We start from the raw sequence: 57,671 nt of genomic DNA on the forward strand, positions 1-57,671 counted from the left end.
CAGTTGGAACGAGAATCATTGGATTTTTAGTGATATTTGGCAACTGTACTTTCGGAGTACAAAGTGCTTGAGCTAATATGCCACCTAAATTGTTTTCTTTCGCTGAGATGACAGAGAATCCGATAAACTGAGCGACGCATCCGGCAAGAGCAGCACCACCTGCAACACCGTCTAAGCTAAGTGCAATTGCTAACGCAGCTGATGAAGCTGGAGAGATAAGTAATAGTCCCCAAACTACTGCAATGACGATAGAAGCGATAAACGGGCTACCAGCCGAGCTATCTTTAATAAAAGCTCCAACTGCGTTTAAAACAGGAGTAATATTATGAGCTAACCAAATACCAACTAAACCAGAGCCTAATATTGCCGTAAATGGAACGAGCATCATATCTAAAGCAGTTTTTCCGCTTAAACGTTTACCAATATATACAGCTAAAGTTGCTGTTAATAAAGCACCGATTGGCTCACCTGTTTTAATAATTAGACCTGCTTCAGTAATTGAAATGGATCCGGCACCAATTGCTCCAGCCACCATAGCCGAGAAGATTACAAGGCCATTTGCACCGAGCATAAAAGCAATCCCGGCACCAATTGCTGGTGCCATAAGTGATTTTGCAACAACTCCGATTGTAATAAGTAATGGTATATCAACAATTCTTCCTATATTTTCGATCAGTAAACCAATTCCGAGGGATACGAAAATACCTTGTGCGATTCCAGCAGATGCTTTAAATACACGAGACATTATATATTCCTTCATTTGTTTCACCTTCTTCTATAAGTTAGTAACCAATTGTTTTCATATAATCACGTAAAATATCGTTTGATTTTGCGAATCGAGATTCTTCATCCTCTGTTAAATTGAGTTCTACAACTTCTCTTATACCGTCTCTAGTAATAATAGCTGGTACTCCTGTACAAATATCATATTCACCATACTCACCATCTAAAATGGCTGATACAGCAATGACACGGTGATCATCATTAAAGATTGAACTCGCAATATATGCTAGAGAATTTCCGATTCCGTAATAAGTAGTTCCTTTTCGCTTATAAATTTCCCATCCAGCTTTCGCAGTCTTCTCAACAATTTCATCTAAATCTATTTCACCAAATCGTTCTTTTTGTTCTTCTAAAATTTGCAGAATTGGCTTTCCACCAACAGTTACGTGAGACCAAGCAACCATTTGAGAATCACCATGTTCTCCCAATGAATACCCATGAATACTACGAGGGTCTACATGTAACATTTCAGATAAAATTGTTCTTAAGCGAGAAGAATCTAATGATGTACCTGTACCGATCACACGATTTCTAGGTAATCCAGATAATTTCCATACTTCATATGTAATAATATCAACTGGGTTCGATGCGAGTAAGAAAATACCATCAAATCCACTTTCCATTACGCCACCAACAACACTTTCCATAATCTTTGCACTTGCTCCTAAAGTATCTAAGCGACTTTGTCCAGGTTTTGGTGCTGGCCCTGCAGTAATAATAACAATGTCCATATCTTTGCAGTCTTCATAGCTTCCTGCATATACTTTTGTTCTTGTATTTGTAAAGTTAATGCAATGTGATAAATCCATTGCTTCCCCAACTGCACGTTCATGATTTATATCAATTAATAATAGCTCTTCGCAAATGCCTTGATTCACAATAGAATACGCACAACTTGATCCAACTAATCCAGTACCGATAATTGCAATTTTTCTTGTATGTCTTTTCATAGCAATCTCTCCTAAGTGATCATATAATCTATTTCTTTTGTTCTTTACACTCTTAATTATAGAGGTTATCACGATAGAAACCATGGATACTTTGTGAAATATTGAACAAAGTTTTTGTCCTTTTTGTGAATTGTTATATTCCATTTTCGTCATATTTGTTACAACTGAAAAAATATTTATTATATATTTATTGACATACAACAAAATAAAACGAGCGAATCCATTTTCGCTCGTTTTTTCATCCTATTATTCTGCACTTAACTGACTTTTCAATTGCTGCACAATCATCGGATTCGCAGGTGCTGCTGGTTTATAATAACTCTTTTGCTTTGCGTACTCATACATATTACGTTGGCGCATCTCATCTTGATTACGAATTTGGATTAACGTTTGATGTAACTGCTCATTATCAGACTGAGCAATATAATTTGCATAACTTGTTAAACTTGCATTTAATCCTGCTAAATAATCATTTACCATATCTTTTTCATTCATGTTCCGCTTCCTCCTATCCTAAAAAAGTCATTAATTGTTGCTTCGTATTTCGTGCATCTTGTGCATCCTTTTGTAGCATTTGTTTCAGTTGTGGATCTGTACACGTCTGTGCATACTGCTCCAACTTGTTAATAATTGTTGCATGTCCACCGATTAAATGACGTAAATTTTCTACTTCAAGCTCTGTTAAGTTTTGCATAGGATACTCCTACCTTTCTTTATTCGTTCACTGTTAGTATTTAGCTATTTTTTGATTGTATACATGAATTAACTTTTTCACGTGCATACAAAATAAAAGATGAATAGCTAAGCCATTCACCTTTTATACTGGTTATGTATTTATTTTTATAGAGATACAATCATACTTATACTCACAAGTAAGTTCCATACAATGTGTAAAATAATACTAGGTATAATAGATTGCGTCTTTTTGTATAACATTGCAAATACCATTCCCATAATCGTTGCTGTAATTAGAAGCCCCCCATGAAGAAGTCCAAAAATGAAGGAAGAGATAATGATACTAACTAAAAAATTATATTTCTTTTCTAAAAATCGATATAAAATACCTCGAAATAGAATTTCTTCTTTAACCGGCGTAATGATAGCAACACTTAACACATATATAATACTTTGTATGCTATTTTGAAGCCTTAAACTCCCTAATTGTTCCTTTTGTTCCGCTGCACTTTCAAAACTAAACACATGTAACATTAAATATTGTGATACTGCAATGATAATAAAACCAATTAATAGATATAAATATGTCTTCCCATTCTTCAAAACGGATACATCCCAAATGTATTTAATAAAATGAAAAACCGGTTTATAGGCTAATAAAACGATAGCAACAACAATTGCATCGAATAAGAGTAAATAATATCCTTCTAATTTAGTACTTAATGCTTCTTCTCCATAAATCTCAAAGGCTAAACCAAGAAATAATCCTCCTAGGAGTGAAATCCCTATAATCATTGCTATCATTACAAATAGATTTTTATATGTTATATTCTCGATTTTTCTTTCCACACTATACGCTTCTAACACTGTTTTACCCACAGTATCCCTCCAGTTATTCTCATTTATCTCATTAAAATCCTTTAATTTAAATATAAAGATAATATAACAAAATTTACAAAAAGAATAATATGCAATTTTACATATTATGAAAACTTTATATTTTATAGTTTTAGGAATAGGATTGCTATGCAATAATTATTATATGAAATTTCAAAAAACACTTCCTATCCACCATAATCCTCGCATCATATAAAACTTATTAGTTAAAGGAGCAATGAACATGAAAACACATGACTTCCTTACAGAAATCCAGAAGGGCTCTGAGCCTAGTCCCTATCAAGACCCCATCGTATTCAGTTTCGTTTGCTTTTTCTTAGCGATATATACATTTTTCAAACCTGCAAAATAATATCATTTCATAAGAAAAAGCCTACCATTCTTTTCGAATCATATGCACTAAAAAACCTTAGAATCACTTCTAAGGTTTTTGTTTACCTTGCTTCTTATTCACGTAACCCTTTAATAAACGTTTCCAATAATACATGTAAACTTATATCTAGATCTAACGGCAAACCAAATCCGCCTTGCTGTTCAATCGAAGCAAATCCATGACAAATACTTCTGAATCCGCGTGTCGCATGAAGTGCATTCTCTCCTTCTAAGCCATACTGTTGTAATACTTGAAGACAAAGCTTTACAATTCCGTCACCTGCTTTTCTTACTTCTTCATCTCGTAAAAAAGTTGCTTCATATAGTCCAGGATGTTTTCGGACAAATGCTACATACGCTTCTCCTAATGCATGAATTGCTTCATCCATACGTTTATCCTCGGCCGCTTCTTCCAGTTTGTTATGCAGCTGTTTTATTCCGTAAATACCAAGATTTTTCCGTACATCTTGTAACCCTTTTACATGATTATATAGTGAGGGCGAACGTATCCCTAACCTTTTCGCTAATGAAGCTAACGTTACTTCTTGTATTCCATTTGTATCTGCAATTTCTGCAGCTGTTTCTACAATTTTCTGTAATGTAAGTCCGATTCTCGGTGACATAAATTAACCCTCTTTCTTACTTTCTATATTCCGTTTCGCTTCCTTAATAGCAAGCTCTATGACAGTCCCTGGATTCTTTATCATTTCCCCATGCCCTGCCGCAAGTAAGGAAGGCTCATATTCGCTTAACTTCTCTGCACTTTGTAATGATATTTCTTTGCTCCACGTTGCCATCGCAGGAAACGGAAACCAAAATTTCATTTGTCCCGAAACAGCCATACCTCCTCTTGTTTGGAATGCATCCCCAACAATAAGAGCTTTATTTCGTACATCAAGAAATGACATGGATCCTGGCGTATGTCCCGGTGTCATAATCGCAAGAAGCGATCCAACTCGGTCGCCATCTTCTAATAAAACATCAGGTACCGTTTTTACCTTTTTAGGTACACCGCCTTTTATCGGTATATTTGGTTCATCCTTTTGTAACGTCGTATCTCCTTCTAACAGCTTTGCGTCCCGCTTAGAAATATAGACTGGAACATTAGGGAGTACTTCCTTTATTGCGTCTAATGCACCGATGTGATCATCATGCGCATGTGTTAATACAATCTTAGTAATTGGTTTTCCTATTTTCTCAGCCGCCTGTAAAATACTTTTTGCGCTATATGGCAAAGCCGCATCAATTAAAGTTAAACCATCTTCTTCCTCCACAAAGTAACAATTCACAGGAAACACTCTTGGCAAAAATGACAATTGATATACCGTTTGTTCATGTATCATTCTCATATTTCCATCTCCCTTTTCACGAAAACTAATATCATTAGTTTTATTATACTAATGGTATTAGTTTTATGTCACTAAAAAATTTCTTTTTTTCAAAAAAAAGAACAGTAGCCGTATAAACGACTACTGTTCTTTAAAGATATTAAACTGTATAACGCTCATCTTCTAAAATTTTCGCAGCAATTTCACGTTTCTTCGGAATTACGTTAAGTGGTGTGTGGCGAGTTAATTTACGTAATGATGATAACATCATGCGCAGCATGTCGCCGTTTTCAACTGCGATAAGTGTTTCTTTCGCATCTGCTTCAATTTCGTTGAATGCTTCTTGGCAGAATACTTCAGTGTATAACACTTTTTGTTTATTCTTTTCAAGACCAGTTGTTTTAATTGCTTTTTCTGTACGAAGAACAGCTGATTCCATTGCATATAGGTTACTTACGATGTCAGCGATATTCACAAGAATTTCTTGCTCTTTATCTAATGCTTTACCGTATTTTTGAGCTGCTAATCCAGCTACCATTAAGCCGATTTTCTTCGCGTTACTTACTAAATACTTTTGAAGTGCTAATGGCTCATCGCCTACTTCTTCTGGCATCATCATCATTAACTCTTCTTGTAATTTTTGTGCTTTTTGAAGAAGTGGTAATTCACCTTTCATCGCTTTACGTAAGAACGTACCTGGTACGATTAGGCGGTTAATTTCATTCGTTCCTTCGAAAATACGGTTAATACGAGAATCGCGGTACATTCTTTCAATCTCGTACTCTGCCATAAATCCGTAACCACCGTGAATTTGAACACCTTCATCTACTGTATAATCTAGTACTTCAGAACCGAATACTTTATTTAAAGAGCACTCGATTGCATATTCAGCGATAGAAGCTGCTACTGCTTTACCGTCTTTTACTTCTTCTTCAGATAATGTGCTCATGCGGCTTTCGAATAAACCTACTGTACGATATACAGAACTTTCAGCTGCATATGTTTTTGCTGCCATATTCGCAAGTTTCTCTTGAATTAATGGGAAGCGAGCGATTGGTTGCTTGAACTGTTGACGTTGGTTTGCATATTGTGCTGAAATTTCTACTGCACGTTTCGCAGATCCAACTGTACCAACACCTAATTTATAACGGCCGATATTTAAAATGTTGAATGCGATAATATGACCTTTACCGATTTCACCAAGTAGGTTTTCTTTCGGTACTAATGCATCTTCTAAAATTAACGTACGAGTTGAAGAACATTTAATACCCATTTTCTTTTCTTCTGGGCTTGTAGATACGCCAGCATATTCTTTCTCTACGATAAATGCTGAGAAGTGCTCTCCATCAATTTTTGCATACACGATAAATACGTCAGCGAATGCAGAGTTTGTAATCCATTGTTTTTCACCATTTAATACATAATGTGTACCTTCTGCATTTAAACGTGCAGTTGTTTTTGCACCTAATGCGTCAGATCCTGAACCTGGCTCTGTTAATGCGTATGCAGCTAATTTCTCACCAGTTGCAAGTAATGGTAAATACTTTTTCTTTTGCTCTTCGTTACCGAATAATACGATTGGTAACGATCCGATACCTACGTGAGCACCGTGAGTAATTGCAAAGCCACCTGCGCGAGAGAATTTCTCTGCGATTAACGCTGAGCTTACTTTATCAAGGCCAATTCCTCCGTACTCTTCTGGTACATCAGCACCTAATAAACCAAGTTCTCCAGCTTCTTTTAACAGACGAACAGAACGATCAAACTCATGTTGCTCTAAATATTCAAGCTCTGGAAGAACTTCATTTACGATAAAGTCCTCTGTCGTTTTTGCAATCATTTTATGCTCAGATGAAAAATCTTCTGGCGTAAACACTTGATCAATCGTAATCTCATCTACTAAAAAGCTACCGCCTTTAACCGCATTTCCTACTGTTTTTTCCATGAAAATTTCCTCCTTCATATTTTCATGAGCAGCTTCTTTCAAAAAAGAAAGAAGCTGGCTCTCAATTTTATTTTTTATAAACCTTCGTTGCTTCCATTCTTTTTTTATAATCCAGTTCCAGTGGCTAAAACAGTCGGTCGTTTCACCCCTTCCTGTGAGGCAAAAAGCGCCTCTTCGTCAGGGCTTCCAACGCCCTCCTGTTCTGAGCAAGCCGCTTCCACTTTTTTATAGTCCAGTTCCAGTGGCTAGAATGTTCGGTGGCTTCGCTTCTTCCTACGAGGCAAAGAGCGCCTCTTCGTCTGAAGCTCCATCCCCCTCACATTCTGAGCAAGCCGCTTCCACTTTTTTTATAGTAATTCAAATACTCCCGCTGCTCCCATTCCGCCACCGATACACATTGTTACGATACCGAATTGTTCGTTGCGGCGTTTCATTTCGTGAATAAGAGATAGTGTTAGTTTTGCTCCTGTACAGCCAAGTGGATGTCCAAGTGCGATTGCACCACCGTTTACGTTTACTTTTTCTTCATCTAAACCAAGTTCACGAATAACTTGGATTGATTGTGAAGCGAATGCTTCATTTAGTTCGAATAGGCCGATATCAGATAGCTCTAAACCAGCTAGTTTTAACGCTTTCGGAATTGCAGCGATTGGACCGATTCCCATTACTTCTGGTGGTACGCCAGCTACTGCAAATGAACGGAATTTCGCAAGTGGCTTCATACCATCACTTACTGCTTTTTCACGATCCATCAATAATACAGATGCTGCACCATCACTCATTTGTGAAGAGTTACCAGCTGTTACAGAACCGCGAACGTTAAATGCTGGACGTAATTTACCTAAGATGTCTAATGTCGTTTCTGCTCTTACACCTTCGTCTTGTGCGAAAGTGATTGTTTCTTCTTGTAATTTGTTGTTTGCTCCAACAGTACGTAACGTTACATCTACAGATACTGTTTCATCAGCAAAGTTCCCTGCCGCTAATGCTTTGGCAGCACGTTGATGACTTCTTACTGCGAATGCATCTTGCTCTTCACGAGAAATTCCATATTTCACAGCAACTTGCTCTGCTGTATGTCCCATACCCATATAATATTCTGGAGCTGCTTCTACAAGGCGACTATTCGGACGAACAACGTGTCCCATCATTGGAACTAAACTCATTGATTCCGCTCCACCTGATAATACAGCTTCAGAGTGACCAAGCATAATACGCTCTGCTCCGTAAGCGATACTTTGTAAACCTGAAGAACAGTAACGGTTAATCGTAATAGCTGGAACATCGTAAGAAAGTCCTGCTAATCCACCGATATTACGAGCCATATTTAAACCTTGCTCTGCTTCTGGCATCGCACAGCCGAAAATTAAATCGTCAATTGGTCCTTCATAATTCGCACGCTTTAACGTTTCCTTTACTACTAACGCCCCTAGATCGTCAGGACGAACTGTTTTTAATGAACCCCTCTTTGCTTTTCCAATTGGTGTTCTTGCTCCCGCAACAATGACAGCTTCTCTCATGAACGATATCTCCCCTCGTTATTAGTTACGTAATGGCTTTCCTTTTACAAGCATGTGCTGCATTCTTGCTTGTGATTTCATCTCACTTACTAAGCTAATAAATGCTTCACGTTCTACATCTAATAAATATTGCTCATCAACTTCTGTTCCGTACGGCACTTTTCCACCCGCAATGACATATGCAAGTTTCTTCGCAATGTGAAGATCATGTTCAGAAATGTAACCTGATAAATGCATTGCTTCTGCACCAAGTACAAGAGTTGCATATCCTGTTTCACCAACAACTGGTATCTTTTTACGAATCGGTGCTTTATAACCAGCTTCATATAAAGCAAGTGCTTTCTGTTTCGCATCATATAGTAAGTGATCACCATTCACACTAATACCGTCTTTATCGCCTAAGAAGTTGTTCGATACAGCTTCTTGGGCTGATGTAGAAACTTTCGCCATCGCTACAGATTCGAACACTTTATTCGCAACTTTTTGCAGGTCAAACTCTACACCATTTGGCATTTTATTTAAGTGTTTAATGTATAGCTCTTTATTACCGCCTCCGCCAGGAATTAAGCCAACACCAACTTCTACTAAGCCCATATACGTTTCACTAGAAGCTTGAATGCTAGCTGATGGTAAGCAAACTTCTGTACCTCCGCCAAGCGTCATACCATATGGTGCTGCTACAACTGGCTTAGAAGAGTACTTAATTTTCGTCATTGCATCTTGGAAGTTTTTCACAACCAACTCAATTTCAAAGTAATTGTCGTCTTGTGCTTCCATTAAGATCATCGCTAAGTTCGCACCAACGCAGAAGTTCTTCGATTGGTTACCGATAACAAGACCTTTATAATTTTTTTCTACTTCATCAACAGCATAGTTAATCATTTGCGTAATATCCATACCGATTGCATTGCTCTTCGAATGGAATTCTAAGCAAAGGATGCCGTCGCCTAAATCAATTAAGCTCGCTCCGCTATTTTTCTTTAATACACCATTTTTCGCTTTTAATTGCTTAAGAGAAATTGCTTTTTTATTACGCTCGATTAGCTTATATTCGCCATTATCGTAATAGTAGCTATCGCCGTTATCATGTTTATAGAAAGTAGTGAAACCTTTCTCTAACATTTCTTTCACCCAAGTAGGAACAACTACGCCGTTTTCTTCCATCTTTTGAACAGATTTTTCAACACCGATTGCATCCCACACTTCAAATGGTCCTTGCTCCCAGCCGAAGCCCCACTTCATCGCTTGGTCAATTGCAACGATATCGTCAGCAATTTCTTTATGAAGTTTTGCAGAGTATAAAAGAGTTGGTGTAATGATGTTCCATAACAACTCTCCTGCACGATCTTTCGCGTATACAAGCGCTTTCAATTTATTCGCTAATCCTTTTTCTTGTTTACTTAACTCTACGGATGCAGCTTTTAATTTTTTACGCGCTTCATATTCCATCGTTTTAGGGTTTAACTCTAAAATTTCTTTCCCTTGTTTTAAGAAGAAGCCTTGACCCGTTTTACTTCCAAGCCATTTTTTCTCAAGCATTTCATGCATGAAAGCTGGTACTTTAAATACATCACGCTCTTCTTCTTGCACATTTTCATATACGTTATTTGCAACGTGTACGAATGTATCTAAGCCGACAACATCTAATGTGCGGAACGTTGCGCTCTTCGGACGACCAATAAGTGGGCCTGTTACAGAATCAACTTCCCCAATACTATAGCCGCGTTTTACCATCTCTTGAAGAGTAACAAGTAAACCGTACGTACCGATGCGGTTTCCAATAAAGTTTGGTGTGTCTTTTGCGATAACAACGCCTTTTCCAAGAACGTCTTCGCCAAATAGTTTCATGAAGCTTAATACTTGTGGATCTGTTTCTTTCGTCGGTATTACCTCTAGAAGTTTTAAATATCGTGGTGGGTTAAAAAAGTGTGTGCCTAAGAAGTGTTTCTGGAAGTCGTCTGAACGACCTTCTGCCATTTTTTCAACTGAGATGCCTGACGTATTCGAGCTGACAATAGAACCCGGTTTACGAACAGCGTCTACTTTTTCAAATAATTTCTTTTTAATCTCTAAGTTTTCAACTACTACTTCAATAATCCAATCTACATCAGCTAGACGCTCAAGATCATCTTCTAAGTTACCTGCTTCAATCAGTGCTAGATTTCCTTTCACTGTCAGAGGAGCTGGTTTTTGCTTTAATAATTTTTGCACAGCCGTATTACTAAAACGATTTCTCACACTTTTATGTTCTAATGTAAGTCCCTTCGCTTCTTCTTCTTTCGTAAGCGCAGGTGGTACAATATCAAGCAATAATGTCGGAATACCAATATTAGCTAAGTGTGCCGCAATTCCCGAACCCATTACGCCTGAACCTAGAACAGCAGCCTTTTTAATTTGGAACATCCAATTCTCCCCCTATTCTTGAATGAATGCTCATTCAATTTTTCGACATAAGTCGCAATCAATGAGTGAGCCTCTACTAATAAATATATGATACTGTTTAAATTTTCGCAATATATTTATTGATAAAATTTTCTGAAATAAATATTTTTCTTTCATTTGGCTATGCTATACATGTGTATTTTCTTTGTTTAAATGCACTTTTCCTTTTTATAATCTGACGAAACTGGAGGAATATATATGGCAAAACTTAAGAAGAACCCTTCAAAGGCTGGAATTAGTGCAGCTAGTGTAACTGGAAACGCAGGTCCGCATAATCACGGTGTTGAAAAAGGACGCCAAGGTAACAACCAACAATATAAGAAGCATAATATGGGCGAAAAATAACGCTATATTTTTGGGCAGAGAACGTGGCATAATGATTAATGGCTGCTTTTTCTGCCCAATTTATTTGTACATATGGAAAACAAAAGAGGGACCGATGATGAAACGAACAATAGTTATGATTGTAATGATTGCTACACTATTTACAGGGATGATTTTCTTCTCTTATGCACAAAGGCAACAAGCTGTAAGAGTTAATCAACCTAACATTACTGGGCAATACGCCATTACAATCGATGCAAACACAGGTGAAATTTTGTATGGGAAACGTGAAGACGAACGCTCTTATCCGGCTAGTATAGCCAAAATGATGACAACCCTTCTTTTACTAGAGAATGTAAAAGAAGATGAAGAAATTACAGTTACAGAAAATGCAATTAAAACAGAAAGTCAAAGTAAGAAAATTAAACTTCGTGCTGGAGAAAAATTAAAACGTGATGAGGCATTAAAACTTATGCTTATCATTAGTGCAGATCCAATAGCTGAATCAATTGCAGAACATATCGCAGGATCAAAAAATGAATTTGTGAAAATGATGAATGCTAGAGCGAAGGAACTTGGTACAAAGCATGCGACTTTCAAGAACGCAAGTGGTGCTGATGCGATTGGAAATAAAGTATCACCATATGACATTGCTATGATTACGAAAGAAGCATTAAAGTATCCAGTTGTTTTAGAATATATGAATTCAACACGTACAACTCTACATACTTCAGAACGCTCTCCAAATATCGCAAACTATGGACGAGAAGAACTATATGACGATCCATATGCGATTGGAAGTAAAAGCGGTCTATCAGCACTTGGCAAATATACAGTCGTAACAGTCGATGAAAAAGATGGTAAACGCGTCATTAACGTCGTATTATCTTCTACTCGGGCGCAACTATATCCTGATACGAAGAAAATGGCACATTATGCATTTCAGCAATTAAAATAACCAAGGAGTATTTTCTCCTTGGTTATTTTTTAACCATACCTTTTAATACGAACGCAACGTTTGCTGGACGCTCTGCTAGACGACGCATGAAGTAGCCATACCAGTCGTTTCCATAAGGTACGTAAACACGCATTTTGTAACCTTCTTTTACTAGCTCAAGTTGACGCTCATTACGAATACCATATAACATTTGGAATTCAAATTGATCCCTTGGAATGTTGTGTTCTTCAGCAAGTTTTTTTGTATATTCAATAATCGCTTCATCATGTGAAGCAATCGCAGTATAATTTCCATTTAATAAGTGCATTTTAATAATCTTTTTATAATTGTCATCTACATCTTTCTTATCTGGGAATGCTACCTCTTCAGGTTCTTTATAAGCACCTTTTACAAGACGTAAATTAGGATTATACGCATTTAATTCTTCCATATCTTTTTCTGTACGATATAGGTAAGCTTGAATAACAGTACCAATATTATCGTATTCAGATTTTAATTGTTTAAAGATATCAATTGTTTTACCACAGCGTGTATAATCTTCCATATCAATTGTAACGAACACGCCATTTTCTTTTGCAGCTTCTAAAATACGGCGCATATTGTTCATTACGATTTCATCAGAGATATCTAATCCCATAGAAGTCATCTTTAAAGAAAGTTGCGAATCAAGACCTTCTCTTCCAATTGCACGGATCGCTTCAATCGATTGGTTAGCCATTTCATTTGCTTCTGCTTCATTATCAACGAATTCCCCTAAATAATCGATTGTTACACAAAGTCCTTGCTTGTTCAATTGTTTAATAGCTGCTGTCGCTAATTCAATTGTCTCCCCTGCGACAAAGCGACCTGCACCAAAGCGTAAACCGTACTTTTTAGCCAGTTTTGTTAGCGCTTTATTTTTAGATAAGAAAAGAAACGAATTTCGCATTAATTGTTCCATGTAATTCACCCCTATGACTGTAATTTATCTGTTTTTTACCCCTCTTCAAAATTATATCATTGTTTAAAATTATTGGATACAAATAATTATTTAGATAATTTATAAAATACTATAAAAACATTTAAAAACCTATATTCTCGCATGCAAATATGAAGGGAATATTTTTCGACATTTAGAAAAAACGGGTTTACTAGGGCAAAAATAGGCATACCGAAAATATTCGACATGCCTATAAAACCCTTAATATTCCACGTAAGTTATATAAGGATATTAATACAGAAAACTTGCGATTATATTTCCCTCAAGTTTTTTTATTGCTCATTTCGCTTCTCTTCATTCAGCCTTTTAATATCTGTAATTAACTGCACCATCTCTTCTTTCGCATCTGGATATGTCTCATTCCAATGCTTTACTAAAGCTGGCATTGTCTTCGCTATGTAAGAATAAAGCGCCCACTTCTGCACCTGCTCTTTTCTCTCTTCATTGCTCTCTCCAAGTAATAGTTCCGTGTATTTCTCTAACAACCCGTCAAATTGTTCATTAAACTTTTCACTCATCTTATTTACCTCCTATATGAAAAAAGCAGCGAAGATCGCTGCTTTTTCTTATAATTTTGATCGAACAGAGTTTAATTTTTTCTCCATTGTGCTTACTTTATCACGACGATCATCAATACGAATAGTTGTTGCAACACGCTGTGCACCTTTCGTATATGGAACTTCATGCATTTGTTGAATTACTTCTAGAATGACAGGAAGATCTCCTTCAATAATTGTATTCATCGGTGTTAATTGATACTTCACACGATCCGCATTTTTCTCTAGCACCTTTTGTACTTCTGCTACATATTCACTAACACTTGGATTACCTGTTCCTACTGGAATAATCGATACATCAACAATTGCCATAGTAGTCTTCCTCCTATAATCGTTTCTTATATATCCATTGTCTATTTTACCGAAATCCTCTTCATTTTACTAATATGTTACTCTTCCACTTTAAACTGCTCGACTAATCTTTCTAAATCTCTCATATGTTCTGTCAAACTTTCCATCGTGTGAGCTACCTTTTCTAAATGATTCACCTGTGATTCCGTTGCAGCATGTACCTCTTCAGAAACAGCTGCACTTTCTTGACTCGTACCAGCAATTGTATGCATTACCGCTGTAATTTCCCCTTGCTCGTAACCTATGTTATGTACCTCTGCTACAATTTTTTCAACTGAAGTACTAATCGTATTTACAACTGACATAATTGTCCGGAACTCTATTTCCGCCTCTGTCGTCACTTTATTTTGCACATCTGCAATATCTTTCAATTTACTTACAACTTCTACAACTCTTTTTACTTCTACTTGCACATCACCAATCATCGTTGTGATTTCTCCAGTTGCCTCTTTTGATTGTTCCGCTAATTTACGAACCTCCTCAGCAACAACCGCAAATCCCTTACCTTGCTCACCTGCACGGGCAGCTTCAATCGAAGCATTTAAAGCAAGTAAATTTGTTTGATCCGAAATACCTTTTATAAGCTCAACCACATTTTGAATAGATCCAACTCTTTGTTCTAACTTACCCGATGCTTCTTCTGTATGAACAACAATTGAAGATGATTGTCCCCTCGTACGGATTAAATTCCTCATTGTATTTAATCCTTGCTTAGATGCCTCTTCCGCTTTGCCAGCCACTCCTTTTATTTCATCAACAGAGCTGTTCATTTGTTCCACTGACTCCGCCATATTTTCGAGCTGAGCTGAAACTTCATCCACACTATTCGCAAGAGTAGAAGCTCCTCCGCTCACATCATCCATTGCTCCTGACACTTCTCTACTAGCTGCTACTGTTTCGTTCGTTAAATAATGTAAACTATTCGTTGATTGTTGCACCGTTGATACGCTGTTTTTAATTTTACTTACCATTTCATTCATTTGTTCAACCATATCATTAAAGTGCTTAGTCAACTCTCCAACTTCATCTTTACTTGTCACTTTCATTCGCAGCGTTAAATCGCCTTCTGCTACTTTTTGCACGTGATTCTTTAATAGTTGCAGTGGTCTTGCTAATCTTCTTGAGAACAAGTAGGAAGCTACGATTCCAACTAATAAACTAATACATGCCATTATAATAACTGTATTTCTTGTACTATTTAATAGCCCATCGATCGTTTCTTTCGGATAAAAGATTCCTATCGTCCATTTCATCGTATCAAATGATTGACTATAAACAACTACATCTTCACCTTTTATTGTAGTGACCGCATATTTTGTTACCTCTTTATTTAAGCTCTTTATAAGTGGCTCTTTAGAAACATCTTTCCCTATCTTTTCTGGATAAACAAGAGCCATATTTTTATCATTTATAATAAACATTTCTCCGTCATTATTGTATTGAATATTGTGAAGCAACTTCTGAATCGTCCCAAGCGATACATCCATCGCAACAACACCTAATACAGACCCATCTTGAGCTGTAATTGCTTTAGAAACACCTACACTTAACTTTCCTGTTGCAATTTCATAAGAAGGTTGTCCCCAATGGACCTTTTTTACATCAGCCTCTGAATCTTTATACCATGGTCTTGTCGTTGGATCGTATCCTTCTGGCACTTGCCCACCTTCAGCAAGATTGGCACTTAATGTTTTTTTATCTTTCGTACCAATATATAAATCTAAAATACCAGGATGATTCTTTTTATACTCTGCAAACTCTTTCGTTAAAAAAGCTTCCTCTTCTGGAGTAACCCCACCTTGAAGCATATTACGAATCATCTCACTGTTCGCATAATACCCCATATCTTCATCCGTTCTTTGAACAAATGTCGTAAGTTGCTCTGTCACAAGATCCATCGCATTTTGAGAATACTCGTCTAAGGAACGCACTTCCTTTTCTTTCTGTAATTGATACACAGCTGTACCCAATATTACGAACATCATAGAAATAAGTACTGAAAACACTACCGCAATTTTTAAACGTAAACTTCTTAACATCTTCCCCCTAGCATCCCCTTCGCATTAAACTAAAATCTTATTAATCATTATATTAAGTATAATAGATAAAATTAAAAAATTGAAATTAATTCTCACCTTAATACAATTAGAAAACGGACTACCACTTGTGCAAAAACAAATAGTTCATTATCCTTAAAATATAATCTCATTCGTTCGGAGGTAACTATGTTACAAAAATTCGGTTTCTCACAATATGAAAGCCAAGCTTATGAAGTTGTCGTATCAAGCAATGAACCATTAGATGCTACAACAATTGTGAAGCATTCAGGTGTTCCAAAAGCAAAAATATATGAAGTACTCGCACGCCTAATCGATAAAGGAATGGTAATGGATTCTGTTTCAGAAAAGAAAAAATTGTATACAGCATTACCACTAAAGCTAGCAATTGAAAAATTAACGACAGAATTCCAATCAAATATTAAAGAACTGGAAACAAATATATCAAAAAAATCATTTACAGATGACCGTGTGTGGAGCTTAAAAATGCAATCTTCTATTCGAGTTCAAAGTAAAGAACTCATCGAAAGTGCAAAAGAATCAATCCGTATTTCAGCTTGGAATGATACTCTTTTAGAATATCTCCCTTTACTAGAACAAAAAGCAAAACAAGGTGTTCAAATTGAATCCCTTATTGTTGGAGAAGTAGAAACAGACTTAGAAAAGATGCATTTTCTAATCCCAGCTGAAGAGCCTAATGCATTAGAGCGCTACTTACTACTCATCGTTGACGATCGTGAAATTTTATTTGCTGGCGTAGAACAAGAGTCATGGCAAGCGATGAAAACAATGTCACAACCTTTCGTAAAGTTCTTTACAGAATTTTTCTATCACGACGTTGCACTTGCAAAGATTACCCAGAAACACCATGACCTCTTTATGGAAGATGAGGAAATTAAGAGTTTGTTAATGAAATTAAGATACTAATTAAATAATAAAAAGGAGTCTAGTTTTTCACTTAGACTCCTTTTCGTTTTGTTCCTTTATCTCCATCAACAGCTCAATGATTTTCTCATTTTGCTCTACCTGTTTCTCAGAATTTTTATAGATGAAACGAACCCATCTAAGTGCAAGAATAATAAGAAACAAAGGGAGCATTGAAATTAGAAGACCAATAATTGAAAAATTCGTATACATATACCTCACCTCGCTATATACACCTTCTCCATCTTTCTACTAAAACCTGCAATTTTTTACAAATAAAAAAGAACCTATCAAACGATAGATTCTTCTTTCACGAACTGAGTAGAGCGTCCTCTTGTAATCGAGAAAATCGCACAAAGTAGTGCTAATATAATAAAGCCACCGCCTACCCAAGCATTATATATAACAGATGATTTTTCAATAACAACTCCACCTACTGTTGAACCCAGTGCAATTCCTAAATGAAGCGCAGAGTTATTTAAACCTTGCTGAATACCAGCTGATTCCGGTGCAATTTCAATTAAATAATTTTGCTGTGCTGGTGAAATCGCCCAGCTCAGCATACTCCAAAGTCCCATCATAATGATGAAGAGCGGGAATGAGAATGTCATTAATGGCAACATGAAGATTGCACATGCAAATACGATAATAATCGAGATAATACTTTTCTTCGACCCCCATTTATCAGCAAGCCATCCACCAAATCCGCCGCCAATTACTGCTGCGATTCCGAAAATGAAGTAAAACACACTAATCCAGTTTGCTTCAACATGCATGACATCCTTTAAGAAAGGCGTTAAATATGCATATAGTGTTAAATGACCCGTTAAAAATAAAAAGGATGTTAACTGTGCACTTACAATTTTTTTATCTTTTAAAGTAGCAAGTTGTTTCTTTATTGATAATACCGATGTCGGTGGTACTTTCGTTAAGAACAATGAAATACAAGCAATAGCCATAACTGTTAATATCGAAATTAATACAAATGGCGCACGCCATCCGTATGCATTTCCGAGCACAAGACCGAGCGGTACTCCAAGTACGAGTGATCCGCTAATCCCCATAAAAATGATTCCAATTGCACGCGCACGAAAATGCGGTTCCACTACACTAGAAGCAAGTGTTACCGATAGTGCAATAATTAATGAACCACTTGCCGCACAAATAACCCTTGAGAACATTAACATTCCGTAATTTACACTAAATGCCGAAATGATATTTCCGATTAAGAAAATCGATAATGCTCCAACATACAATGTTTTTCTTTCAAACTTCCCTGTCACAGCTAATAAAACTGGACCTGACAAAGCAAATACTACCGAAAATATTGTGATAAGCTGACCAGCTGCGCTAATAGATACTCCTAAATCATTGGCAACTAAATCGAGCGTTCCTCCTATAATTAACTCAACCGTTCCGACTACGAAAGCCGCGATAGCTAAAATATAAACACGAAAATTCAAGTCTTTCCCCACGCTTTCTATTTTGGTTACTACGACTATAGTAACCAAAATAGAAAGTGGACGCAAGTATAATTTTTTTGCAGTAAAAAAGGTAGGCGTATTATACGCCTACCCTTCCATCATTCTGTTTCTTTCTTCTTATTCAAGTACCAATACACCGGAAGTCCCGTAAATACAATTCCAATTGATAAAAAACAACTTACTGGATCGTTAATAATCGCACTACCGATTACAAAAAGTGAACCTAAAATCGCAACAATTGGTACGATTGGGAATAACGGTACACTATATGCACGCTCTTTATTCTTATTACGTTTTCTTAAAATGAAGACACCAATAAACGTCATCACATAGAAAATATAAATAATGAATACGGAAATCTCAGATAGCTTATTTGGATCACTAATAATCATTAAAATAATTCCTAAAATGATTTCAACAGTAATCGCATTTGCTGGTGTTTTAAATCTTGGACTTTCCTTTGCAATAAACTTAGCAAATGGAAGTTGTCCACGTTCTGCCATCGACATCGGGATACGTGGGAACGTTAAAATCTTTCCATTTAAACAACCGAAAATAGAAACGATAATACCGATACTAATAATTTTCCCGCCATATTCTCCAAGTAGCATGCCGGCAGCTGTCGCTGTTGCATTTTCTCCAAGGTCTACAATTTTCGCTGCTGGTAATACATTTAATAACGCCAAGTTAATTAATACGTATGCAGCTGTTACAATTAAAATCCCAACTGTCATTGCTTTCGGTAATAACTTTGTTGGATTCTTCATTTCCCCGCCAATTGAAGCAAGTAAAATCCAGCCGTCATAAGCAAATAACGTTGCTAAAATTGCCATACCGATACTTTGATTTTCCGATATCGGCACAACTACGTTAAAGATATCGCTATTCCCTTTCCAAAAACCTAGCACAACAATTAACACAATCGGAATCATCTTCCCAATTGTCGTGATTGTTTGAACGATACCTCCGTATTTTGTTCCCATACTATTTACAACGCCAAGGAACACAACCGTTCCAATTGCGATTGGTAAATTCCATGCTTTATCTAAATAGAAAAAATTAATCATTAAAGAACTAAAGTATAAGCCTAATGTTCCGATAATAGCAGGTCCATAAACAATTGTTTGCATCCAACCTGATAAATATCCCCAAAAACTTCCGTAAATCTCCTCTAAATACGTATACAAACCACCATTTTTCGGGATTTGCGCTCCAATTTCAGCTACTGTTAAACCACTCGCTAGCGTCAATAGACCACCAATTACCCAAGCAAGAATGGCCATATTAGAACTTCCCGAGTAATCTAATACGCTCCCTGGCTTCATGAACACACCAGATCCAATAATCGTTCCTACTACGATAGAAAGTGCTACTGTTAAACCAATTTTGTTCTTCTCATCATGATGCATGCTGCGTATCCTCCTTCCAATCCTAGTGTGATGCAAAAATGAAATAAAAAAACACTCCTCCCTAAAAAAGGGACGAGTGTTGTATTCGTGGTTCCACCCTTGTTTCAATTCGTAAAGTAACACACTTCACCAATTTCTCAAGTCTAAATAACGGTTTTTGCCGGCAAGCAATTACTAGATATTCGTTCACTGCTGCAGTTCAGAGGTGGTAATCTATTTTTCCGTATTAGGAAGCTCACAGCCAAAGGCTTCCCTCTCTGAGAATCGTAAAAAATTGATCGTGTCCTCATCATCACTTCTTGATGTCGAATTTTGTAGTTATTGTTCATTATATTGAATTGTTATAAAAAATCAATATATTTTTTATATAACATAAGAAAGAATTCTCTTCTTATATTATAACAGAAGATACAAAACTTCTCTATTTCCCTAAAAATGGTATAATCCATTTAGGAGGTGCATCAATAATGATTGCTGTCTTTTGTATCATCGCTACATGTCTCTCTGTTCTATTCGCTATCATGCATCGGCACAAGTATCCTGGTTATAGCATTTTAGCGGTAGCTATTATACCAGCTGGTTCCTTCTACGTATTGGGTAAATATCAATATACGGAAGTGTTTATCGGTTTTGCAATCTTCTACTGCGTCTTCGGATACATACTAACAATGAAAAGAATTTTATTGAATCATTAAAAGAGACCGATTTCTATAAGTAGAAATCGATCCTCGCACGTACCTTCCGGTTGCCCCACGAAAGATACATAAATCCATTATTTATCTTCTTTTTTCATAAAAAAACTTGCCCCGTAAAAGCCCGATTGGTGAGGGCTAATAATCAGTGGAAATGCACCACTGATTAAAGTTTCACTTTATGATGCGGAAGATCCACATTTAATTCCTCTAATTGTTTCTTTTCATTGTCTAAAATCGCTTTTGCTTTTGTTTTCGTTGCTTCATCTAATCCCACAAAGATATCTTCATGCTTCTCTTTCTCTGGAAGTTTTACACTTAGTTTTGTTAATTCTTCTTTTGCTTGCTCATGCGTTAATTTTCCGGACTTTTCTTGTTCAAAAATAGACTTTGCTTTTTTCTTTGTTGCTTCATCTAAGTTAGCAAGCATGTCTTTACGCTTACCCTTCTCCGGCATGTTCACGCCTATCTTTGTTAATTCCTCTTTTGCTTGCTCATGCGTTAATTTTCCAGATTTCTTTTGCTCTAAAATCGACTTCACTTTTGCTTTCGCCTGTTCATCTAATCCTGCAAACATGTCTCCATGCTTACCTTTCTCCGGCATGTTCACGCCTATCTTTGTTAATTCCTCTTTTGCTTGCTCATGCGTTAATTTTCCAGATTTCTCTTGCTCTAAAATTGACTTCGCTTTTTCTTTCGTTTGATCATCTAATCCTGCGAACATGTCTTTACGTTTTTCTTTCTCCGGAAGCTTTACACCTAGTTCCTCTAACTGTTTCTTTGTATCGTCCATAATTGTTTTTACTTTTTGTTTTGTAGCGTCATCCAAATCCTTTTTCGCCGTTTTTGCAGGCTGATCTGTTGCTGGAGTATTCGTTGCCGCGAATGCCGGAATACCGACTCCTCCAATGATTCCGAATGATAAAGCACCTGCAATCGCTAAATACCCAACTGTTTTCTTCTTCATAGGAAATTTCCTCCTTCATATTTCTAAAGCATGTACACTTTCGTATACATCACCTATAGTAATGTTGGTTCCTTAAAATTTCCTTAACGATTCAAATAAAAAACACCGCTCGTGATGAGCGGTGTTTCTCTATGCTTTTTGTAATTGTAACTCTTCACGTTCCATTATTTTTCTTAATACAATTGTTTGTGTCATTGTAAATAAGTTACCTGTTATCCAGTACAATACAAGTCCTGATGGCGCCGCAAACCCCATAAATAGAATCATTGCCGGCATCATAATTTGCTGCATCTTTAGCATCTGTACTTGTTCTCCAGGTGTAATATTAGATTGGAAAACTTTCATTTGAATAAATGTCGTTAACGCTGCAATAATCGGTAATATATGATATGGATCTGCATGTCCTAAGTTCACCCATAAAAACGAAGATGTGCGAATCTCTTCTGTTCGGCTAATCGCATAATACAAAGCAGAGAAAATCGGCATTTGTATAAAAATTGGCCAGCAACCAGCAAGTGGATTCCAACCGCCTGATTTCATTAGTTCTGACATTTCTTTTTGATACTGTTTTTGTTTTTCAAGATCTTTACTTACATCACCGTATTTTTTCTTTAGCTTCTGCAATTCAGGTTGCATTTTCTTCATTTTCGCTTGGCTGCGATATTGCGAAACAGCTAATGGAATCATGGCTGAACGAATAACGAGCGTCATGATAATGATGGCAATCCCAAAGCTAGCTCCAGATATATGATGCGCAACAAATTGAATCATAAACGAGATTGGATATACAAAATAATGATCCCAAATCCCAGTACTATGTGCATCAATTGGGGCCGCATTACTGCAACCAGATAAAACAAAAACAAGTAATAATGATAAACTAACGAGCACAGCTCGGTATGATTTTAACATGTTCATTCCTCCAATGTTTCGTAATTATTTAGCGAAACATTGGTGTATACGGACCGACCTCGTCATTCTCTTCACTTGATTCTTGTCTGCGTACAGAACGAATCATTCCATATTTATAAAAAATAGAAAATAGCGGTACATTTCCCGCACTATCTTCACATGTATCAACTAACGCAAAAGCTCTTTGTCTACCGCTTGATGCTTGTTGACGCACAAAGCGAGAAACATTAGTAAGGAAGAAAACTTCTAATAAACAAAGTGCTGTCGTTACAAACGATATATATAGAATTGCATCCTGCAATAAAAATTCCATCGCTTCACATCCTTAATAAGGTCATTTTAGCACATTCGGCAAACATTCTCTATTTCCTTTTATTTTCAAAAAAAGCATTTTGCATATTTTCTCAAGAAAATAATAATTAAGAAACATTGTATTCGCTTTCTTTAGTATATTCACACACATCAATGAATAGGCTTGATTTATTAGAAATTTATAAAATTTTTGCATTATAATAAAACTATTGCCAGTTTTTGAAAAAACCTTTATTCTCTTCTTGTAATCAAAAATGAATATGGAGATGAAACATACTATGGGTCAACTAGGAGACGCCGATTACGTTCCCGACACCGCCTTTTTATCCTTCCCAGCAGCGAAAACATTTCACTTAGAATTTATAATACAGTTGGTTGTTATTTTTATAGCTTCTATTTTGTATGCAATTTCTATGAATATGTTTTTTATCCCGCATAATATGATTAGCGGTGGGTTCGCTGGTGTAGGGATGATTATCGGTTATTTAATGCACTACAATATCGGTGCACTTATCTTTTTACTAAACATTCCTCTTCTTATTTTAAGTCACTTTTACTTAGGCAAGAAGACAACCTTTTTAACAGCGTACTTTGTAGCTGTATCATCGTTAGCGATGAACATTATCCCGGTACACCAAGTTTCAGACGATATTTTACTTTCTTCTGTATTCGGTGGTGTTATCTGCGGAGCAGCTTCAGGAATTATATTCCGATTTGCTTCTTCAACAGGTGGTTTTGATGTTGTTGGATTGATTGTAGCGAAATATCGAGATGTTTCAATTGGAGCAATCATATTTGTATTCAACTTAATCTTACTTGTAGCAGCAGGTTTTATTTTCGGTTGGGATATTACACTTTATACGTTAATTAGTCGATTTGTAGTCAGCAAAGTTATCGACGCTGTGCATACGAAACATATTAAATTAACGATAATGACTATTACAGAAAAAGGCGAGGAAATAAAAAGCGCACTACTACATCACGGTATACGCGGGGTGACAATGGTAGACGCTGTCGGCGGCTATACAAACCATAAGAAAAAAATGATTTACACTGTCGTGACTCGCTATGAGTTAGGCGAAATGAAACGTATTATCCGTCAAGTGGATAACAAAGCATTTATGAACATTACTGAAACAGTTGAAATTGTCGGCCGTTTCAAACGTATATAAAAAAGGGTAATAAATTAAAGGGCATAACATATTAGTCATATATAATATGTTATGCCCTTTGTTATTCAACTAACGCACCTTTTAGCATAATAAAATCACTAAGTTTATTACTACAAATCGGAGGATAGCATTCCATATACAATACTATCTGTCCATTCATTTTTATTCCAAAAATCTTGTATGAAATGTGCTTCCTTTCTCATGCCTATTCGTTCACACAATTTTTGTGAAGCTGTATTACGTGCATCAAGATTAGCCTGTATACGATGTACATTACATTCATTAAATAATTTCAATACTAAACTACTTACTGCTTCTGTTGCCAAACCTCTCCCAGCTACTTCATTTGAAAAACTATAACCAATCTCAACAGTGTCTTTCATATTTGTGTACCATACGGATAAATCACCAACTACTTTAGCCTTATATATAACTGCCAAACTTAATATTGATTCTTTAGTAAGTACATTATTTGCTAGCTTCTTATTAAATCTTTTCTGCATGTCTTCATGAGTCCACTTATTATGTAATAGGAACTTACATGTATCATCACTATTATAAATAGCAAATACATCCTGTAAATCAGTACTCTTAAAAGGTCTAATTATTAATCTTTCTGTTGTGAACTCCAAGTTAGCTCTCCTCCCTTACATTCATGCTATAAAACATTTTTTATAGTATTTAAGCCTCATTCTTAGATCTCACTTTGATTACATATTTCATCATAATAAATTAAAGTCCTTCTTCCACTAAACTGCACCGTTAATGGTATTTCCTTGCGCTTTTTATTTTTTACACTTATTACAAAATCAGATAATTCTATCATTATGTCCCTAAATGTGTTATAATGAAAGCAGACTCACAAAAAAAGAGTATATAGACTTGGAAGTTTCTCTTATTTTACAAGCAAAAAGAAACGAGCAGTCGGGTATATTTCAGACACCATACACGTAACGGTTTAAACAACCGATCATCTTAGTTACTCTTCAATGATCTTTTTATAAAAAGATACGTACAATTAAAACTCACTTCAATATACTATACCTACCTTTTTGACTTCCAAATCATCTTATTACATAGGGAGATGAACATATGAATCAATATATACGATATACAATAGCTGTCCTGTTTGCTATTATCGGCGGAACAATCTGCTTCTGGACAAACACTCAGCTTGGAGAGAATATCATTTTTAATGGAATCGAAACACTTGTAAGCGCTTCAATTTTAGGCGGATACATTTACTTCCTCTTCAATCCAGAAGAAAATGCTCAAAAAACAATGTTATTAACAATGATTGGAATCGTTGGTGGATGTATTTCCTACTCAATGACAAACTATACATTACCACTTCAATTAAGCTCAGCTTTCTTCCACGGTCTATGGACTTGGTTCATTGCATTCTGCTTAGCAGACGTATTCAACCTATTACAAGACAATGAAGAAGATAGCGGTCGCCAAATTGAAAGTAACTCTTAAGCTGGAAGGAATTCTTCCAGCTTTTTTATGTTGGTTTGCATACCCCGGTTAGTATCTACCGTAATATATCAGCGATTCTCCAAATATATCGGCGATTTTTTCATTATATCGACGGTTCGACACATTATATCGACTTACCGACAATTTTCGGCAACCTATTTATGCTCTATACCCCGTCACCACAATAAAAAGAAGCTACCCAACGGCAACTTCTTTTCCACATACCCCACTTCGTATTCACTTAAATATATCAACGATTTTTCAAATATATCGATCGTTTCTCCACTTATATCAACGATTCGGCACAAAATATCGTTTTAACGACAATCTTCGACACTCGAAACGTACAACATACCCTATCCCCCAAGCAACTTACTGCCGAACTCTACGATTAAAAAGATAATTAATAGGATCGCGAGTATCTTTAATGCTACATATGCCACTTTAAAAACAACATAAATGAGCAAGACTATCAAAATAATTGATAAAATTTCCATATTTACTTCCTCCAAGCTGCGCTCTTCTTATCTTATTTTACTCGCCCTAGGCTGTTTATGGAACGGCATAAGATGACATAGAAAAAAGAGGATACCTCACCCATCGTAAGATACCCTCTTCTTTAGCTGCTCAAACCATTCTCTCTCTAATTGTAAATATCCCATTTCACTCTTCTCGGCGCTCTTTAATTCTTTATCAGCTTTCCTCATATAAGTACGGGATGCTTCCATATCGCCCTCTAAATATTTAATAATTCCTTTTGTACGGTAATATCCGTTTAGATCCATTTTTGTAATGGCCTTTGCATGTTCCTTTGCTTCTTGCAAAGAAAGACTATCCATCTCATAAAGTGCTTTATATAAAAGGTACCAACTATGAAAACTACTAACGAAAAACTTATTTTCTTTCGTTACAGGTAGTTGAACAATTCGTTCTATATGCGGTATCGCTCTTTCCATTCCCTCTTGATCTGCACGAGCAAAAAAGACAAGCATAAGTCTACTCATTATCTCTCTTATCTCTTTATTCTCTTTTATTTTCTCCTCACTAAGTTCTACTAATCTTTCATCCCAATCTTTCGGTCTTTTATAACTAAATAACTCACTCGATATTTGAATCTCATATAAATGATTTCTAGCTCTTTCATCATCTTTAATTAAAATAAGAAATTGCATCCCATCACTCATAAGCGTTCCTTTTATCGGCACAATTGTAACCGCAAAGATTGCAAAATGGAAAAAGGAAAAATATAAAAGATATTGATAATAACTTACCATGTATATGTAACCAAAAGTAATACCAAATAGTAAATTCGTAATCGGTCCACCTAAAGTGAGCCAAGCCCATTTTTTCGAAAGATTCGGTGTCTCTATAGAAGGTGGTACTAATGTTGCAACGCCTCCAAAGTACGCCCATAATTTATTTTCTCGAATGCGTAATTTTCCTTTTTCTTTTTGAATAGTAATGGGTCCTACTGTTATAAATTTAAATGTCAAACCACCTATTACACCAAATACTACATGCCCTAGCTCATGAATGGCTAACACTAACAATGCAATCCCAACTATTGCCCACAGGTTCAAAATTACTTCTAATTTCCCAGTTCGGATTACTCCGTATAAAATGGACAGAATTAGCGCCACTGTCATTGAGCCAGCTGGCCTTCTTAAAATATCCACCTTTTTCTCCCCTTAATAAATCATTTTTCTCTGCATTTCGTACATGAACTTCCCGAGATGCAATATCCAAATAAATGAGATTAAACCAATTAACACAAAATCGATATCACTAGCAGCTGTATATATAACAGCAGCCCACCATACATATGCCAATATTGTATTCGTAAATTCATATGCTTTATATCCAGCCTCATGCACAATGTGCTTTAATCCTTCATCTGCGTTTTTCGTCCACATTTTCATAGATTCCATATATGTTACACCTTGTTCAGGATATAGCTTATTATAACGATTTTTTGTTATGAGTCCGATAATTACTACAGTAGTTAAACAAGCAATAGAAGCTACTAAATTCCACACCGCAAATGAAACATTTGTATCTTGCAACAGTGCACGTCTACATGTAATAACTGCATATACAAACCATGCCTGCGTAACTATATCACCTACACGTAAATATATACTTATAATGCCTAATTTTCTGCCTTGCACGCTCTCTTCTTCATCGCGTGCCTCTGCTAACATACGTGTATTCTTCCAAGTGTAGTACATCATTAAGATTCCAAAAATAGTACATATACCTATAAATGTATTGGATGATAATTTTCTCGGTTCATCCGAGAGTAAATTTAAAGCTATATAAGACGTTAAAAAACCACCCAGCATACTTAATGCTATTTTCCCTACAGAATCAAATTGTTTTTTTTGCTTACTCTTCATCGTCCTCTTCCCCCTCTACTAACGTAAATATTTCCTCCACCGATACGTTGAAAATTTTTGCGATTTTTAACGACAATACGATAGATGGCGCATAATCCCCACGCTCGATTAAACTAATCGTTTGCCGCGATGATCCAATCGCTTTCCCTAAATCCCCTTGTGATAAACGATGCTTTGCTCGCAATTCCCTCACTCGATTTTGAAGCTTCATGTCTTCCCTCTTTTTCATTTATTTAATTAAAATTGTAAATAATATCCTTATTTTTGTCAATTATAATTGTCATTACGACTATGATAATTGACAAAAATAAGGATATCTTATGATAGAAATAACCTATATAATGAATGTGAAATATTAAACAAAGGAGATTCCATATGAAGAAAACATCTACCTTTTCTTACATTCTTACTAAGCTTACAGCAGCTTTCTTGTTATTATTACTTATTAGCACGCTTCTCTTAACAACTAGTCAACCAACACTATATAGTTTCTTAACTGGATTACGCGAACTACTATATGTTCCCTTCGTTCCTATTCTTGCTGCATATGCAATTTTTTGTTCTATTTGCATCGATAAATTGAAATTAAAAACACATACAAGACTAAAGACATTATTCCTTTATATTTTTTGCGGCTATTTATTTTTTCTTCCCTTCCTAATATTTAAAGAAGCTAGTCTAACACAGTTCTTGTACCTCGGATCAATTGGAGCATTATGTTCTCTTTTTTTCTATTTATGTATAGTTATAGCAACAAAATTTAAGTGGATACAATATGTCGTCCCAGGCATTATGCTTATTATATTTATCACAATCAACTTTATTGATTTAGAAAAGGTTGGAACATCAAAAGAGCAATGGGTCGAAACAATAACAGATAACTCTTTCGAAGCATCTTTTCAACATTTTAGTGGTGAACATAAAGTCCCCATTGAGCTAAAACGAGGTGACATATTAGAATTCACCATTGAATCACAAGCTGAAAATCCAGATGGCTACATGGGAGACGTAAAAATGGCTAGTGAGTTTCAAGAGGAAGAAAATTATTTAGCTTCAGTCGGCCCTAATACATACCATTTCGCAGCAATTAAGACCGGAACTTACTACATTATAGTTAACGGACACCAGTTAAAAGGAAAATTAAAAATAAACTGGAACATAAAATAAAAAAGGCAGTGCGTCTGCACTGCCTTTCAAAATTTTGACATAGAATGGATTTCATATTAACTTGCGTTTTGTAGTAATACTCGTTTTAACTGCTTACGGAAACGAATACCTAACGTAACCGCTACAATCACAATCACCCCAAAAATGATTTTACCGATGTGACCTTCTAGCGCCCCAAAAATATCATGTAAGTTGCCACCTAACCAGTAACCACCAATTAAGAAGAATGATACCCAAAATAGAGCACCTGAGTAAATTGTAATGGCAAAACGACGGAATGGTAAGTTAATAATTCCTGCAAAGTATCCTGTGAAATGACGTACACCAGGAATAAAGAAACCAATAAAAATTAAGAAGTACCCATACTTATCAAACCACATTCTCGTTAAGTCAATTTTTCTTTGTGTTAAAAATACGTATTTTCCATACTTTTGAATGAAAGGCATACCTAATTTATTTCCTAAAAAGTATTGAATCGTCATTCCTACACTTGTCCCAATAAAGGATAGAATAATTAAAATCGGTAAACTTAAATCACCCTTATGTGCTAAAAATCCCGCATATGCTAATGTTGGCTCTCCCGGAAACGGAAGTGCAATATATTCTAACAGCAAGCCGACAAGTACAACATAGTACCCGTATTGCTGAAATAATTCATGAATCCATTCCATGTCATCTCTCCTTTCAGTCACGTACAACTTCTTACTATTATTGTATAAAAAAATTGTCGAAATAACTATCACAATAGCTTACATTTTTATTACATTTTTGTAAGGGTCACACTAATGATTTTCGTTCTTTATTAAATAGTAAAAATCATTTTTTAAGTCGAAATAGCGAAAAGGTACATTAATAACATGCAGATTTCATCCATTTTTTAGCACTAAAAAACCTCTCTTATTTTGTTCTCAATAAAAAACCATCACAAACTCATGCTAACTTCATATTAGCTTCATATACGTATTGTAAGATTATATCGGAATTTGTTGAAAAATTTAACCAATATATGACTAAGCATTAATTTGAATAAATATAAGTCGTTTTTCGAAATTGAAAAAAGGGTGAATACGAAATGGAAGCATATAAAATGCACGATTTTATTAATACAAATGTTGAATCTCATCAAAATGAAACCGTTTTTAATTTACAAATATGTGAAACAAGTGAATTTGACGTAAGTTTAACAAAATCTACAACACTATCTTTTATCGTTTCAAAAAAGAATATTAAAATTGTCACGAAAAAATGGATTAATTCAAATCAAGAAAGCATGATTGGCAAAAGCTACATCATTCCAACAAAAGCTTTTCACTATTTCTTACCAATCATTTCTGAAAATGAAGATGAGCTAAATATTCAAGTTCAAAGTTTTGGACTACGTGGTGAGCTTTTATTAAATGAAAGATTACTTATTGATAACAACAAACATAACAGCAAAATCACTACATTCTTTGAAACATTAGATGAAAATGTAAATAAAGCATTACGAGGATTACAACTTCATTGTATGTAAGACTATTACGATAGTAAAAGGAGAATAACAATGAAAAAATTATTATTAAGCGCACTATTATCATTAGGATTTTTAACTCTTCCATTCGCTAGCACAGAGGCAGCTACAACGAAAGATCAATTAATCGTAGATACTCAGTTAAATAAAATGGATTATTATCAGGATGGAAAATTTATAAAAAGTTTTACTGTCGCTACTGGAAAAGCAGCAACACCTACACCTAAAGGCACTTTTCAAATCGTAAATAAAATTAAAAACCGCCCTTATTATACAGGCAAAATTAAAGGCGGCGATCCACGTAATCCACTTGGTGACCGTTGGCTTGGATTAAATATGGCAGGAACTTACGGAACAACTTATGCGATTCACGGAACTAACAATAATCAAGCAATCGGCAAATGGACAACACTTGGTTGTATTCGTATGTATAACAATGATATACACTGGTTATTTGAGCGCGTTCAGCAGCAAGCTACCGTCACTGTAAAATAGCCTAAAAACAAGATTTATGTGTAGCCAAGAATTTTATGTCTTGGCTTATTTTATTTATTCATTTACAGTAGCAAAACAACTGTATTTACATATATAATAGGAATAGATTTGATTAGCTAATGTCTAAACATTGATAAACGTAGATATTAAAATTATACAGTTATAATATTTTATAAATTTTATAATACATACTATAATAGAACTACTGTAATTCTGAACTATTCAGTAACACTAAACTATTCCCCTTGCTACCTTCATGATTATTTTATAGCGGGGGCTTATTATATGTATAAACAATCTGAGTCACTCGAAAAATGATGAATTCGAATATTGCAGTAAAAAGCGTTATTTAGGAGGTGTTACTATGACGCATATACTGGTGATTGAAGACAACCCAGATATACAAGAACTTATTCGTGAATTTCTAATGGCACAAAACTTTACCGTTGATGTAGTTGGTGCTGGAACAGAAGGTATTCTTCTTTTCCAAAAAAATTCATACGATCTTGTCCTCCTCGATGTAATGTTACCAGATATAGATGGCTATAGTATTTGTAAAATTATGCGAGGACAATCTGATGTACCAATCATTATGTTAACAGGCTTACATAATGAAGAAAGTGAAATTAAAGGATTTGAATTAGGTATTGATGACTATATTACGAAACCGTTCCATTACACTGTATTTATTAAGCGTGTAGAGGCTGTATTAAGAAGGGCAGCAACGAAGGAAGCAGAAGCTGCAACTATACTACAATTCCATGAATTGATGTTAAACTCTACAGCATATGCAGCTTATGTTCATGGTAATCAAATTGAATTGACAACAAAAGAATTTGAAATTATTTATACTTTACTGCAAAATCGAGGAAAAGTATTATCAAGAAGTGATTTGTTGAATAAGGTATGGGGCTATGAACATTATGGTGATGTAAGAGTTATAGATACACATATTAAAAACTTAAGAAAAAAATTAGGAATTCCTTATATTAAAACGGTGAAAGGCATTGGCTACAAAATCGAATCGTAGCAAAGACAACATCACCAAAAATATTTTCATCAAAACCTTATTATTTTGTATTCTTTTATCACTTTGTCTTTATCAAATGATTTACTTTCTAGCTTCAAACTACGATAAAGAACGTTTTGCAAAAGAAAATGGAACGCCGACTACAGAACAGGCCGATTCAGATAAGCAAAACGACGAAAGTAAAACGACGCAAAATAAAGCTGTATCAAAGGGGAGCATTTCTAATTTCCAATCTTCTATTATAGATTATAAATCTCTTTCTACGGCTATCAATCACCTTTTGCAGCCTAGCCAAACTGCAAAGGCAAAAGAACATACACAAAATCTTTCGGGGAAAAATAGCACTTCTAATCTGCCTATAGAAGTAGAAAAGAAAGCTGCTAATAATGATGCCTTACATACACAAAATGCAGCAAGTAAAACAAATGATACAAATGATAATCCAAAGTTAGCAGATGCGTTGCAGCAATTAGCTCCACATATTGGCGCGACAATGCTTGCATTATCACTACTCGGATCTTTAATTTATACAAAACTAATTGCCAAACCTTTTCAATATATGAGCGATGCTTTAAAAGATATTATGAACCTTGATTTCTCAGATAAAAAGCTACTTAACAAAAATACAGATCAAACAGATTTTAATTTGCAAGTAGCCGCTTCACAAGTACCAAATATTGTGAAGAATTTACATGCAAGCAATCAAGATTTAAGAAATGAGCTCAAAAAGGAAAAACAATTAGAGCAATCTCGTAAAGAATTTATGTCTATGGTATCCCATGAATTAAAAACACCAATCGCAGCCGTTATGGGACAGCTAGATGGCATGATTCACGGGATTGGAGCTTATAAAGATAGAGATAAATATTTAAAACGTTCCTATGAAATGATGCAAGACATTAACATATTAACGGAAAAAATGTCGGAATTATCCAAAATACAGAACCCTCAATTTAAACCAGATTTAAAAGTTATCTCATTAACTAACATTATTGAGGACGTTATGAAGAAGGTGGATTATTTCGTATCTGTAAAGCAATTAAATGTTCAATCTAACATTAAACAAGATGTACAGGTTTTAGCTGATCCTACATTTATTCAAACTGCTATTTTTAACATCATTTCAAATGCAATTCATTACACAATTGACCATCAGCATGTATATGTAAAACTTTATGAAAAACCAAACGGTTATGCATTAGAAGTATTAAATACAGGTTCGCAAATTGATGAAGATAAACTTGCTCATTTATTTGAGCCTTTCTATCGCGCAAACCCTGGCAAACATGGTTTAGTACAAGGTAGTGGTCTTGGATTATATATCGTGAAACAAATATTAGATAAACATCAGTTTCCTTATGGGATACAAAACACAGCTCAAGGTGTAAAATGCTCCATTGTATTCCCAAAAGCAATGTAACATTCACTATAATTACATACCCCAAACTCATACTTCATGTGTGAGTGGCGGAATTTTGTAGAGTATCTTACTCTGTTTCGTTCGCCCGTTATCCTTATTTGGATAGCGGGCGTTTTTTATTACTTAAAAGGAGGATTTTTTATGGAGAAGTTTAAATATTCCTTGCTCGTTTTATTTGGTGCTTGCAGCTACGGCATACTTTCAACTATTTTCAAACTCGGATTCCTAAATGGATTTTCAGCACATCAACTATTAGGAGGACAATATGTCTTCGGATGGATTGGACTTCTTCTACTCGTTCTTTTCTTTTCACGTCATAAAGTAACAAAAAAACAATTCTTTTCATTACTAACCGTCGGAACAACAATGAGTATGACGGGGATTTTCTACGCTATTTCTGTAGAAGAACTACCCGCATCTATCGCTGTCGTCCTACTCTTTCAGTTCACTTGGATTGGTGTCATTATCGAAGCCATTGCAAATCGGACATTTCCAATCCGCGATAAGATCATATCTATCCTTATTTTATTTGCTGGTACATTGTTTGCAGGTGGTGTATTTGAAGGCCTCGGACAAAGTTTTTCTACGAAAGGGATTATATTTGGACTATTAGCTGCCGTCTCTTTTTCATTCTATGTTTTTGCAAGCGGACGCGTTGCTACCGATGTTCCGCCTTATACGAAAAGCTTTCTTATGACAACAAGTGCGACTCTTATTGTATGTCTATTCTTCCCGCCAACCTTTTTAACAGATGGTGCCCTGCAAGCCGGTCTATGGAAATATGCTTTCTTCCTCGGATTATTCGGCGTTGTTGTACCTGTCATTTGTTTTTCAATCGGTGTACCAAAGGTTGGAACAGGACTCGGTACAATATTAGGTGCAGCTGAATTACCAACTGCTATTATCGCTTCTATTACACTTGTACATGAAGTCGTAACATTCATGCAGTGGATTGGAATTATTTTTATATTGATTGGGATTTTCACTCCCCAGCTGCTTACAGCTAGGAAAGCAAGGAAACATAATCGCGTGCATAGCGCTTGAAAAAAATGCAGAATTTATCTGGAGGTATAAATGACTATTTTAAGCATCGTATTTTTTGCTATTATGTGTATCTTCTTCCTAATAAGATATATGAAAGAAAAGAAATTTTACGATTTACTTCTCATTCCCGTTTGTATATATGCAGGAGCAGTGAAAACTCCTTTCGTAGAGTACTTAAACTTTAATACTACATTTAAAATAACGTATGATATTGCAGCTATTATTCTTGTAATCCTTGCTGTACTTTTCTTTTTGAAAGATAAGAAAGAGAATCATACTGCATAACAAAAGACCTTTCATTTACTTGAAAGGTCTTTTTCTATATTTCACGTTACCGCTCCATACAGCTTCTCTATCTCATGTTCAATTTGTTTTACATCGATTCGCTCAAATAATGGCTGCACGCTATCAATTCTACTTGGCAACGTATTTTGAGGTTCCCAATTTCGTTTCACAATCGATAATGTGTTTCTAACCCTTTCACTTGAAAATGGTAAAAACGGTTCAAGGAGATTTGCAAAATTAGCGATAAGATACACACAGTTATAAATCATTTCTTCACACGAAACTGGATCATCTTCTCGTTGTTTCCAAGGCTGCTTTTCATCAAAATATTTATTTGCAAAACGGACTGCATCAAATATTGTCTCTAACGCCACCTTAAATTGAGTTTGCTCAATCGCCTCTCCTACATATTTATATAATCCTTCTACTTTATCTTTCAGCTCTACCTCAATACTTCCCTTCGGCACGATACCACCATAATATTTTTCAATAAACTTTAATGTCCGGTTCACAAAGTTCCCGTATGCACCTAATAATTCACTATTATGACTGTAAATAAATTCCCGCCATGAAAAATCAGTATCGCGATTTTCTGGTGCATTGACGGTTAAAAAGTAACGAATAGAATCTGGATCATAGCGTTCTAATATGTCAGGCACCCATACTGCCCAGTTTTTACTTGTAGATAATTTTCTTTTTTCAACTGTTAAATATTCATTCGAAACGATATGACGCGGGCTTGCTCCTTCCCCTATTCCAAGTAATACCGCTGGCCAAATGACGGAATGAAACGGAATATTATCCTTTCCGTGCACATAATATGTTTTCGCTTCGCTATCCCAAAACTCTTGATCATCTTTCCCTGTTTTTTCAGCCCAATGTTTACTCGCTGAATAATAGCCTGTCACTGCTTCAATCCATACGTAAATTTTCTTATCTTCATACCCTTCTACTGGAATTGGTACCCCAATTGGTAAATCACGTGATACGGCCCTATCTAGTAATCCTTCCTTTACATATCTCTCTGTTAGTTGAATCGCATTGTCGCGCCATGTCCCTGTTTGTTTGGCAATTTCTACAGCCCTTTTAATTTGCTCCTGAAATGTATGCAACGCGAAATAGAAATGCTCTGTTTCCTGTACAGATGGTGTACTACCACATAACTTACATTTCTTTTCTAACAAATCGAGTGGATCTAAAATAGCTGAACACGCATCGCATTGATCTCCTCTTGCTGCTTCATGACAATGCGGACATATTCCTTCTACATAACGATCCGGTAAAAATTGCGTACACGTTTCACAATATGCTTGTTCCACTGTTTTTTTATAAATATAGCCTTCTTCTAATAAACGTAAAAAAACATTTTGAACCGTTTCATGATGATGCTCGCTAGCGGTATGTGTATAGCAATCATAGGTAAAACCTAGGTCATGAAAACATCTCTGGAATTCTTCATGATACTTATTAGCAATTTCTTTCGCTGTCACACCTTCTTGTTTTGCCCTAATTGCAATCGGTGTTCCATTACAATCACTCCCTGAAACATACAACACATTCTCACCTTTTGCCCTATAATAACGCGCTAAAATATCTCCTGGTAATAAACTTGCAATATGGCCAAGGTGTAACGAACCATTTGCATACGGCCAAGCGCCTCCAATAAAAATACTCATCTTATATTCCTCCTTTAAAATATAAAAAGCCCCGCCCTTATCTTAAAAAAGATAAGGGCGGGGCTGTATAAACAGTCGCGGTACCACCTTATTTCGCTAATTACTCACATAATTAGCCTTAACAAGTACGGAGCTCTATGCTCTTATACTGTGGTTTTGATAACGAGTACCAACTCTCGTCGCCGCCTACTATTATCATTTGATAAGTTCAGGACGAAGCTCAAAGGCCATTGTTCAAATGAATATTCTTGCTTCTTCTCAGCTACCGAAGCTCTCTGGAAAGAATGTGTTCATCCTACTTTTCCTTTTCAACGCTTTTACGTATAACAAGTATTGTACGACTTAATCACAGAAAAATCAAACTTTTATCCAGAAAGAAAAGGAAATCCCATCCTCTCACCGAATACCTATACGTTCACAAAAGGAGTGATAACATTGAACCAAAAACAACTAAGCACTATAAATGAAAAAAGCTGGAATGCAGCTGCCTATGAAGCTTGGACGAATCGCCATGGGGCGCCGGAGGGTTATGCGAAAAAAATTATGGAAGATCCCACGCGCGAGGTAGCACATTATTTACCTTACATACAATCTCCAAAAGGAAAATGTATTATTAATTTACTCGGCTCAAAAGGAAATAAAGGTGTTGCTCTCGCCCTTTTAGGAGCTGACGTAACAGTTGTTGATATTTCAGCGAGTAATGCAAAATATGCAAATGAACTTGCTGCCGCCGCAGACGTCTCTATTCATTACATCGTTTCTGATGTACTAGATGTAAATCTCTCCAAATCATTTGATATCGTATTGCTGGAGCTTGGTGTACTTCATTACTTTCTAGATTTAAAACCACTCTTTCAAAAAATTGCTACTTTACTTAAGCGAGATGGAATGCTTATCCTTCGTGACTATCATCCTGTTTACACGAAATTATTAGGAGTCAACCACCCATCATTTCAGGCCCATGGAAATTATTTTGATGAAGAATTAATTGAAGATGATGTTGCTTATAGCATCCTTCTTACAGAACCACAGAAAGAATCGTTACCTAAAACAACCATCCGTCGCTGGACGCTAGGAGAAATCATTACAACACTTGCGGAAGAACGTTTTAAAATTGAAAAACTAGTTGAAGAACATGGGCCCCATCAAAGATGGGTCTTCCCTTCTACTGCACCAGAAGGAATCGAAGAACGTATCCCTGGTCTATATACAATAATTGCGACAGCATGCAAAAAAGGATCCCTTCACGGATAGGATCCTTTTTGCATGCTCACGCATATAAGTTGAGGTTGGAGATTACCATAATTCTGTAGAATAGGACACAAGATATTTCAACATTTCGTCTCTGACTTACGTCGTCAAAAAGGGGTATGACCAACATAACGAAGAGTAATGTTTTTAGTTGATATTGATAATCGTTATCAACTAATTAGAAGTATACATGATGTCATTTCAAATTTCAATAGCATTTCTAATATTTATTTATGAATTTTATGATATGCAAATGTATACATTTTAAGAACTTTTTCTAATACCAATCTGACTCCTTCCATTATCTGCTATAATTTTCATTGAACAGATTAATAACTTCATAATAATGTTTTTATTAATTTCGTTTTAAAAATCTATAAATCATAATAAATAGTTTAAATGAGGGTAGGGGTAACGATGAAATATGTTAGTATTCGAAAAAAACTACTGTTCACACTCTTAAGCATTTCTTCTTTATTTAGCATTGCTCTTATTGTTATTCTTTCATTCGCCATGAATCAAGCAAGTGAAATCGAAACGTTAAAAAATGATGTATCAAAAAGAGCGACGATTTTAAAAGAACGTGGCGATTGGTTCCAAGCACAAGTTGCTGGTTTACAAGAATATTTACTATCACATGATCAAAAAGGATTAGATAAGTTCAACCGAGAAGGGAAAAAATTAGCTGATACTAGAGAGAAAGTAACAAGTGACAAGAAGCTCCCAGAAGGAATGAAAGAAGCTATTTTAATGGGGGGAAAATGGCGTAGCGTCATAGATAATGAGGTACTCCCTCTTGCGCGTGAAGGAAAATGGGACGAAGCATCTAAAATTGCTTTAGCACAAACAGATTATGTAAATGATCTTTTAGGTCGTTTTAATAAATATACAAATGAAGAAAATGAGAAACGTGACGCATTAATTGCTGACGTCGAGTCTTCTTCATCACTTATTCAATATATTATTTTCTTCTCACTCATTGCATGTACATTAACGTCTATCTTATTAGCATGGTGGTTCTCTGGTAAACTCGTTAAACCAATTCGACAAATTGATGAGAAGTTAAAAGAATTAGCTTCTCAAGATGGAGATTTAACGGCTAGATTACACGTAACAAGTAAAGATGAAATTGGTGACATTGCAAATTCCTTTAATCAAATGCTCACTAACTTACAGCATATAATAAAACAAGTTCAACAAACATCAACAAGTGTAAAAGAAGCTTCCGAAAATGTATTTATCGAAACAACCGCTTCTATGGAAAATACCGCAAGAACCCAAGAAACTATGAATGCTCTTGAACACAATATTCGTTCACAAGTTTCTAGCATTGAAGAAAGTTCAACCGCGATGGATGACATGGCAACGAGTGTTCAGCGTATCGCTGAGTCCGCCTCTTCTGTTACTAGTTTAGCTGTCACAACGTCAGAAAAAGCAGATGATGGGAATAAAGTCATTGAGAAATCTATTACACAAATGCATACAATTAACGAAGCTGTTAACGCTACATCACAAGTAGTTGAGCGACTCATTACACATACAAATCATATAGATACTGCACTTCAATCTATTTCGAATATCGCCGACCAAACAAATTTACTCGCTTTAAATGCTTCTATTGAAGCAGCTCGTGCTGGTGAACACGGAAAAGGATTCGCTGTTGTTGCCGATGAAGTTCGAAAACTTGCTGAACAATCTCAACTAGCCGCAACTGACATTAACCATTTACTGCATCAAATTCAAGCCGATACAAAAATAGCAAATGACATGATGACACAAGGTCAAGCAGAAGCTTCTGAAGGAATTGCTGTTATTCGTACTGCCGGATCTTCATTCTCAGAAATTGTTAACCACATTAACAAAGTCTCTACGCAAATGCAAGAAATGTCTGCAACTGCTGAAGAGATGGCTGCAAGCTCTGAAGAAATGAACGCAGCTTTAAATAATATCGCTTCTATTTCAAACGAAGTTGCTGCAGAAACATCACAAACCGCACATTCGGCTGGTGATCAAGTAAACAAAATGAGTATCGTGGCTAAAAAATCATCTGAAATGAAAACAATCGTACAAGAACTTGAAGTTCTCGTCTCTCATTTCAAAACAAACGCTTAAAGTGAAAATGACACGAGCTCAAAGGTATAGGAAAGAAAGTTTTACAGTCTCTCTTTTTTCACTTTAAAATATCTCTTTCTATCTCTCATTCCGTCTGCTATAATTCCTAAAGGAAATAAGAAAGCTTTATTCCAACCGGAGTAAAGCTTTCTTTCAATTTTTTACATTTATTAATTCTAATACTAAGATTTCACAAAGGAGGCTTTTAATCATATGAATTTTGTAAGTATCAGAAAAAAACTTATGTTCATGATGGGAACGATTTGTGCTTTATTTGGTATCGCCTTAGCTTTTATTTTATTTTTTGCTATTGATCAATCTCGTAAAGCTGAAACATTACAAAAAGAAATTTCTCCACTGGCAACAGAATTGAAAGAACGTGGAGACGCTTATCAAGTACAGCTCTCTGCTTTAAGAGGTTATTTACTACAACATGATCAAGTCGAATTAGACAAGTTTAATGAGATGAGTAAACGTCTTGAGGATTCAAAAGATAAACTTCTTTCTAATCCAAATCTTTCTTCGTCCGTAAAAAGCACAATGGAATTAGGGTCTACTTGGAGAAAGTTCGTTGAAGAAAAAGTATTCACTCTTGCAAAAGAACAAAAATGGGAAGAAGCTTTACAAGTAGCTTCTTCAGAAAACGGAACTGTCTATAAAGTAATTGGTGACTTCACAAACTACAGTAATGAACAAGCTAAATTACGTGAACAATCTATTGAAAAAATTGATCAATCTGCACTCTTAATCGAATATGTTATTTTCTTATCACTTGTTGTATGTATTATCGTTGCAATTATTCTTGCATGGTGGTTCTCTGGTAAACTGGTGAAACCAATTCAACAAATTGACACGAAACTAAAAGAATTAGCCTCTCAAGAAGGTGACTTAACGGCACGTCTACAGGTAAATAGCAACGATGAAATCGGTGCTATCGCAGCATCATTTAATAAAATGTTAGAAAACCTACAACATATCATTAATCGTGTTCAAAAAACATCTGTGGAAGTACAAACTGCTTCTGAAAATATGCTAGAAAAAACGAATACATCACGTGAGGCAACATTAAGAGTCCAAAGCTCGATGTCCAACTTAAATGCAAGTATTCAATCACAAACTTCTAGTATGGAAGAAAGTTCAACTGCAATGGATGATATGGCAGTAAGTGTTCAGCGTATTGCTGAATCTGCTTCATCTGTAGCGGAACTTGCTGTTGCCACATCTGAACATGCTAGCGATGGAAATACCGTTATCCAAAAATCTGTTTCACAAATGACAACGATACATGAAGCTGTAAATGCTACGTCAGAAGTGGTTGAACGTCTAATCACTCATACGAAATATATTGATACTGCTGTACAATCTATTTCTAATATTGCTGAGCAAACAAACTTACTTGCTTTAAATGCTTCTATTGAGGCAGCTCGTGCTGGCGAGCAAGGAAAAGGATTTGCTGTCGTAGCTGACGAAGTTCGAAAACTTGCTGAACAATCTAAAACAGCTGCAACAGACATTAATCAATTACTACATCAAATTCAAAATGATACAGAAACTGCTAGCTCTATGATGTCTCAAGGCCGTTCTGAAGCATTTGAAGGTATCAATGTTATTCGTGAAGCTGGTACTTCTTTCACAACAATTGTGGAACAAGTAAATAAAGTATCTACTCAAATGCAAGATATATCAGCAACTGCTGAAGAAATGGCTGCAAGTGCTGAAGAAATGAATGCTTCACTTAATAACATCGCTTCTATCTCTACTGAAGTATCCAGCGAAACTGCCGCAACGGCACAATCTGCTGAACAGAAAGTTATTGTTATGAATGAAATGACAGTAACTGCTAGAAAAATGAAACAAACAGTTGAAGAGTTAGATCAGCTCGTATCTCATTTTAAAACAGAATAGATGTTCAAAAAATATCCCTCTTGCGAAGAGGGATATTTTTTTGAGCTCATTTCCTGCACATTATGCTCATTTCCGTTATAATGAGAATCGATATCATTAGAATGTAGGAGGGGCTGCTTATGTCACAAGAAGCATTTGAAAATAAATTATTTGCCAATTTAGAAGCTGTTATTGACCCTGAACTAGGTGTTGATATCGTTAATCTTGGATTAGTGTATGATGTTACAGCAGATGAAAATAATAATGCTGTCATTACGATGACTATGACTTCTATCGGTTGTCCAATGGCTGGGCAAATCGTATCAGACGTTAAAAAAGTATTATCAACGAACGTACCTGAAGTTAATGAAATAGAAGTTAATGTCGTTTGGAATCCGCCCTGGTCGAAAGAACGTATGTCACGTATGGCGAAAATCGCATTAGGTATTCGCGACTAAATAAAGTGAAAATTTCATCATTTGCGGATAGCGGGATAAAGAAAAGACCTGACTAGGATGTCAGGTCTTTTCTCTTATTATTTTACACCTACTGCATCATAAGCTTTCGTTACAGCTTGTACAGCTTTAGAGTTTTTACCATATAAATCTTCAGCTGACTGAAGAGCAGCTTGACGCATCATTTTGAAGTCAGAGTTTGCAGTTAAATATTTCGTAAGAGCACGGTAGTAAATTTTTTCTGTCGCTTCACGGCCCACTCCAGTTACTTTCACGCCGTAATGATCTCCGCCTTCAGATACTAAGTATGCAGCTTTATTGTTAATACTGCTGTTAATATGAACGCCGCCATTATCAGCTGTTCCAGTATAACGTTTACTATAGTGATCTGGGTAACCTTCACTTGGTTTTAATGGGTTTGGAATAGACGCTGGGTCTTTAAGAGAGCGAAGCGCATCACCAGGTTTATCAGGTGTATAAATGTCAGCACCTAAATCCCAGCTCTTCTTCTCAACCATAACACCCATAATATCAGATAACGATTCATTTAACGCCCCTGACTCATTTTTGTAAACAAGGTTTGCTGTATGTTCAGTTACAGCATGCGTTAATTCGTGACCGATAACATCAAGTCCAGCAGATAATGGAATGAATGTTTTTCCATCGCCATCACCATACATCATTTGCACACCATTCCAAGCTGCGTTATTCCAGCTCTCCCCTACGTGAACAGTTGAAATAAGCTTCGCACCTTTATCATCGAAAGAGTTACGATTAAATGTCTTTTTGTAGTAATCATATACTTTTCCTGCATTTACATGCGCATCAACTGCAGCTTTATCTTCGAAGAACTTAGATTTACTTTCAACTTCTTCTCCTGTATATCCAAGAATTTGTGAGAATAAATTAAACCAGTTCTCGTCCATATTTTCTGCATCAAATGTGTGAACACCTTGTCCTCGTTTACCATCAAACAAGTTGAATTGTCCTGTTTTCGTATCTTGAGCAATTTCAAATGATTGTCTAGCACCTAATACTCCGTAACCAAATCCAGTAATGTTATCTACAGCGTTATATTTCTCAATAACATTTCCATTCGTTGCATCAACAAAATAATGCCAATATCCTGGAGCTGGTTTTGAAATCGATGCCTTAACTAAGTATGCAAGGTAGTAATTACCGTCCTTTTCATATACAAATAAATCTTTTTTCACACCGTCATAACTCTTTACTTTACCAATTTCTTTCTCAATATCTGCCTTTGCAATTGTTTCTGCTTGTTCCGCACTAATGCTTGCAGATGCAGGAATATTTTTATCATCTAAATTCGGAATAACTTGTCCGAAGAATGCTTTTACATTGTTCTCTTTATCAAGTGTAACAGTTTGATCAGAACCGTACACAGGGATGTTATTATGTTTCTCAACTAGCTTCACATGTGTCGTATCAGATTCAGCGTCTTTTTCTTCTCCAACGATATTAAAATGCTTTTCAATATTTCCTGCTAATTTAAACATATCTTTCTTACTCTCTAAGTATTGAAAGACCGTCTCTTTTTTATCTAGTCCTTCCGGTGCTTTCCATTCTTCACCTATGTATGCAGGTGTTTTAAATTCTTGATGATATTGAATTTTTTGTTCTTCCGCTTTCGTTGTCGTTGCCCCAAACGTTCCAAATCCCCCGGCGATAACAGTTAACGCTAATGCTGATGAAATGACTTGCTTTTTCACTATAACATTCCCCATTCCCATAAAGATTTTTGACACTTTTATACAATTCTGATTTTTACAGCTCATACCTCTACCGAAAATTTGAGAAACATTTTTCAGACAATTCCAATCAAAAAAAGAGGACATCCGATAGGATGTCCTCTTTTTTTACGCATTTTATTGTTTTTTCAATTCAATTGCTAAATAGTGTGATTGCTCTTTCGCTTGAATGTGAATATCTTCTCCTACAGATTCTGCTGCATCCCGCATAACAAATGTTTCACCATTTATTACACTGCTTCCTTCAATTTGTACAAGGTACAATTGACGGCCTTCTTTCACTGGAAAATGAATTTCTTTTCCAGCCTCTAATGATAAAGAATATAAATTCGCATCTTGGTGAATTTGAATTGGTGCATTTCCTTCTACTGAAGACACCATATGGAACCATTCATTTTCACGCTTGCTCCAATCAAATTTAAACTCACCGTAGTTTGGTTTATGATCTGCACGGTCTGGTAAAATCCAAATTTGTAATAAACGCAGCGTTTCATCGCCTAAATTATGCTCGCTATGAAATACACCCGTACCAGCACTCATATATTGAACATGTCCACGCTCAATCGTTCCGCGATTTCCCATGCTGTCTTCATGTGTTAAAGCACCATCTACAACGTAAGAAATAATCTCCATATCACGATGTGGATGCATATCAAAACCAGTTTGCGCCGCTACTAGATCATCATTAATAACACGTAACGCTCCGAAGTTCATATTATTTGGATTATAGTAATTGGCAAAAGAAAAATGAAAATGTGTATTTAACCAACCATGATTTGCTCTGCCCATATTTTTATGATCAACTTTTCTAAACATATCCTTCACCTCATACTATCTCGAATTCGAGATTTATTCTAAAATTTTTTCTTACTGTAACTTTTTTAGTAGTTTTAATAATTGCTTTTGTTCCTCTATATTTAAATTATGAAACTTCTCTGCTTGGAACGTTTCTTGAGGTGGGACGATTTCCTCATATAAAGCTCTTCCCTTTTCTGTTAAAGAAATATATTTCGTAGTACCCTCTTGTTCACGCAAAATCCACTTAAGCTGCTCCATTTTATTTAAAAGCTGCGTTACATTTCCTTTCGTAACAAATAGCTTATTTCCAAGTTCTTGCTGCTTTAAACGATCATGTCCTCCAACTTGAGCTAACACATCAAACTGGGCGGCAGATACATTCCATTTTTTTAAGTGCTGATTCGTCTCACGAATACTCTTATTATAAAAACGTGACAAACGAAACCATAATAGTAGCCCTAGTCTATCTTCTGTTTTCATTTCATCACCTCGCTCGTTTCATATCATTAGTTTAGAACTAAACTTAATGAAAGTCAAATACTTATTTTTAATAAGTACAAGGAAAGCACAGCGCTATTTCTCCACTATGCTTTACATTAACTTTCTACTCTTATATTCATCCAATTTCCTCTCCGCGAACTTCCTCGCATCTTTTTCAATCCATCGCTCTTCGTACCGTTCACTTCCCACATACAATATATCTCTCTTATGCTGCATCGCATGGCGAAATTCATGCAGTAGCGTTTTGAGAACTTGCTCATACTCTTCCCACATACAAACGAAAATTAATTGTTTTTCTTTATGATAAAAACCACCTACTGGGAATAGAAACTCTTCTTCCTCTTCCCCTAATGATAGAAGCACATCGTTTGCATCACACGTATCACAAAAAATAACGGGCGTTTTACATACTTCAATAAGAGAAAATAAATCCTCTCTTAGCTTTTTGACATCCCAAGGAAGCTCCGAATCCAACACATACCAATTCTCTACCTGTTGATATACATTTTGAAACTGGAGTTCCATTTCTCTTTTTTCCCCTTTCCAAGCACCCTTTTTCTATATGTATGCCACAATATGGTAAATATTAAACGTATTCTCTTACCCTAAAAAAATGACAATAAAAAGAACCTATATCAGCATAGGTTCTTCTAAATTTTAAATTTTTGTAGCTTTCGTATCCCACTTAAAGATTTTATTTAAGAATTTATATACATTCTTCGACTCTTTTGTCAGAAGTGGGCCTAAAATGGATAGTATAAGCACGTATAGTGCTGAGAATGGTTTCAGTACTGACATTAAGCCACCGGCGATACCGATATTAGCCATAATGATGGAGAACTCTCCTCTTGAAACGATTGTTAATCCGATATTTGTTGATGCTTTATGAGATAATCCAGCTTGTCTTCCCGCGATCATTCCTGCTACAAAGTTACCGATTATCGTAAGAAGGACAGCGCCTAACGTTAACCATATCGCTCCGCCTAATGAGAACGGATCAATACTTAACCCGAAGCTGAAGAAGAAAATAGCTCCGAAAAAGTCTCTAAATGGAACAACAAGATGTTCAATTCGGTCACTATGCTCTGTCTCAGAGAAAACTAATCCTAGAAGAAGTGCTCCAATTGCTTCTGCAACGTGAATTGTTTCTGAAAAACCAGCAATGAAGAATAAAGAAGCAAATACTACAATAATAAAGATTTCATCTGAGCTAATATTGAGCAATTTATTTAATAACGGCGTAGCCTTTCTAGCTACTATAAAGAATAGAAGCATATATCCTAAAGCAATTCCAATTGAAGTAAGGGCACCTAAGAAGGAAGCGTGATCCCCTAGTACTAAACCAGAAACAACTGATAAATATACAGCAAGGAATATATCTTCAAACATAATAATTCCTAAAATTAATTCGGTTTCATTATTACCAGTTCTTCTTAAGTCCACTAACACTTTAGCAACGATAGCGCTAGAAGAAATCGTAATAATACCCGCTATAATTAAGATTTCTAGTAATGGGAATCCCATTATAAATCCGTATAACAAACCAAGTGAAAAGTTAATTAAAATATAAATCGTTCCGCCAATCGCAATAGAGCGTCCAGATTTAATTAGTTTTTTCATTGAAAATTCTAATCCTAGATAGAATAGAAGGAATAGAACCCCAATTCGTCCAAGGAAGGAAATTACACTTGCACTTTCAATAAATTTGAGATTGATAACACCTATTGTCGGTGCATGCGGTCCTACTAACATTCCAAGAACGATTAGAAAAGGAATTACTGAGAACTTAAATTTTCCAGCAATTACTGCTGCAATTGCCACTAAAACTAAAGCTGTACCAACTTCAAAAATTAACGTATCCATCTAATCAGTCCCCCCTATTTGAAAGTAATTCATTAATGATTTTTTTAATTTCTTCTCTCTCACCTGAAACTACAAGCATATCTCCTTCTTCAATTACTGTTTCTGGTCCTGGATTAAATAGCTTCTTCATGTTCTTCTTCATAACTGCGATTATCGTTACGCTATATGTTTTTCTTATTTCAAGATCGCCAATTGTTTTTCCGATTGCTGGAGCTGTATTCTCTACTTTAAACCACTCAATTGCTAAACCTTCAAAAACCATCTCAACATTTTCTAACGCCCTAGGCTTATATACCATTCCACCTAATATTGCTGCAATTTGTCTTGCCTCTGAGTCACGTAGTGAAATACTTGAGATGCTTTCTTCATGGTCTGAATCAAAATGATACATTTCTCTACGTCCATCATCATGAATAACAATTACCATCTTTTCGTTACCTTTCGTAACGATTTGGAACTTATAACCAATACCCGGAAGTTCACTTTCTCTAATATTCATTTTTAGCTCCTCCATAACTTATTTATTTTAATTTTCTGTTTTTCTGTCTTTTATTCATCCAATCAGCTTTAGAAATTCTAACCACTCAGGATATTTGTGATTTGGAAATCTTTTATTGTAATAATAAGTGGACCCTAAAAAGATACTTAAAGATGTAATGATAAAAAATATATTACTTCTCATTTTCAAACTCTCAAGGCTTACTTTCAATAAAGAATCTTCTTTCAAATTATCCCCACCTTCTCGCTTTAAATTTAGTTTTTTAAAATGTAAATAATTCTAAAAATATTATTATGTAACATAATCATAACACAAAAATGATTTAAGTAACATGATTTTTTAGAAAAATTGATTCTCGTATATTTTTTGCATATAATTTTCTTATTACGAAAAAAAGGAAGTGTATTATATGGTTGATATCTTTAGCAGATTCCTTGAGGTAACGAATAATATTTTATGGTCATATATTCTTATTGCAATGCTAATCGGCTTCGGTCTTTACTTCTCTTTTAAATTAAAATTTGTCCAAATTACTCATTTCAGTGAAATGGTCAGCTTAATTAGTAAAGGGTTTAATCGAAAGGAAAAAAAGAAAGATAGCATCTCCCCATTCCAAGCATTTTGCTTAAGTGCAGCAGCACGTATCGGTATCGGAAACTTAGCCGGTGTAGCATTAGCAATTTCAATGGGTGGACCTGGCGCAATATTTTGGATGTGGTTTATCGCAATTATCGGAGCAGCTACTAGTTTCGTAGAATGTACGCTCGCTCAAATTTATAAAGTAAAAGATGGTAGCAGGTTCCGTGGTGGGCCGGCATATTACATGGAAAAAGGATTAAACAAACGTTGGATGGGTGTTTGGTTCTCACTTCTTATTACAGTTGCGTACGGATTAATTTTCAATTCAGTACAAGCGAATACAGTAACAATAGCGTTTGAAAATGCTTTTGGACTAGAGCGAACGATCGTAGGAGCTCTATTAGCCTTATTAGTTGCAGTCATTATTTTTGGTGGTATTAAGAGCATTTCACGTATTACAGAAATGATTGTTCCGCCAATGGCAATCGTTTATATTGGCGTGGCTATTTTTGTCGTTATTAACAACTTCAGTATGTTACCAAGCATTTTTATGGAAATCTTTAACGGTGCATTCGGTTTAGACCAAGCCATCGCTGGTGGTATTGGAGCAGCAATCAAGTTCGGAATTCAGCGCGGTTTATTCGCGACAGAAGCAGGAATGGGTAGTTCTCCTAATGCAGCCGCAACATCTGATGTATCTCACCCTGTAAAACAAGGACTTGTTCAAGCGTTAGGCGTTTTCGTAGATACATTCTTAGTATGTACATCAACAGCATTTATCGTATTATGTTCTGGACTTTACAAAGGATCAAATTTAGAAGGTATCGAATTAACACAAAACGCATTAAGTTCACAAATTGGACCGTGGGCAAGCACTTTCTTAGCGATTATTATTTTCCTATTCGCTTTCAGTTCACTTCTAGGAAACTACTATTACGGTGAAACAAATATTGCATTCATTAAAGAAAGCAAAACATGGTTAATGATTTATCGTGTTGCAGTTGTTGGAATGGTATTCTTCGGATCAATTGCTGCTCTTAAAACAGTTTGGAGTTTAGCTGATTTATTCATGGGACTAATGGTATTCACAAACTTAATTGCCATCTCATTCCTTAGCAAATTTGCTTACGCTGCATTAGTAGACTATTTGAAGCAAAAGAAGCAAGGAAAAGATCCTGTCTTCGTTGCAAACTCTATCCCTGGCTTAAAGAATACAGAGTGCTGGGATGGACAGGATGTAGAAGAAAAACAAAAGGCTGTTTAACAAATAAAAGCGGAGGTGACTTGCTCAGAACAGGAGGGCATTGGAGCTCCTTCCTGTGAGGCGTTCTTTGCCTCACAGGAAGGCGCGAAATGACCGACTGGTCTAGTCACCGGAGCTGGATATCACTAAAAGCACAAGTGGCTCGTTTAGAACAAGAGCTATATATTAAACAAAATCCCTATTACTCCACAGTAATAGGGATTTTTATTTACAACAGTTCATAATTTGTTCAAATTAATTCCAGCAAAAGGGTTGATTTATAGAGATTACTAGATTATAATAATTATAAATTAGTAATTAATATCACATAACAACTCAAAAGGAGATTGATCATAATGAACAAACAAGTAATCGAAGTATTAAACAAACAAGTAGCAGACTGGAGCGTTTTATTCACAAAACTTCACAACTTCCATTGGTACGTAAAAGGACCTCAATTCTTCACATTACACGAGAAATTCGAAGAACTTTACACAGAATCAGCTACTCACATCGATGAAATTGCAGAACGTATTTTAGCAATTGGCGGCAAACCAGTAGCAACAATGAAAGAATACTTAGAACTATCTTCTATTCAAGAAGCAGCATACGGAGAAACTGCAGAAGGGATGGTCGAAGCAATCATGAAAGACTACGAAATGATGCTAGTCGAACTGAAAAAAGGCATGGAAATCGCTCAAGACTCTGATGATGAAATGACATCTGACCTACTACTAGGCATCTACACAGAACTAGAAAAACACGCTTGGATGCTACGTGCGTTCTTGAATCAATAATATGTAAAAGCGGAGGCGGCTTGCTCAGAATCGCAGGGCACTTCAAGCTCTCGACCTTGAAGCGCTTTTTGCTTCGAGCGAGAGAGCGAAATGACCGGAGATTCTAGCCGCTGGAGCTGGATATCATCTAAAAGCGGAGGTAGCTTGCTCAGAATGTGAGGGGGATGGAGCTTTTGACGTAGAGGCGCTCTTTGCCTCGCAGGAAAAAGCGAAGCCACCGAACATTCTAGCTACCGGAGCTGGATATTACTTTAAAGCAGAAGCGGCTCGCTTAGAACAGGAGGGTGTTGGAACTCCTGATTACGAGGCGCTTTTTGCCTCGAATGAAGGAGTGAAACAACCGACTGTTCTAGCCGCTGGAGCTGGATATCATTAAAAGCGGAAGCGGCTCGCTCAGAGTCGCTTTTTTCTGTAATGGTTGCACTTAACGGTACACGAAATTATATCAACGATTTTTCAAATATATCGATCATTACTCGAAATATATCAACGATTTTTTCATTATATCAATCATTACCCGCAATATATCAACGATTCAACAAAGGATATCAATTTGCCGACAAATCACGACAATATCAGCGCCCCTCTCCTCCACTTTCATCACTATATTACAATCTCATCTATGTTAAAATATAGGAAACACCCTTTAGTATCATAGATCCAAAAAGCTTTTCCAAATTCATCATTTACTACTTAAATGACGGGAGTGGTTCAGTTGAAAGACTACTTAATTAGAGCATTTTTTGCGTTAATAACAGTTGGGATTCTCTTACTTATAGCTAATATTTTCAATATACGTGTCGAGGTTAAGGACTATGCTTTCCTCGTTGTCGTAGCAATTGGTGGCGGCTGGGGTGGCTGGTACCTGTATAAAAAACAAAGTAATCAAAATGATAAAGGCATTCCAAAGTAATATGGAATGCCTCTTTTATTGCCTTCTGTAATAAATAATGAAATTCAGGCCACTAATACAACCAATCGCAATAAACATACAAAACGATTGTGGATCTCCAGCCAAATTATACTCATCAACAATAAAGCCAATCATAAAGAGTGTTATCGCCGAAACACCCATACACAATATCGAAATAAACCAAAGCGAAAATTCATTAATTAGCTCTTTCTTCTGCGTTGAAACGATTAGCATAACAAGAATAGACGCTGCTAAAATACTTTTAAAAACAGGACGTAAATACACAAACTCCTCCATCAATTTCTCCTTTTCCAAAAAACATCATATCTCAACATTAACATATTTAACCAATTTAAAAACACATGCCATCTTAAATTAAAACGACATGTGTTTCCGTATTTGCTATGATAGTTGCTTCCACTTCGTTCCCAAAACAGGACGCTCGTAATTTTGTATCTTATGAATGAGTGCATCTGCCGTCTCAGCGGCAACTATTAACTCTTTATTCGATGGATTCATGAATCCTTCTTCAGCTGCACGTTCAACCATTTGCAAAATTGGTCCGTAAAAACCTTTTATGTTTAATAAACCAACCGGCTTATTATGTATACCAATTTGTGACCAACATACAACTTCAAATAGTTCTTCAAACGTTCCGTATCCGCCTGGAAGCGCAATAAAAGCATCCGCAAGCTCTGCCATTTTAGCTTTACGTTCGTGCATCGTCTCTACTTCAATTAATTCTGTTAATCCTGTATGCACAATTTCTCCTCGGAATAGACCGCGCGGCATAACACCTGTTACACGTCCACCTAAACGAAGAACTTCGTTTGCTACTTCTCCCATTAATCCGACACATGAACCACCGTATACGAGCTCATAGTCGTTCTCAACAAACATTTTACCTAACTGAATTGCCTGCTCTTTAAATTCTGGTCTCTCCCCTAAATTTGAACCTGCAAACACACAAATCTTTCTCATTCTTACACCCCGAAACTATATATTGTTATGATACAATGAACATTGTACAACATATTGAGGGGATGAGAAAGAAATGGATATCGTTGCATTTCAAAGATGGGTTGAGGAATTTTACGAAAAACGAAGCTGGTCACAGTATAATGCTTTTATTCGGTTAAATTTCTTAACAGAGGAAGTTGGAGAAGTTTCACGCGTTGTTCGCGCAATCGAAATCGGTCGTGATCGTCCTGATGAAGACGCGAAAACAGAAGAAGAGCTAAAACAAGAACTAAAAGAAGAACTTGGTGATGTACTATCTAACTTTATTATTCTTTCGCAAAAATATGATTTAGACTTACAAGACATTATGGACGCACACGTCACAAAGCTTTCGAAAAGGTTCGAGACATCCAAATGAGAATATTATCAATTATGGTATAATATTCTTGTCACAATACTAAGGGGGATTTTATGTTATCAAAAAAATTGCACGACGCATTAAATGAACAAATGAACTTTGAATTTTACTCTGCCCATGCTTATATGGCAATGGCTGCTTACTGTACAGCGGAGAGCTATGATGGATTCGCTAACTTTTTCCTTGTACAAGCTGAAGAAGAACGTTTCCACGCAATGAAACTTTACAACTATATTAATGACCGCGGAGAGCGTGCTATTATTACTGGATTTGATAATCCGAATAACGAATACGAATCTGTATTAAACGCTTTTGAAATTGCACTTGAACACGAGCGTGAAGTAACGAAGCGTATTTATAACTTATCTGATATTGCTTGGGACGAGCGTGAACATGCAACAATTACATTCTTAAAATGGTTCGTTGACGAACAAGTGGAAGAAGAAGCTTCATTCGATAGCATCATTCAAAAATTAAAACGTATTACAAGCGATTCAAACGCACTGTTTATGCTAGATGCTGAATTAGAGAAACGTACATTTACGCCTCCAGCTGAATAATATTTCAATCACCTTAATACATGTATTAAGGTGATTTTTTTGTTTGCTCTCTATCTTAAAATCACCTTAAATTTCCTCATATTTGACATAGTTCCAGCTATAAAATGGTATTATTTTCAATATAAAAACCAATATACGAGGAGAGGAAAAATGAATCAACGTGTAGAAGCTGTTGATGCAATTCGTGGTTTCGCTTTGTTTGGCATTTTACTAGTCAATATGACATTAATTCAATTTGGGTTCTTCACCAGTGAAAAACCAACTTATCTATTCGGCGATCTTGATAAAGGCGCTAATTGGTTTATTCAATTTTTCGGTACACATAATTTTATCTCCCTATTCTCTTTTTTATTTGGCCTTAGCATTATTTTGCTGCAAAAAAGTATTATTGCAAAAGGAAAAAAATTCTTCCCCACATACATAAGACGTATTATCATTCTTTTACTACTAGGCTACATTCACGGCACTTTTGTTTGGGAGGGCGATATTTTATTTGCATACGGAATAATCGGGATTTTCTTAATGATGTTCATCAATCGAAAACCGAAAACTTTGCTCATTTGGGCGATTATTCTACTCGCACTTATTACACTTATGTCTTATCAAACTGATCCATCTACAAATATAAATGATTTCGCACCCTATACTGAAAAAGAACATAAAGTCCATCAAACTGGAAGCTATATGGATCACGTCAACTTTAGATTGACTGAAAATCCTTTTGATTACATGGGAATTAACGGTGCATTCGGATTATTTTTCATATCAGTTTTCGCAATAATTTTTATGTCTCCACTGTTCCTACTCGGAATGTATGTAGGGAAAAAAGGCTGGCTATTTGAGGTCAGTAAACATATACCTGCTATCAAAAAAATATGGTTTGCCACCGGTCTCTTCTCTTTTACAATTAAAATCTTAGCTATGTTCGTAAAACACCCGCTTTTAATTATGCTACAAGATGGCCTTACACCAGTAACTATGACCTTCTTTTACGGAAGCACAATCATTTTATTATTCCATTACAAAAAAGCAACCCGTCTACTAACATACATGGCGAATATGGGGAAAATGTCCGTTAGTAATTACTTAGCGCAATCTATTATCGCAACAACCATTTTTTACGCATATGGATTTGGCTTATACGGGAAAATTGGCTATTTCTTCGGTATTCTTTTAACCATCGGAATTTATACGATTCAATTATTCGTTAGCACCTATTGGCTCCAAAAATACCGAATGGGGCCAGTGGAATATGCGTGGAGACTGGGAACTTATTTAGAGAAACCACGTTTTAAAAGAGACTTGGATAAAGCAAGTTAAACAAAAAAAGCAATGAGCCCACGCTCATTGCTTTTCTTAATTTATTAAAGCATAACCCCAACGATAATCGCTGATAATATACTTACTAACGTTGCACCGTATACAAGTTTTAAACCGAATGATGATACAACGTTTGCTTGTTTGCCATCGATACTCTTCGTTGCACCTGCGATAATTCCGATAGATGAGAAGTTCGCAAATGATACAAGGAAGATAGATAAAATACCTACTGTACGAGCTGATAAATCACCAGCTACTTTTCCAAGGTCAAGCATTGCAACGAATTCGTTCGTTACTAATTTTGTTGCCATAATTTGTCCTGCTTGTAGCATCTCTGATGTTGGAATACCCATTACGAATGCTAATGGTGAGAAGATGTATCCTAAAATGCTTTGGAATGTGATTCCGAAAATTGAATCGAATACACCGTTAATTGCTGTAATTAATGCTACGAAACCGATTAACATCGCCGCTACTGTTACAGCGATTGAGAAACCAAGCATAATATATTCGCCTAACATTTCAAAGAATGTTTGTTTCTTGTCTTCTTGTAATTCTAAAATATCGTCTTCTTCTTTTACTTCATATGGATTAATGATATGAACGATAATGAATCCACTGAATAAGTTTAATACAAGTGCTGTTACTACATATTTTGGATCAATCATTTTCATATAAGAACCGACGATTGACATCGATACTGTAGACATTGAAGATGCACAAAGTGTGTATAAACGATTTTTCGGTAATTTGCTTAGTTGATCTTTTACTGTAATGAATACTTCCCCTTGACCAACGATTGCAGCTGCTACCGCATTATATGATTCTAGTTTTCCTAAACCGTTAACTTTACTTAATAGGAAACCGACTGCACGAATGATAATCGGTAAAACTTTAATATGTTGCAGAATCCCGATTAATACTGCTAAGAAAATAATCGGTAATAATACTGTTAAGAAGAATGGTGCTTGTCCATCGTTTGCTAGACCACCAAATACGAAATTAACCCCAGCTTCCGCAAATTTTAAAATAGCGCCAAATCCATCTGCGATCCCTTTTACTAATACAAATCCGACCTTTGTATTTAGTAAGAAATACGCAAGTACCAATTGAATGACAAGCATAAGTGCAATTGGTTTATATTTAATTTTCTTACGATCTGAACTGATAAGGAAACCTAGTACAAATACTACAAGTAAACCGACTAGAAACATTACTATTTTCATATGTGAATCCTCCACTTCTCCCATGAGTTATTGGTCGTATAACGTATAACGAATGACGTCTGACCATTGATGTTAAAAAAATTTAAAACCCCTAAATACTATTCAACTGTCATCTAAAATCAGTAAGCGTTTACATAAATTGTAATTTATAAAAGGTAGCCTCTTCTCTCCTACCATATTTGAAAGTCTGAAATTGATACCACCTACAAATCAAATTGTAAGCGTTATCTAGACGAAATGCAATATAAATTTTAAAAGATTTTTATATGTTAATATATTCCTAATTAATTGGTTTTTTCATGCAATTTTACCATAAAAATAGCCCTAGCTATGAGCTAGGACCATCCTTTTTTACCCCGATTGGTGAGGGCTAATAATCAGCGGGGGATAAAGCCACCCACTGATTAAAGTTTCACTTTATAACATAACACCAACGATAATCGCTGATAGAATACTTACTAATGTCGCACCATACACAAGGCGTAGACCAAATGATGATACAACATTTGATTGATTTTCATCGATACCTTTCGTTGCACCTGCGATAATTCCGATAGATGAGAAGTTCGCAAATGATACAAGGAATACAGAAAGAATACCAACTGTACGAGCCGATAAATCACCAGCTACTTTTCCAAGATCAAGCATCGCAACAAACTCATTTGATACTAATTTTGTTGCCATAATTTGTCCCGCTGTTACCATCTCAGCTTGTGGGATACCCATTACGAATGCTAATGGTGAGAAAATATATCCTAAAATAGCTTGGAATGTAATACCGAACACGGAATCAAACAAGCTATTAATTGCTGTAATTAATGCTACGAAACCAAGTAACATAGCTGCTACTGTAATCGCAATCGTGAAACCAAGCATAATGTACTCGCTCAGCATTTCAAAGAATGATTGTTTTTTCTTATTTTCTAATTTCAGTGTATCTTCTTCTTCTGTAATATCGTACGGGTTAATAATATGAATGATAATGAAACCACTAAATAAATTTAATACAAGTGCTGTTACTACATATTTCGGTTCGATCATTTTCATATAAGAACCAACGATTGACATCGACACCGTCGACATAGAAGATGCACATAATGTATATAAACGATGTTTTGGGATTTTACTTAATTGATCTTTTACTGTAATAAATACTTCCGCTTGTCCAACAATGGCAGCTGCTACTGCGTTATATGATTCTAATTTTCCTAGACCATTTACTTTACTTAACAACGTACCAATAGCACGAATAAATACAGGTAAAATTTTAAAGTGTTGCAGAATTCCGATTAAAACGGCAAAGAATACGATTGGTAATAGCGCTGTTAAGAAGAATGAAACCTCTCCTTTATTAACAAGACCACCAAATACGAAAACGATTCCAGCTTCCGCATATCCAAGAAGTGCCCCAAATCCATCTGAAATTCCTTTTACTAAAATATAACCGACTTGCGTATTTAATAAGAAATAAGATAATGCTAGCTGAATAATAAGCATAATTGCGATTGGTTTATACTTAATCTTCTTTCGATCGGCACTTATAAGAAAACCGAGTACAAATACAACAAGTAATCCTACAAGGAACATAACAAACTTCATTAATAAAATCCTCCATTTAACTCTTCATTAACGTTGAACGTCTGACCACTCAAAACAAGAAATAATCCGAACTTTCTATTTCTCCTCCAAAACCTTCAATCGAATAGGAAAAATCATAAAACCTCTTGTTTCAAAGGCATTTATCATTCTAACACAAATCACATCTCATATCCGCACTTTTCTTAAAAAAATTACATTTTATTATAAAACACTCATTAATGTTCGTCTTTTACTCCCAACAAATATATGGATAAAACAAAAAATGAGCATCAAGTTTCACTTGATGCTCACCTCATTATACTGCTTTTTCTTTATCAGCTACTTGCTCTTCCCAGCACTCTGTATTTTCCAGGCCTGGAATTGAATTCGCATAAAAGACTGGATCTTTTCCTTGTTTCTTTTGCTTTACGTA

61 protein-coding genes and 2 other annotated features (2 of these 63 running past the window's edge) are annotated in these 57,671 nt (G+C 35.7%); of the genes, 23 read left to right on the top strand and 38 right to left on the bottom strand.

The genetic code is table 11. The features are described 5' to 3' along the window. The 10 genes from BAQ53_RS23675 to BAQ53_RS23720 all read right to left on the bottom strand — a co-directional run. A protein-coding gene (locus BAQ53_RS23675) for a PTS sugar transporter subunit IIC (protein WP_208906297.1) crosses the window boundary here: on the bottom strand, positions 1 to 760 show its 5' portion. Its footprint begins 254 nt before the window's first position; the window shows 760 of its 1,014 coding nt (coding positions 1-760); it begins with the start codon at positions 758 to 760; its stop codon lies beyond the left edge, outside the window. A gap of 22 nt (positions 761 to 782) precedes the next feature. After that, on the bottom strand, positions 783 to 1,733 hold the full coding sequence (locus tag BAQ53_RS23680) for an L-lactate dehydrogenase (RefSeq protein WP_000820650.1): 951 nt from the start codon (positions 1,731 to 1,733) through the stop codon (positions 783 to 785). Positions 1,734 to 1,979: 246 nt separating this feature from the next. Next, positions 1,980 to 2,228: a spore coat protein gene (locus tag BAQ53_RS23685; RefSeq protein WP_001002987.1), complete on the bottom strand. Its 249-nt coding sequence runs from the start codon at positions 2,226 to 2,228 to the stop codon at positions 1,980 to 1,982. A gap of 13 nt (positions 2,229 to 2,241) precedes the next feature. Next, positions 2,242 to 2,427, bottom strand: a complete 186-nt coding sequence (locus BAQ53_RS23690) for a hypothetical protein (RefSeq protein ID WP_001180555.1) — start codon at positions 2,425 to 2,427, stop codon at positions 2,242 to 2,244. Between the two features lie 146 nt (positions 2,428 to 2,573). Then, a complete protein-coding gene (locus tag BAQ53_RS23695) occupies positions 2,574 to 3,287 on the bottom strand; it encodes a CPBP family intramembrane glutamic endopeptidase (RefSeq protein WP_000520911.1) in 714 nt (237 codons plus the stop codon). Positions 3,288 to 3,751: 464 nt separating this feature from the next. Further along, positions 3,752 to 4,300, bottom strand: coding sequence for a TetR/AcrR family transcriptional regulator (locus BAQ53_RS23700; RefSeq protein WP_000074931.1), 549 nt, complete (start codon positions 4,298 to 4,300; stop codon positions 3,752 to 3,754). A gap of 3 nt (positions 4,301 to 4,303) precedes the next feature. Further along, positions 4,304 to 5,026, bottom strand: coding sequence for an MBL fold metallo-hydrolase (locus tag BAQ53_RS23705; RefSeq protein WP_001242348.1), 723 nt, complete (start codon positions 5,024 to 5,026; stop codon positions 4,304 to 4,306). A gap of 139 nt (positions 5,027 to 5,165) precedes the next feature. Continuing rightward, a complete protein-coding gene (locus BAQ53_RS23710; RefSeq protein WP_000416285.1) occupies positions 5,166 to 6,950 on the bottom strand; it encodes an acyl-CoA dehydrogenase FadE in 1,785 nt (594 codons plus the stop codon). Positions 6,951 to 7,297: 347 nt separating this feature from the next. Beyond that, positions 7,298 to 8,470 (bottom strand): acetyl-CoA C-acetyltransferase, encoded by a 1,173-nt coding sequence (locus BAQ53_RS23715; RefSeq protein WP_001206335.1) that lies wholly within the window; start codon positions 8,468 to 8,470, stop codon positions 7,298 to 7,300. Positions 8,471 to 8,491: 21 nt separating this feature from the next. Continuing rightward, entirely contained in the window at positions 8,492 to 10,873 is a 2,382-nt protein-coding gene (locus tag BAQ53_RS23720; protein WP_208906298.1) for a 3-hydroxyacyl-CoA dehydrogenase/enoyl-CoA hydratase family protein, read from the bottom strand. 237 nt (positions 10,874 to 11,110) lie between these two features. On the opposite strand from BAQ53_RS23720, the gene BAQ53_RS23725 reads away from it, so the two are divergent. Both BAQ53_RS23725 and BAQ53_RS23730 read left to right on the top strand, forming a co-directional pair. After that, complete coding sequence (locus tag BAQ53_RS23725; protein WP_001096344.1) at positions 11,111 to 11,257, top strand: YuzL family protein; 147 nt, start codon at positions 11,111 to 11,113, stop codon at positions 11,255 to 11,257. A gap of 97 nt (positions 11,258 to 11,354) precedes the next feature. Next, complete coding sequence (locus tag BAQ53_RS23730; protein ID WP_208906299.1) at positions 11,355 to 12,194, top strand: D-alanyl-D-alanine carboxypeptidase family protein; 840 nt, start codon at positions 11,355 to 11,357, stop codon at positions 12,192 to 12,194. A 22-nt stretch (positions 12,195 to 12,216) separates the two neighbouring features. Here BAQ53_RS23730 and BAQ53_RS23735 read toward each other — a convergent pair whose 3' ends face one another. From BAQ53_RS23735 to BAQ53_RS23750, 4 genes are all read right to left on the bottom strand, one after another. Continuing rightward, positions 12,217 to 13,134 (bottom strand): proline dehydrogenase family protein, encoded by a 918-nt coding sequence (locus tag BAQ53_RS23735; RefSeq protein WP_000436776.1) that lies wholly within the window; start codon positions 13,132 to 13,134, stop codon positions 12,217 to 12,219. A 311-nt stretch (positions 13,135 to 13,445) separates the two neighbouring features. Then, positions 13,446 to 13,691 (bottom strand): YusU family protein, encoded by a 246-nt coding sequence (locus BAQ53_RS23740; protein ID WP_001290594.1) that lies wholly within the window; start codon positions 13,689 to 13,691, stop codon positions 13,446 to 13,448. Positions 13,692 to 13,739: 48 nt separating this feature from the next. Further along, on the bottom strand, positions 13,740 to 14,042 hold the full coding sequence (locus BAQ53_RS23745) for an MTH1187 family thiamine-binding protein (protein WP_001018860.1): 303 nt from the start codon (positions 14,040 to 14,042) through the stop codon (positions 13,740 to 13,742). A 77-nt stretch (positions 14,043 to 14,119) separates the two neighbouring features. Then, a complete protein-coding gene (locus BAQ53_RS23750; protein ID WP_000946366.1) occupies positions 14,120 to 16,120 on the bottom strand; it encodes a methyl-accepting chemotaxis protein in 2,001 nt (666 codons plus the stop codon). Between the two features lie 186 nt (positions 16,121 to 16,306). On the opposite strand from BAQ53_RS23750, the gene BAQ53_RS23755 reads away from it, so the two are divergent. Then, positions 16,307 to 17,065, top strand: a complete 759-nt coding sequence (locus tag BAQ53_RS23755) for a TrmB family transcriptional regulator (RefSeq protein WP_000939477.1) — start codon at positions 16,307 to 16,309, stop codon at positions 17,063 to 17,065. 27 nt (positions 17,066 to 17,092) lie between these two features. Here BAQ53_RS23755 and BAQ53_RS23760 read toward each other — a convergent pair whose 3' ends face one another. The 3 genes from BAQ53_RS23760 to BAQ53_RS23770 form a co-directional block, all read right to left on the bottom strand. Beyond that, positions 17,093 to 17,275, bottom strand: a complete 183-nt coding sequence (locus tag BAQ53_RS23760; RefSeq protein WP_000288473.1) for a hypothetical protein — start codon at positions 17,273 to 17,275, stop codon at positions 17,093 to 17,095. Positions 17,276 to 17,352: 77 nt separating this feature from the next. After that, positions 17,353 to 18,537: an MFS transporter gene (locus BAQ53_RS23765; protein WP_003303294.1), complete on the bottom strand. Its 1,185-nt coding sequence runs from the start codon at positions 18,535 to 18,537 to the stop codon at positions 17,353 to 17,355. A 107-nt stretch (positions 18,538 to 18,644) separates the two neighbouring features. Next, positions 18,645 to 19,955 carry an APC family permease gene (locus BAQ53_RS23770; RefSeq protein WP_000546304.1) on the bottom strand — a complete coding sequence of 437 codons (1,311 nt, stop codon included), beginning with the start codon at positions 19,953 to 19,955 and terminating at the stop codon, positions 18,645 to 18,647. A gap of 65 nt (positions 19,956 to 20,020) precedes the next feature. Continuing rightward, positions 20,021 to 20,257: a binding site (T-box leader), on the bottom strand. Between the two features lie 165 nt (positions 20,258 to 20,422). Between BAQ53_RS23770 and BAQ53_RS23775 the strand changes: the two genes are divergently transcribed. After that, positions 20,423 to 20,650, top strand: a complete 228-nt coding sequence (locus BAQ53_RS23775; RefSeq protein ID WP_000562230.1) for a hypothetical protein — start codon at positions 20,423 to 20,425, stop codon at positions 20,648 to 20,650. Between the two features lie 163 nt (positions 20,651 to 20,813). Here the strand turns inward: BAQ53_RS23775 and BAQ53_RS23780 are convergent, their stop codons facing one another. The 3 genes from BAQ53_RS23780 to BAQ53_RS23790 form a co-directional block, all read right to left on the bottom strand. Then, positions 20,814 to 21,614 carry a hypothetical protein gene (locus BAQ53_RS23780; RefSeq protein WP_208906300.1) on the bottom strand — a complete coding sequence of 267 codons (801 nt, stop codon included), beginning with the start codon at positions 21,612 to 21,614 and terminating at the stop codon, positions 20,814 to 20,816. Positions 21,615 to 21,743: 129 nt separating this feature from the next. Continuing rightward, positions 21,744 to 22,526 (bottom strand): membrane protein insertase YidC, encoded by a 783-nt coding sequence (gene yidC / locus BAQ53_RS23785; RefSeq protein WP_000920540.1) that lies wholly within the window; start codon positions 22,524 to 22,526, stop codon positions 21,744 to 21,746. Between the two features lie 28 nt (positions 22,527 to 22,554). Further along, entirely contained in the window at positions 22,555 to 22,839 is a 285-nt protein-coding gene (locus BAQ53_RS23790; RefSeq protein WP_000394936.1) for a hypothetical protein, read from the bottom strand. A gap of 277 nt (positions 22,840 to 23,116) precedes the next feature. Between BAQ53_RS23790 and BAQ53_RS23795 the strand changes: the two genes are divergently transcribed. Then, on the top strand, positions 23,117 to 24,010 hold the full coding sequence (locus tag BAQ53_RS23795; RefSeq protein WP_000530032.1) for a YitT family protein: 894 nt from the start codon (positions 23,117 to 23,119) through the stop codon (positions 24,008 to 24,010). A 110-nt stretch (positions 24,011 to 24,120) separates the two neighbouring features. Here BAQ53_RS23795 and BAQ53_RS23800 read toward each other — a convergent pair whose 3' ends face one another. Beyond that, the gene (locus BAQ53_RS23800) at positions 24,121 to 24,642 is read right to left on the bottom strand and encodes a GNAT family N-acetyltransferase (RefSeq protein ID WP_000397304.1); all 522 of its coding nucleotides are present in this window, start codon (positions 24,640 to 24,642) and stop codon (positions 24,121 to 24,123) included. Positions 24,643 to 25,102: 460 nt separating this feature from the next. Between BAQ53_RS23800 and BAQ53_RS23805 the strand changes: the two genes are divergently transcribed. After that, entirely contained in the window at positions 25,103 to 25,489 is a 387-nt protein-coding gene (locus tag BAQ53_RS23805; protein WP_001077773.1) for a DUF3938 domain-containing protein, read from the top strand. 356 nt (positions 25,490 to 25,845) lie between these two features. Here BAQ53_RS23805 and BAQ53_RS23810 read toward each other — a convergent pair whose 3' ends face one another. From BAQ53_RS23810 to BAQ53_RS23825, 4 genes are all read right to left on the bottom strand, one after another. Beyond that, the gene (locus tag BAQ53_RS23810; RefSeq protein ID WP_000404758.1) at positions 25,846 to 25,986 is read right to left on the bottom strand and encodes a DUF3985 family protein; all 141 of its coding nucleotides are present in this window, start codon (positions 25,984 to 25,986) and stop codon (positions 25,846 to 25,848) included. A 96-nt stretch (positions 25,987 to 26,082) separates the two neighbouring features. Continuing rightward, entirely contained in the window at positions 26,083 to 27,135 is a 1,053-nt protein-coding gene (locus BAQ53_RS23815; RefSeq protein ID WP_002164230.1) for a site-2 protease family protein, read from the bottom strand. Between the two features lie 42 nt (positions 27,136 to 27,177). Further along, positions 27,178 to 27,885 carry a DUF3169 family protein gene (locus BAQ53_RS23820; protein WP_000837683.1) on the bottom strand — a complete coding sequence of 236 codons (708 nt, stop codon included), beginning with the start codon at positions 27,883 to 27,885 and terminating at the stop codon, positions 27,178 to 27,180. Then, a complete protein-coding gene (locus tag BAQ53_RS23825; protein WP_000776161.1) occupies positions 27,875 to 28,096 on the bottom strand; it encodes a helix-turn-helix transcriptional regulator in 222 nt (73 codons plus the stop codon). Before BAQ53_RS23825 ends, BAQ53_RS23820 begins: the two co-directional genes overlap by 11 nt. Positions 28,097 to 28,260: 164 nt before the next feature. Between BAQ53_RS23825 and BAQ53_RS23830 the strand changes: the two genes are divergently transcribed. Beyond that, entirely contained in the window at positions 28,261 to 29,052 is a 792-nt protein-coding gene (locus tag BAQ53_RS23830; protein ID WP_208906301.1) for a hypothetical protein, read from the top strand. Positions 29,053 to 29,108: 56 nt separating this feature from the next. On the opposite strand, the gene BAQ53_RS23835 is transcribed toward BAQ53_RS23830, so the two are convergent. Beyond that, the gene (locus BAQ53_RS23835) at positions 29,109 to 29,723 is read right to left on the bottom strand and encodes a DedA family protein (RefSeq protein ID WP_000454751.1); all 615 of its coding nucleotides are present in this window, start codon (positions 29,721 to 29,723) and stop codon (positions 29,109 to 29,111) included. Positions 29,724 to 30,124: 401 nt separating this feature from the next. On the opposite strand from BAQ53_RS23835, the gene BAQ53_RS23840 reads away from it, so the two are divergent. The 6 genes from BAQ53_RS23840 to BAQ53_RS23865 all read left to right on the top strand — a co-directional run bounded on the left by BAQ53_RS23840 (position 30,125) and on the right by BAQ53_RS23865 (position 34,836). Then, entirely contained in the window at positions 30,125 to 30,565 is a 441-nt protein-coding gene (locus tag BAQ53_RS23840; RefSeq protein ID WP_000388768.1) for a DUF3978 family protein, read from the top strand. A gap of 30 nt (positions 30,566 to 30,595) precedes the next feature. Beyond that, positions 30,596 to 31,057 (top strand): L,D-transpeptidase, encoded by a 462-nt coding sequence (locus BAQ53_RS23845; protein WP_000735062.1) that lies wholly within the window; start codon positions 30,596 to 30,598, stop codon positions 31,055 to 31,057. 364 nt (positions 31,058 to 31,421) lie between these two features. Beyond that, positions 31,422 to 32,087: a response regulator transcription factor gene (locus tag BAQ53_RS23850; RefSeq protein ID WP_000148833.1), complete on the top strand. Its 666-nt coding sequence runs from the start codon at positions 31,422 to 31,424 to the stop codon at positions 32,085 to 32,087. Then, a complete protein-coding gene (locus BAQ53_RS23855; RefSeq protein WP_208906302.1) occupies positions 32,065 to 33,507 on the top strand; it encodes a sensor histidine kinase in 1,443 nt (480 codons plus the stop codon). The genes BAQ53_RS23850 and BAQ53_RS23855 overlap by 23 nt, the downstream gene beginning before the upstream one ends. A 141-nt stretch (positions 33,508 to 33,648) precedes the next feature. Further along, positions 33,649 to 34,551 (top strand): EamA family transporter, encoded by a 903-nt coding sequence (locus BAQ53_RS23860; protein WP_000410489.1) that lies wholly within the window; start codon positions 33,649 to 33,651, stop codon positions 34,549 to 34,551. A gap of 30 nt (positions 34,552 to 34,581) precedes the next feature. After that, entirely contained in the window at positions 34,582 to 34,836 is a 255-nt protein-coding gene (locus BAQ53_RS23865) for a hypothetical protein (protein WP_000154129.1), read from the top strand. Positions 34,837 to 34,877: 41 nt separating this feature from the next. Here BAQ53_RS23865 and metG read toward each other — a convergent pair whose 3' ends face one another. Continuing rightward, positions 34,878 to 36,512, bottom strand: coding sequence for a methionine--tRNA ligase (gene metG / locus BAQ53_RS23870; protein ID WP_000021583.1), 1,635 nt, complete (start codon positions 36,510 to 36,512; stop codon positions 34,878 to 34,880). 50 nt (positions 36,513 to 36,562) lie between these two features. Beyond that, positions 36,563 to 36,833: a binding site (T-box leader), on the bottom strand. 114 nt (positions 36,834 to 36,947) lie between these two features. Here metG and BAQ53_RS23875 point away from each other — a divergent pair. From BAQ53_RS23875 to BAQ53_RS23890, 4 genes are all read left to right on the top strand, one after another. After that, on the top strand, positions 36,948 to 37,766 hold the full coding sequence (locus tag BAQ53_RS23875) for a class I SAM-dependent methyltransferase (RefSeq protein WP_208906303.1): 819 nt from the start codon (positions 36,948 to 36,950) through the stop codon (positions 37,764 to 37,766). A gap of 414 nt (positions 37,767 to 38,180) precedes the next feature. Next, positions 38,181 to 39,875 (top strand): methyl-accepting chemotaxis protein, encoded by a 1,695-nt coding sequence (locus BAQ53_RS23880; protein ID WP_089148698.1) that lies wholly within the window; start codon positions 38,181 to 38,183, stop codon positions 39,873 to 39,875. 213 nt (positions 39,876 to 40,088) lie between these two features. Further along, positions 40,089 to 41,780: a methyl-accepting chemotaxis protein gene (locus BAQ53_RS23885; protein WP_001012198.1), complete on the top strand. Its 1,692-nt coding sequence runs from the start codon at positions 40,089 to 40,091 to the stop codon at positions 41,778 to 41,780. Between the two features lie 119 nt (positions 41,781 to 41,899). After that, entirely contained in the window at positions 41,900 to 42,217 is a 318-nt protein-coding gene (locus BAQ53_RS23890; protein ID WP_000076418.1) for a metal-sulfur cluster assembly factor, read from the top strand. A gap of 77 nt (positions 42,218 to 42,294) precedes the next feature. On the opposite strand, the gene nprB is transcribed toward BAQ53_RS23890, so the two are convergent. From nprB to BAQ53_RS23920, 6 genes are all read right to left on the bottom strand, one after another. Continuing rightward, positions 42,295 to 43,944, bottom strand: a complete 1,650-nt coding sequence (gene nprB, locus BAQ53_RS23895) for a neutral protease NprB (RefSeq protein ID WP_208906304.1) — start codon at positions 43,942 to 43,944, stop codon at positions 42,295 to 42,297. A gap of 156 nt (positions 43,945 to 44,100) precedes the next feature. Beyond that, a complete protein-coding gene (locus tag BAQ53_RS23900) occupies positions 44,101 to 44,799 on the bottom strand; it encodes a pirin family protein (protein ID WP_000488930.1) in 699 nt (232 codons plus the stop codon). A gap of 51 nt (positions 44,800 to 44,850) precedes the next feature. Next, the gene (locus BAQ53_RS23905) at positions 44,851 to 45,261 is read right to left on the bottom strand and encodes a MarR family winged helix-turn-helix transcriptional regulator (protein ID WP_208906305.1); all 411 of its coding nucleotides are present in this window, start codon (positions 45,259 to 45,261) and stop codon (positions 44,851 to 44,853) included. A gap of 111 nt (positions 45,262 to 45,372) precedes the next feature. Continuing rightward, complete coding sequence (locus BAQ53_RS23910) at positions 45,373 to 45,807, bottom strand: DUF3920 family protein (protein ID WP_000422801.1); 435 nt, start codon at positions 45,805 to 45,807, stop codon at positions 45,373 to 45,375. Positions 45,808 to 45,939: 132 nt separating this feature from the next. Continuing rightward, positions 45,940 to 47,145 (bottom strand): cation:proton antiporter, encoded by a 1,206-nt coding sequence (locus tag BAQ53_RS23915; protein WP_000380229.1) that lies wholly within the window; start codon positions 47,143 to 47,145, stop codon positions 45,940 to 45,942. Positions 47,146 to 47,149: 4 nt separating this feature from the next. After that, positions 47,150 to 47,644, bottom strand: coding sequence for a cation:proton antiporter regulatory subunit (locus BAQ53_RS23920; protein ID WP_001026075.1), 495 nt, complete (start codon positions 47,642 to 47,644; stop codon positions 47,150 to 47,152). Between the two features lie 409 nt (positions 47,645 to 48,053). On the opposite strand from BAQ53_RS23920, the gene BAQ53_RS23925 reads away from it, so the two are divergent. The 3 genes from BAQ53_RS23925 (at position 48,054) to BAQ53_RS23935 (ending at position 51,176) form a co-directional block, all read left to right on the top strand. After that, complete coding sequence (locus BAQ53_RS23925; RefSeq protein WP_000227591.1) at positions 48,054 to 49,487, top strand: alanine/glycine:cation symporter family protein; 1,434 nt, start codon at positions 48,054 to 48,056, stop codon at positions 49,485 to 49,487. Positions 49,488 to 49,822: 335 nt separating this feature from the next. Further along, positions 49,823 to 50,263, top strand: a complete 441-nt coding sequence (locus BAQ53_RS23930; RefSeq protein ID WP_001041895.1) for a Dps family protein — start codon at positions 49,823 to 49,825, stop codon at positions 50,261 to 50,263. Positions 50,264 to 50,978: 715 nt separating this feature from the next. Then, the gene (locus tag BAQ53_RS23935) at positions 50,979 to 51,176 is read left to right on the top strand and encodes a hypothetical protein (protein ID WP_000656312.1); all 198 of its coding nucleotides are present in this window, start codon (positions 50,979 to 50,981) and stop codon (positions 51,174 to 51,176) included. A gap of 15 nt (positions 51,177 to 51,191) precedes the next feature. Here BAQ53_RS23935 and BAQ53_RS23940 read toward each other — a convergent pair whose 3' ends face one another. Both BAQ53_RS23940 and BAQ53_RS23945 read right to left on the bottom strand, forming a co-directional pair. Beyond that, entirely contained in the window at positions 51,192 to 51,473 is a 282-nt protein-coding gene (locus BAQ53_RS23940) for a hypothetical protein (RefSeq protein WP_208906306.1), read from the bottom strand. 105 nt (positions 51,474 to 51,578) lie between these two features. After that, positions 51,579 to 52,157 (bottom strand): LOG family protein, encoded by a 579-nt coding sequence (locus BAQ53_RS23945; protein ID WP_001225750.1) that lies wholly within the window; start codon positions 52,155 to 52,157, stop codon positions 51,579 to 51,581. 73 nt (positions 52,158 to 52,230) lie between these two features. On the opposite strand from BAQ53_RS23945, the gene BAQ53_RS23950 reads away from it, so the two are divergent. The 3 genes from BAQ53_RS23950 (at position 52,231) to BAQ53_RS23960 (ending at position 54,434) form a co-directional block, all read left to right on the top strand. After that, entirely contained in the window at positions 52,231 to 52,554 is a 324-nt protein-coding gene (locus BAQ53_RS23950; protein ID WP_000355742.1) for a MazG nucleotide pyrophosphohydrolase domain-containing protein, read from the top strand. A 53-nt stretch (positions 52,555 to 52,607) separates the two neighbouring features. Further along, on the top strand, positions 52,608 to 53,114 hold the full coding sequence (locus BAQ53_RS23955) for a ferritin (protein ID WP_000949398.1): 507 nt from the start codon (positions 52,608 to 52,610) through the stop codon (positions 53,112 to 53,114). A 150-nt stretch (positions 53,115 to 53,264) separates the two neighbouring features. After that, complete coding sequence (locus tag BAQ53_RS23960; RefSeq protein ID WP_202822335.1) at positions 53,265 to 54,434, top strand: DUF418 domain-containing protein; 1,170 nt, start codon at positions 53,265 to 53,267, stop codon at positions 54,432 to 54,434. Between the two features lie 44 nt (positions 54,435 to 54,478). Here the strand turns inward: BAQ53_RS23960 and BAQ53_RS23965 are convergent, their stop codons facing one another. From BAQ53_RS23965 to BAQ53_RS23975, 3 genes are all read right to left on the bottom strand, one after another. After that, the gene (locus BAQ53_RS23965; RefSeq protein ID WP_000706848.1) at positions 54,479 to 55,660 is read right to left on the bottom strand and encodes a NupC/NupG family nucleoside CNT transporter; all 1,182 of its coding nucleotides are present in this window, start codon (positions 55,658 to 55,660) and stop codon (positions 54,479 to 54,481) included. A gap of 417 nt (positions 55,661 to 56,077) precedes the next feature. After that, the gene (locus tag BAQ53_RS23970) at positions 56,078 to 57,259 is read right to left on the bottom strand and encodes a NupC/NupG family nucleoside CNT transporter (RefSeq protein WP_000673843.1); all 1,182 of its coding nucleotides are present in this window, start codon (positions 57,257 to 57,259) and stop codon (positions 56,078 to 56,080) included. A gap of 295 nt (positions 57,260 to 57,554) precedes the next feature. After that, a protein-coding gene (locus BAQ53_RS23975; RefSeq protein ID WP_000346393.1) for an alanine/glycine:cation symporter family protein crosses the window boundary here: on the bottom strand, positions 57,555 to 57,671 show its 3' portion. Its footprint extends 1,323 nt past the window's final position; 117 of the gene's 1,440 nt are visible here — the last part of the coding sequence; its start codon lies beyond the right edge, outside the window; its stop codon occupies positions 57,555 to 57,557.

The organism is Bacillus sp. B25(2016b) (assembly GCF_001679765.1).
Lineage (GTDB): Bacteria > Bacillota > Bacilli > Bacillales > Bacillaceae_G > Bacillus_A > Bacillus_A thuringiensis_K.

Coding starts and splice junctions, on each gene's coding strand:
- BAQ53_RS23680 (WP_000820650.1), bottom strand. CDS start 1,733: ATGAAAAGACATACAAGAAAAATTGCAATTATCGGTACTGGATTAGTT.
- BAQ53_RS23685 (WP_001002987.1), bottom strand. CDS start 2,228: ATGAATGAAAAAGATATGGTAAATGATTATTTAGCAGGATTAAATGCA.
- BAQ53_RS23690 (WP_001180555.1), bottom strand. CDS start 2,427: ATGCAAAACTTAACAGAGCTTGAAGTAGAAAATTTACGTCATTTAATC.
- BAQ53_RS23700 (WP_000074931.1), bottom strand. CDS start 4,300: ATGTCACCGAGAATCGGACTTACATTACAGAAAATTGTAGAAACAGCT.
- BAQ53_RS23705 (WP_001242348.1), bottom strand. CDS start 5,026: ATGAGAATGATACATGAACAAACGGTATATCAATTGTCATTTTTGCCA.
- BAQ53_RS23710 (WP_000416285.1), bottom strand. CDS start 6,950: ATGGAAAAAACAGTAGGAAATGCGGTTAAAGGCGGTAGCTTTTTAGTA.
- BAQ53_RS23715 (WP_001206335.1), bottom strand. CDS start 8,470: ATGAGAGAAGCTGTCATTGTTGCGGGAGCAAGAACACCAATTGGAAAA.
- BAQ53_RS23720 (WP_208906298.1), bottom strand. CDS start 10,873: ATGTTCCAAATTAAAAAGGCTGCTGTTCTAGGTTCAGGCGTAATGGGT.
- BAQ53_RS23725 (WP_001096344.1), top strand. CDS start 11,111: ATGGCAAAACTTAAGAAGAACCCTTCAAAGGCTGGAATTAGTGCAGCT.
- BAQ53_RS23730 (WP_208906299.1), top strand. CDS start 11,355: ATGAAACGAACAATAGTTATGATTGTAATGATTGCTACACTATTTACA.
- BAQ53_RS23735 (WP_000436776.1), bottom strand. CDS start 13,134: ATGGAACAATTAATGCGAAATTCGTTTCTTTTCTTATCTAAAAATAAA.
- BAQ53_RS23740 (WP_001290594.1), bottom strand. CDS start 13,691: ATGAGTGAAAAGTTTAATGAACAATTTGACGGGTTGTTAGAGAAATAC.
- BAQ53_RS23745 (WP_001018860.1), bottom strand. CDS start 14,042: ATGGCAATTGTTGATGTATCGATTATTCCAGTAGGAACAGGTAATCCA.
- BAQ53_RS23750 (WP_000946366.1), bottom strand. CDS start 16,120: ATGTTAAGAAGTTTACGTTTAAAAATTGCGGTAGTGTTTTCAGTACTT.
- BAQ53_RS23755 (WP_000939477.1), top strand. CDS start 16,307: ATGTTACAAAAATTCGGTTTCTCACAATATGAAAGCCAAGCTTATGAA.
- BAQ53_RS23760 (WP_000288473.1), bottom strand. CDS start 17,275: ATGTATACGAATTTTTCAATTATTGGTCTTCTAATTTCAATGCTCCCT.
- BAQ53_RS23770 (WP_000546304.1), bottom strand. CDS start 19,955: ATGCATCATGATGAGAAGAACAAAATTGGTTTAACAGTAGCACTTTCT.
- BAQ53_RS23775 (WP_000562230.1), top strand. CDS start 20,423: ATGATTGCTGTCTTTTGTATCATCGCTACATGTCTCTCTGTTCTATTC.
- BAQ53_RS23780 (WP_208906300.1), bottom strand. CDS start 21,614: ATGAAGAAGAAAACAGTTGGGTATTTAGCGATTGCAGGTGCTTTATCA.
- yidC (WP_000920540.1), bottom strand. CDS start 22,526: ATGTTAAAATCATACCGAGCTGTGCTCGTTAGTTTATCATTATTACTT.
- BAQ53_RS23790 (WP_000394936.1), bottom strand. CDS start 22,839: ATGGAATTTTTATTGCAGGATGCAATTCTATATATATCGTTTGTAACG.
- BAQ53_RS23795 (WP_000530032.1), top strand. CDS start 23,117: ATGGGTCAACTAGGAGACGCCGATTACGTTCCCGACACCGCCTTTTTA.
- BAQ53_RS23805 (WP_001077773.1), top strand. CDS start 25,103: ATGAATCAATATATACGATATACAATAGCTGTCCTGTTTGCTATTATC.
- BAQ53_RS23810 (WP_000404758.1), bottom strand. CDS start 25,986: ATGGAAATTTTATCAATTATTTTGATAGTCTTGCTCATTTATGTTGTT.
- BAQ53_RS23815 (WP_002164230.1), bottom strand. CDS start 27,135: ATGACAGTGGCGCTAATTCTGTCCATTTTATACGGAGTAATCCGAACT.
- BAQ53_RS23820 (WP_000837683.1), bottom strand. CDS start 27,885: ATGAAGAGTAAGCAAAAAAAACAATTTGATTCTGTAGGGAAAATAGCA.
- BAQ53_RS23825 (WP_000776161.1), bottom strand. CDS start 28,096: ATGAAGCTTCAAAATCGAGTGAGGGAATTGCGAGCAAAGCATCGTTTA.
- BAQ53_RS23830 (WP_208906301.1), top strand. CDS start 28,261: ATGAAGAAAACATCTACCTTTTCTTACATTCTTACTAAGCTTACAGCA.
- BAQ53_RS23835 (WP_000454751.1), bottom strand. CDS start 29,723: ATGGAATGGATTCATGAATTATTTCAGCAATACGGGTACTATGTTGTA.
- BAQ53_RS23840 (WP_000388768.1), top strand. CDS start 30,125: ATGGAAGCATATAAAATGCACGATTTTATTAATACAAATGTTGAATCT.
- BAQ53_RS23845 (WP_000735062.1), top strand. CDS start 30,596: ATGAAAAAATTATTATTAAGCGCACTATTATCATTAGGATTTTTAACT.
- BAQ53_RS23850 (WP_000148833.1), top strand. CDS start 31,422: ATGACGCATATACTGGTGATTGAAGACAACCCAGATATACAAGAACTT.
- BAQ53_RS23860 (WP_000410489.1), top strand. CDS start 33,649: ATGGAGAAGTTTAAATATTCCTTGCTCGTTTTATTTGGTGCTTGCAGC.
- BAQ53_RS23865 (WP_000154129.1), top strand. CDS start 34,582: ATGACTATTTTAAGCATCGTATTTTTTGCTATTATGTGTATCTTCTTC.
- metG (WP_000021583.1), bottom strand. CDS start 36,512: ATGAGTATTTTTATTGGAGGCGCTTGGCCGTATGCAAATGGTTCGTTA.
- BAQ53_RS23880 (WP_089148698.1), top strand. CDS start 38,181: ATGAAATATGTTAGTATTCGAAAAAAACTACTGTTCACACTCTTAAGC.
- BAQ53_RS23885 (WP_001012198.1), top strand. CDS start 40,089: ATGAATTTTGTAAGTATCAGAAAAAAACTTATGTTCATGATGGGAACG.
- BAQ53_RS23890 (WP_000076418.1), top strand. CDS start 41,900: ATGTCACAAGAAGCATTTGAAAATAAATTATTTGCCAATTTAGAAGCT.
- BAQ53_RS23900 (WP_000488930.1), bottom strand. CDS start 44,799: ATGTTTAGAAAAGTTGATCATAAAAATATGGGCAGAGCAAATCATGGT.
- BAQ53_RS23905 (WP_208906305.1), bottom strand. CDS start 45,261: ATGAAAACAGAAGATAGACTAGGGCTACTATTATGGTTTCGTTTGTCA.
- BAQ53_RS23910 (WP_000422801.1), bottom strand. CDS start 45,807: ATGGAACTCCAGTTTCAAAATGTATATCAACAGGTAGAGAATTGGTAT.
- BAQ53_RS23915 (WP_000380229.1), bottom strand. CDS start 47,145: ATGGATACGTTAATTTTTGAAGTTGGTACAGCTTTAGTTTTAGTGGCA.
- BAQ53_RS23920 (WP_001026075.1), bottom strand. CDS start 47,644: ATGAATATTAGAGAAAGTGAACTTCCGGGTATTGGTTATAAGTTCCAA.
- BAQ53_RS23925 (WP_000227591.1), top strand. CDS start 48,054: ATGGTTGATATCTTTAGCAGATTCCTTGAGGTAACGAATAATATTTTA.
- BAQ53_RS23930 (WP_001041895.1), top strand. CDS start 49,823: ATGAACAAACAAGTAATCGAAGTATTAAACAAACAAGTAGCAGACTGG.
- BAQ53_RS23940 (WP_208906306.1), bottom strand. CDS start 51,473: ATGGAGGAGTTTGTGTATTTACGTCCTGTTTTTAAAAGTATTTTAGCA.
- BAQ53_RS23945 (WP_001225750.1), bottom strand. CDS start 52,157: ATGAGAAAGATTTGTGTGTTTGCAGGTTCAAATTTAGGGGAGAGACCA.
- BAQ53_RS23950 (WP_000355742.1), top strand. CDS start 52,231: ATGGATATCGTTGCATTTCAAAGATGGGTTGAGGAATTTTACGAAAAA.
- BAQ53_RS23955 (WP_000949398.1), top strand. CDS start 52,608: ATGTTATCAAAAAAATTGCACGACGCATTAAATGAACAAATGAACTTT.
- BAQ53_RS23960 (WP_202822335.1), top strand. CDS start 53,265: ATGAATCAACGTGTAGAAGCTGTTGATGCAATTCGTGGTTTCGCTTTG.
- BAQ53_RS23965 (WP_000706848.1), bottom strand. CDS start 55,660: ATGAAAATAGTAATGTTTCTAGTCGGTTTACTTGTAGTATTTGTACTA.
- BAQ53_RS23970 (WP_000673843.1), bottom strand. CDS start 57,259: ATGAAGTTTGTTATGTTCCTTGTAGGATTACTTGTTGTATTTGTACTC.